The sequence below is a fragment of the Klebsiella sp. OBRC7 genome (assembly GCF_000293135.1).
GTDB classification, from domain to species: Bacteria; Pseudomonadota; Gammaproteobacteria; order Enterobacterales; family Enterobacteriaceae; genus Klebsiella; species Klebsiella michiganensis.
Genome location: NZ_ALNJ01000135.1, coordinates 1 through 57671 on the forward strand (window position 1 = coordinate 1; position 57671 = coordinate 57671).

Genomic DNA, 57671 nt, shown 5'->3' on the forward strand with positions numbered 1-57671 from the left:
GCAATTCCGTTGGGAAACCCAGCTCTTTTGCCTGTAAATAAAATCGCAGCCCCTGCTCGCGGCAATACATGGCGAGACGATTAAGGTAGATACAGCGCGCTCTCTGCTGGCTGGAAACGCTATCGTTATAGTGAAAAGGCGTATATCCCTTCGGGGACACCAGCTTACCAAAGAGATCTGCCTGCCCCACCACGATAGTATTAAAGCCATGCTGAGAGGCATACCTGACCAGATTGCATACCGATGACCAGTTCCATATATCCTGATTATTCAGTTCTAACGCCCGCGTCTCCCACATGGTTTTGCTCCTGGATCTCACCTTGCCTTGAACATAACGTAAGTCGTGAAAATCGTCTGTTTTTCTTCGCTATATACTGAAAGAAAACAGTCATACTTCTTTGACATAATTGGACATTCAGTGGCAAAGCTCGCCATAATGAAAAAGCAACATACATCTACCGGAGTGTGAGCTGTAATGGGCCAGGAAAAGCTATACATCGAAAAAGAACTCAGCTGGTTATCCTTTAACGAGCGCGTACTTCAGGAAGCGGCGGACAAAAGCAACCCGCTGATCGAGCGCATGCGCTTTTTAGGGATTTACTCCAATAACCTCGATGAATTTTATAAAGTGCGCTTTGCCGAGCTGAAGCGTCGCATCATCATCAGCGAAGAACAAGGCAGTACCGCGCACTCTCGCCATCTGCTGGGCAAAATTCAGGCCCGCGTGCTCAAGGCCGATCAGGAGTTTGACGGCTTATACAACGAGCTGCTGCTGGAAATGGCGCGTAACCAGATTTTCCTGATCAACGAACGCCAGCTCTCCGTCAACCAGCAGTCCTGGCTGCGTAACTACTTCAAGCTGTATCTTCGTCAGCACATCACGCCAATCCTGATTAACCGCGAAACGGATCTGGTGCAGTTCCTGAAGGATGATTACACCTACCTGGCCGTCGAGATTATTCGCGGGGATACCATCAATTACGCGCTGCTTGAAATTCCGTCAGACAAGGTGCCGCGTTTTGTGAACCTGCCGCCGGAAGCGCCTCGCCGCCGCAAGCCGATGATTTTGTTAGATAACATCCTGCGCTACTGCCTGGATGATATCTTCAAGGGCTTTTTTGATTACGACGCGCTGAACGCCTACTCGATGAAAATGACCCGCGACGCCGAATACGATCTGGTGCACGAGATGGAATCGAGCCTGATGGAGCTGATGTCCTCCAGCCTGAAACAGCGTCTGACCGCCGAGCCGGTGCGCTTCGTTTATCAGCGAGATATGCCCGACGCGATGGTCGAAATGCTGCGCGATAAGCTCTCCATCTCCAACTACGATTCGATGCTGCCGGGCGGTCGTTACCACAACTTTAAAGACTTTATCGGCTTCCCGAACGTCGGCAAAGCCAATCTGGTCAACAAACCGATGCCGCGTCTGCGTCATCTATGGTTTGATAAATTCCGCAACGGCTTTGACGCAATCCGCGAACGCGACGTGCTGCTTTACTACCCGTACCATACGTTTGAACACGTCCTTGAACTGCTGCGCCAGGCCTCTTTCGACCCAAGCGTGCTGGCTATCAAAATCAACATCTACCGCGTCGCGAAAGATTCACGGATTATCGACTCGATGATTCACGCCGCCCACAACGGTAAGAAAGTGACGGTCGTCGTGGAGCTACAGGCGCGTTTCGATGAAGAAGCCAATATTCATTGGGCTAAACGCCTGACCGAAGCCGGCGTGCACGTTATCTTCTCCGCGCCGGGCCTCAAGATCCACGCCAAGCTGTTCCTGGTTTCGCGCAAAGAGGGCGATGAAGTCGTGCGCTATGCGCATATCGGCACCGGCAATTTCAACGAAAAAACCGCGCGTCTTTACACCGACTACTCGCTGCTGACCGCCGATGCGCGCATCACCAATGAAGTCCGCCGGGTATTTAACTTTATTGAAAACCCCTACCGCCCGGTCAGCTTCGATTATCTGCTGGTGTCGCCGCAAAACTCGCGTCGCCTGCTTTATGAGATGATCGATCGTGAAATCGCCAACGCGCAAAATGGTCAGCCGTCGGGCATCATGCTGAAGCTGAACAACCTGGTCGATAAGGGGCTGGTCGATCGTCTCTACGCCGCTTCCAGCTCCGGCGTGCCGGTTAATTTGCTTATTCGCGGTATGTGCTCGCTAATCCCCGGTCTGGAAGGAATCAGCGAAAATATTCGCGTGACCAGCATTGTTGACCGTTTCCTTGAGCATGACCGCGTTTATTGCTTTGAAAACGGCGGCGATAAGCAGGTTTGGCTATCGTCCGCGGACTGGATGACGCGCAATATTGACTATCGTATCGAAGTGGCCGCGCCGCTGCTGGATCCGCGCCTGAAACAACGGGTGCTGGATATTTTCGATCTCCTCTTCAACGATACGGTGAAAGCACGCTATCTTGATAAAGAACTGAGTAATCGCTACGTGCCGCGCGGCAATCGCCGCAAAGTGCGCGCACAGATGGCGATATACGACTACCTCAAATCACTTGAACAGCCCGACTAACCTATGCCAATAAACGAAAATGCCCCTCGGCCGCAGGAGTTCGCTGCGGTCGACCTCGGTTCGAACAGTTTTCATATGGTGATCGCCCGTGTCGTTGACGGGGCAATGCAGATCATCGGTCGTCTGAAACAGCGCGTACATCTGGCCGACGGTCTGGATGAAAACTCTGTACTGAGCGAAGAGGCTATTGCGCGCGGGCTGAACTGCCTGTCGCTGTTCGCCGAGCGCCTGCAGGGTTTTGACCCATCAAGCGTCTGTATCGTCGGCACGCACACGCTGCGCCAGGCGACAAACGCCGCAGAGTTCCTGAAGCGCGCGGAGCAGGTCATCCCCTACCCGATCGAAATCATTCCCGGCAACGAAGAAGCGCGTCTGATTTTTATGGGCGTGGAGCACACGCAGCCGGAGCGAGGCCGTAAGCTGGTCATTGATATCGGCGGCGGCTCTACCGAGCTGGTTATCGGCGAGGATTTCGAGCCTCGCCTGGTGGAAAGCCGTCGTATGGGCTGCGTGAGCTTCTCTCAGGCCTACTTTGCTGGCGGCGTCATCAACAAAGAGAATTTCCAGCGCGCGCGTCTTTCCGCTGTGCAGAAGCTGGAAACTCTGGCCTGGCAGTTCCGCATCCAGGGGTGGAACGTCGCCCTGGGCGCATCGGGCACCATAAAAGCCGCTCACGAAGTGCTGGTGGCCATGGGCGAGAAAGACGGGTTCATCACTCCCGAGCGCCTCGAGATGCTGGTCGAAGAGCTGCTGAAGTATAAAAACTTCGACTCGCTGAGCCTGCCCGGACTGTCTGAAGATCGGAAAGCCGTTTTTGCGCCCGGTCTTGCTATCCTGTGCGGGGTATTTGACGCGCTGGCGATTAAAGAGCTGCGCTTATCCGACGGCGCGCTGCGCGAAGGCGTACTGTACGAGATGGAAGGACGTTTCCGTCACCAGGATATCCGTAGCCGCACCGCGCAGAGCCTGGCGAACCAGTACAATATCGATCGCGAGCAGGCGCGTCGGGTGCTGGAGACCACCACGCATATTTATGAGCAATGGCAGGAGCAGAACCCCAAGCTCGCGAACCCCCATCTGGCGGCGCTGCTGAAATGGGCAACCATGCTGCATGAAGTCGGCTTAAATATTAACCACAGCGGCATGCACCGTCATTCGGCTTATATCCTGCAAAACAGCGATCTGCCGGGCTTTAATCAGGAACAGCAAATGCTGATGGCCACCTTAGTTCGCTATCACCGTAAAGCGATTAAGCTGGATGATTTACCGCGATTCACACTGTTTAAGAAGAAGCAGTTTCTGCCGTTAATTCAGCTGCTGCGCCTTGGCGTGCTGCTGAATAACCAGCGTCAGGCAACGACAACGCCGCCGAGCCTTACGCTGAAAACCGAGGCAAACCACTGGACGCTGACCTTCCCGCACGACTGGTTTAGCCAGAATGCGCTGGTGCTGCTCGACCTGGAAAAAGAGCAGGAATACTGGGAAGGGGTGCCTGACTGGTGGCTGAAAATCAGCGAGGAAGAGAAGCCTGACGCGGCAAGCTAGTTTCGCGCATATGGGCCGGGCATCCGGCCCATTCGCTTATCAATCCTCAACCAGCGCCTCAAGCGGGGCCGGTTTGCCGATATCATAGCCCTGCATATAATCAATCCCCAGCGAAACCACAGCCTGCCGAATCTCGGGCGTTTCGACATATTCGGCCACCACCTGCATATTTTTCATCCTCGCCAGAAGGCAAATAGAGGCAACGGCCTGATAGTCCAGACTGCTGGTCACCAGATTACGGATAAAACTACCGTCGATTTTCAGCAGATCCGCATTCATCGTTTTCAGCCGCGCGTAGCTGGCATAGCCGGTGCCAAAGTCATCAATCGCTACCCGACAGCCCAGCTCCTGGAGCTGTGCCAGGGTTTTTCGTGCTTGTTCAGGATTAGTCAGTGAATGGTTCTCAGTCAGCTCAAAAATAATCTGCCAGGGTTCGATGTCATAATGCTCAAGCAGCGTTTTTACCTGCTGATGGAAGTGGCTGTTACTCACTGAAAAAGGTGAGATATTTATCGCCAGACGCATTCCAGGAAGATTTTTACGCCGCTTGTCCATAAAGATGAGCGTATGTTCAAGAACCCAGCTATCGATGCGCGCCGACAGCCCAAACTCGTGCGCCACCGGTAAAAAGGTATCCGGCATGATGATTTCATCGTCGTCGTTCAGCATCCTGAGCAGCACTTCATGGTAGCTATCTCCCCGAATGCCGACAATCGGCTGCGCCATCAGTATGAAACGATCCTGCTCCAGCGCCTTCACCAGCTGATTCATTATGGTGACTTTGTCTTTCAGCTCCTGCTGCATATTGATGGCTCCGCGGCGCTGTAAATTTTCTGGACTGCCGGTCGCGAGGGAAAGGTCGGCCGCGCTGCTGAGCTCACCCAGCAGTAAATGCAGATGAATCACCGGGGAGCGCACGTTGCAATAGCTAAATCCCACGGGCGGCTGCAGCGGCATACCGTTCCAGACAAAGCGAAACTTTTTGAACTGTTCAAACAGCAGAGGGACTCGCTGCTGATAGTCTTCACTGTTCAGATGGACCACCAGCTCATGCCCGGCCATCTGATAGATATCCTCCCCGGGCTGCAATAGATCGCCAAGCGACTCGGCCAGCAGTTGCTTGTACTGAATGCGCAACAGAACGCCGTAATGGCGGCCCAATATTTCCAGCTCGGGAATGCGTAAGAAGCACAGCACTGACCAGGAGGATTTATTTAACGCCCGGCTCAGCGCGCGGATATTGGGCAAGCGTACAACCGGATCAATAAAGGCCATCCGCCGCATCCGCGCATAAAAAATTCGCTGCTGCGTCGCCAGCATCGCCATATAGGCGATAATAAATGAAAACACCAGATAGCTGGAAGAGGTAATAGCCAGCTGATTACTGTAAATCGGTGACTGCGGGAGATATTGATAATGAAAGTGGATAATAACAATTAAAACAGGGGACCAGACTAATGAAATGAAGCGATAGCCAAAGCGCATCGCCCCCCACAGCATCACCGGCATAAGCAAGGACAAGGTATAATTTGTACTAAAAATAGTGCTTGTACTACTCAGCGGCATTAATAGCAGTACTAATAAAACTAACAGCACTGCCGCCCATAAAATAAACTCTAAGGGCTTTATTTTCGGGTCAATCTGCAGGCGAACCTGAGAAACAAAACCCCGAATATAGAGCGGGTTGCGGATCATTCGAATAATAAAGTAGCATAGCGGCACGCCGGTAAGGCATCCGGCCATCAGGGCCTGGAAGGTGATAAGCGAACGCAAACTTAAAGGGTTGACCTCAATCAACCCGGTCGCGCGAGGATGAATTCCCAAATATTCAGCGATTTGGGAAAGGATAAGAAAGATCAGCGATGGCAGCAACATTTGCCAGAACAATCGCTGAGGCATCAGTCGCACATTACCATGCGAGATTTGCTGCCTTCGCGGGACAAAAACGCGATACCCACCCCAGCAAAGAACGGTCGGAATAAGAAAATGGAAAATCACGCCGATGGAATCTTCCAGCGTCATGCCGCGCGTGATGGAAAGCAGCAAACCGACAACGATCCCCGGTAAAGCAGCCCAGCCGAAAAACAGCATCAGGCTCAGCACTAACGCCAGAGGTAAATAGTAAAGATAAACTTCATTACCATTCAGTACGGCAACGGTGTTCGCCCATCTTGCCAGGGGGAGTAAAAGGATGGGTAAGATGAGCGGCAGCGACCACCATTTATCCCGATATCGTCTGTAAAGTTTAATAATGTTCATAGATGCTCTACGGATAACCCTAAATCCTGCAGGGTATATTCAGGCAGGCATCCAACCAACCGTCATAATCGCGCAAGGAATAACAACGCGGAACTGGCTGGTGATTTTAGTTGTCGGTGAAAATAGACGATTGATATAAATCAAAAAATCACGTCGCTAATATTAATAATGTCTTTTTTTTAACATCAATTTGCTATAAGCAGAAAGCATGTAAATACGAGGATTATCTTATATAACATATATTAATGTTTTACCCCTGGGATTTTTACATCCTCATCAATTGACCCTTCCGCGTTACTGTGCCTTAATACGCACATCGCCCATCCTTTGGGTATACTTTAAGGAACCTTTTGTGAGTCAGGCACCCAGTATGCGTAAACGACATCGATTTAACCGTCGCATGACCCGTATCGTACTGCTTATCAGCTTTATCTTCTTCTTTGGACGCTTTGTCTACTCATCCATCGGTGCCTGGTACCACCATCAGGACAAAAAGCAATCTCAGCAATCCACTATCACCGTTGAACCTTCAGATCCGCTAAAAACGCCAGTACAAAAATAAGCGCGGTACGTTGTTCAGCAGCCGGCCTGAGAGAGCAAACGCAGCACTTCAGCGATGCCTTTGCTGATGATTTTATCCTGCCGCATGACGATGCCTAACTGCCGATACAGACGCGGAGTCAACGATTGTACGTTCAGGCCGACGCGATCCTGCGGATCCTCTACCGCCATACGCGGCACGATGCTGTATCCCAGTCCCGCGCGCACCATGCGCTTAATCGCCTCAATGCTGCCTAACTGCATGACTGGCACGACCATCATTCCATTATGGCGAAACCAGCCGTCAATCAGCTCCCGGGTTCCGCTACCCGCTTCAAAAGCAATTAGCGGCAATGATTGCAGAACCTCTGGCGTCAGCAGCGAGGGCGGGTCGTCCTGAGCATCGCTAAAAATACCGACAAACTCCTCATCTAAAACCGGCGTCACCGCCAGGCTGCGTCCGTTCGCCGGAAGCGTACAAAGGCCCAGATCAAGCCGGTTCTCCTCGATAGCCCGAACCACTTCCAGGGTATTGCCAACCGTGACCCTCACCGTCAGCAGAGGATGATCCTGATGCAGCGTCTGCAGCAGCGGCGGTAAGAGGTGGATACAGGCGGTCGCCCCGGTACCCAACGTTATCGAGCCGCTGATGTCTCGATTGAATTCGCTAACCGATTGCACTGCCGCGCCCACCGCCAGTTCAATCCGCTCGCTGTGCGCCAGAAGGGCGATACCGGCCGCCGTCGCTTTGATGCCTCGTCCTGTTCGCTCAAGCAGTCTGGTCTGCAGAAATTGTTCCAGCTGACGTACCTGCAGACTTACCGCAGGCTGCGACAGCCCCAGCAGGTCAGCTGCGGCGGAAAAGCTTCCGCGCTGTACCACCAGGCGGAACGTCGCCAGATTTCCCAGATTGAGCGTCATCATCACAAAGTTTCTCTTATAAGGGTCATAAATGGATCGGCCTGCCTCCACAATAGCGTGCAGAGTATGCTGCCGACAACAGCGTAACAAAATGGACGATCATGAAAACATCTGCAAAACCACTCTCCGCGCCGGGCGCTGTCACGCTTGCCGCCGGGTGCAACCAGCTAATTAACTGGGGAATCTCATTTTATATGCCCGGCACTTTCGCCAGAGCTATTGCTCAGGAGACCGGCTGGGCCGCAACGGAAATCTACTTTGGCCTGACTATCGCCATGCTGATGATGGCGATGCTCTCCCCGTTTGTCGCCCGGCTACTGGCCCGCTTTGGGGGCCAACGGGTGGTGGTCACGGGGACTCTGATGATTTCAGCGGGCTGCCTGATAATGGCTTACGTCCAGAGTCTGCCGGGCTGGTTAGCCACCTGGGTCCTGACCGGCGCCGGGATGCGTCTGGCGCTCTACGACGCGCTGTTCGCCGCGCTGGTGAATATCTATGGGCAAAGCGCCAGATTAACTATCTCACGCGTGACGCTGGCCGGCGGCCTGGCTTCGGCTCTGTTCTGGCCGCTCGGCGCCGGGTTGTTGACGCAGATGGACTGGCGGCATGCGCTGCTGATCTATGCCTTGTTTGGCCTGCTCAGCGCGATGCTGCTGTGGAAAATGCCAAATCATCGACTGCCGTCAACGAAACGGATAATGCAACGCCAGCGGCTCACCCACCGCGATAAACGCCCTGCCCTCCTGTACGCGTCGCTGATTGCGCTGGTTACCTTTGTTTCCAACGGTACCTCGACGCATCTCCCCGAGTATATCGCCAGCGTCGGGCTTCCTGTCGCGGTGGGAATGCTGTGGGGGATTGGGCAAACCGGCGCGCGCTTTCTCGAAGTGGCTTCCGGTTCTGTCCTTACGCCGTTGCGGCTAACGATACTGACTACCCTGGTGATGCCGCTCTGCTTTGCGCTCGGCCTGAGCGGGCCATATCTGTCGTGGGCGGCCGGCGGATTTGTGCTGGGTTACGGCGCGATCAACGGCCTGACGACCGTATTTAAAGCCACTCTGCCGCTGCAGCTTTTTGCCGCCGAGGATTATGCACGGCGAACCGGTATTCTGTTGATTCCCGCGCAGCTGCTGGCCGCCGCCTCGCCGTTTGCCTACGCGTGGCTGAATGATCATCTCGGGATAAGGGGCAGTTTAGCGATTTCCGCAGCGCTGGCCCTGGTGGTGGCAGCTCTGGCGATGGCCATTGCATGGTGTCAGCGGGAGAATACGCCAGCGGCGATTGACGAACCGGGCTGACAGCAGATACCCGGTGTATGGGTATTTATTGTCTCAGAGAACGCCGTAATCCGGCGATATTGTTAAGAAAAATGCCATTAATGACGTCAATCATTAATGGCATTATTTTTATTCAATTAACGCAAAGAATAAAGTTTATTCCCACTCAATGGTCGCTGGCGGCTTACCGCTGATGTCGTACACCACTCGGGAAATACCGTTGACTTCATTGATGATGCGGTTGGATACACGGCCGAGGAAATCGTACGGCAGATGCGCCCAGTGAGCGGTCATAAAGTCGATGGTTTCAACCGCACGCAGGGAAACGACCCAGTCGTACTTACGGCCATCGCCCATGACGCCGACGGAACGGACGGGCAGGAATACGGTGAACGCCTGGCTCACTTTGTTGTACAGGTCGGCTTTGTGCAGCTCTTCAATGAAGATTGCATCCGCGCGGCGCAGCAGGTCGCAGTACTCTTTCTTCACTTCACCCAGCACGCGCACGCCCAGACCCGGCCCCGGGAACGGGTGGCGGTACAGCATATCGTACGGCAGACCCAGTTCGAGGCCAATCTTACGCACTTCATCTTTGAACAGCTCGCGCAGCGGTTCAACGAGGCCCATCTTCATCTCTTTCGGCAGGCCGCCCACGTTGTGGTGAGATTTGATGACGTGCGCTTTACCGGTTGCGGAAGCAGCGGACTCGATGACGTCAGGGTAGATGGTCCCTTGCGCCAGCCATTTCACGTCTTCCAGCTTCAGCGCTTCTTCGTCAAACACTTCAACGAACACGCGACCGATGATTTTACGCTTCGCTTCCGGATCGTTTTCGCCCGCCAGCGCAGCCAGGAAACGCGCCTCGCCTTCGACGTGAACGATGTTCAGGCCGAAGCGATCGCCAAACATATCCATAACCTGCTGGGCTTCATTCAGACGCAGCAGACCGTTATCCACAAAGACGCAGGTCAGGTTTTTGCCGATGGCGCGGTGCAGCAGCATGGCGGTGACGGAGGAATCCACGCCGCCGGACAGGCCGAGGATCACTTTATCATCGCCAACCTGCTGACGAATGCGCTCAATAGCATCGTCGATAATTTTGGCCGGGGTCCACAGCGCTTCACACTGGCAGATATCGCGTACGAAACGCTCCAGCATGCGCAGACCCTGACGGGTGTGGGTGACTTCCGGGTGGAACTGTACGCCGTAGAAACGCTTCTCTTCGTTAGCCATAATGGCGAACGGGCAGGTTTCGGTGCTGGCAACGGTGACGAAGTCAGACGGGATGGCGGTGACTTTGTCGCCGTGGCTCATCCAGACGTCCAGCATCGGCTTACCGTCCGCGCTCAGCGCATCTTCGATACCGTGAATCAGGGCGCTATCGGTCTGCACTTCAACCTGCGCATAGCCGAACTCACGTTCATTAGAGGCTTCAACGTGGCCGCCCAGCTGCATCGCCATGGTCTGCATGCCGTAGCATACGCCGAATACCGGCACGCCGGCTTCAAAGACATACTGCGGCGCGCGCGGGCTGTTATCTTCGGTGGTGCTTTCCGGGCCGCCGGAAAGAATAATGCCGTTAGGATTAAACTCACGAATTTGAGCTTCAGTCACGTCCCATGCCCACAGTTCACAGTAGACACCTAATTCACGAACGCGACGCGCAACCAGCTGGGTGTACTGAGAACCGAAGTCCAGGATAAGAATACGATGTTTATGAATGTTATCCGTCATTGACGATAATTCCGAGGCAAGTGATACAGGTTAAATAAATCGCCCGGCGCGTGGCCGGGCGATGAAAATCAGGAGCCCATGCGGTAGTTCGGGGATTCCTTGGTGATAGTCACGTCGTGAACGTGGCTCTCCTGGATACCCGCGCCGCTGATGCGCACGAATTCCGCTTTGGTCCGCAAGGTGTCGATGGTACCACAACCGGTCAAGCCCATACAGGAGCGCAGGCCGCCCATCTGCTGGTGAATGATCTCTTTCAGGCGGCCTTTATAGGCGACGCGGCCTTCGATACCTTCCGGTACCAGTTTGTCGGCGGCGTTATCGGTCTGGAAGTAGCGATCGGAGGAACCTTTAGACATCGCGCCAAGGGAACCCATACCGCGGTAAGATTTGTACGAACGGCCCTGGTAGAGTTCGATTTCACCCGGGGATTCTTCAGTACCGGCCAGCATTGAGCCAACCATGACGGCGGCTGCGCCCGCGGCAATCGCTTTCGCAATATCGCCGGAGAAACGAATACCGCCGTCGGCGATAACCGGGATACCGGTGCCTTCCAGCGCTGCAACCGCGTCAGAAACGGCGGTGATCTGCGGAACGCCCACGCCGGTCACGATACGAGTCGTACAGATGGAGCCAGGGCCGATACCCACTTTCACCGCGCTGCAGCCGGCTTCCGCCAGCGCACGTGCACCCGCGCCGGTCGCCACGTTGCCGCCGATGATTTGCAGGTCAGGATACTTCGCACGGGTATCGCGGATACGCTGCAATACGCCTTCAGAGTGGCCGTGAGAGGAGTCGATCAGCAGAATATCTACGCCCGCGGCAACCAGCGCATCCACGCGCTCTTCGTTACCGGCGCCCGCACCCACCGCCGCACCGACGCGCAGGCGACCCTGCTCATCTTTACAGGCGTTCGGTTTACGCTCCGCTTTCTGGAAATCTTTAACGGTGATCATGCCGAGAAGATGGAAGCTGTCATCCACAACCAGCGCTTTCTCAACGCGTTTTTCATGCATTTTGGCAAAAACCACTTCGCGGCTTTCGCCTTCGCGAACGGTCACCAGACGCTCTTTCGGCGTCATATAAACGCTCACCGGCTGATTCAGGTCGGTGACGAAACGCACGTCGCGACCGGTGATGATGCCGACCAGCTCATTGTCTTCGGTCACCACCGGATAGCCAGCAAAACCGTTGCGTTCAGTCAGCTCTTTCACTTCGCGCAGGGTGGTGGTCGGCAGGACGGTCTGCGGGTCGGTAACCACGCCGGACTCATGCTTCTTCACGCGCTTAACTTCTTCCGCCTGGCGCTCGATGGACATGTTTTTATGAATAAAGCCGATGCCGCCTTCCTGTGCCAGGGCAATTGCCAGACGCGCTTCCGTCACGGTATCCATTGCAGCAGAGAGCATTGGAATATTCAGACGAATGGTTTTCGTCAGCTGAGTGCTGAGATCGGCGGTATTTGGCAGAACGGTTGAATGAGCGGGAACGAGGAGGACGTCGTCAAACGTCAGGGCTTCTTTAGCGATACGTAGCATGGGCAATATCTCGACCAGGGTGGATAAATATTGCCGTGGCATTATACAGAGCGTAACCGATTGCATCTACCCTTTTTTGCAAATAATACTTGCGATCCCCTCCCAGCAGGTTACTATCGACTGAATAACCTGCTGATTTAGAATTTGATCTTGCTCACATGTTGCCATCTCAATCCCCCTCAATTTACACGGTTAGCCGCCTTAATCAGTCGGTTCGACTGCTGCTTGAGCGTGAAATGGGTCAGGTATGGATCAGCGGCGAGATTTCCAATTTCAGCCAGCCCTCTTCCGGCCACTGGTACTTCACCCTAAAAGACGATAACGCCCAGGTGCGCTGCGCGATGTTCCGCAACAGCAACCGCCGCGTGACGTTCCGTCCGCAGCACGGGCAGCAGGTGCTGGTCCGCGCCAATATCACGCTGTACGAGCCGCGCGGCGATTATCAGATCATCGTGGAAAGCATGCAGCCTGCGGGCGAAGGTCTCCTGCAGCAGAAGTATGAACAGCTCAAGACCGCGCTGGCGGCGGAAGGCTTGTTCGATCAGCAGCATAAAAAAACGCTCCCCTCTCCCGCGCACTGCGTCGGCGTCATCACCTCTAAAACCGGCGCTGCGCTGCACGATATTTTACACGTGCTCAAGCGCCGCGATCCTTCCCTGCCGGTGATTATTTACCCGACCGCCGTCCAGGGAGAAGATGCGCCGGGGCAGATCGTTCGCGCGATTGAGCTGGCCAACGCGCGCCAGGAGTGCGACGTGCTGATTGTCGGGCGCGGCGGCGGTTCGCTGGAAGATTTATGGAGCTTTAACGATGAGCGAGTGGCGCGGGCGATTTTTGCCAGCCCTATTGCCATCGTCAGCGCCGTAGGCCATGAGACTGACGTCACTATCGCCGATTTTGTCGCCGACCTGCGCGCCCCGACGCCCTCCGCGGCGGCAGAAATGGTCAGCCGCAACCAGCAGGAGCTGCTGCGCCAGCTCCAGTCCGGGCAGCAGCGCCTTGAAATGGCGATGGACTACTTCCTTGCCAACCGCCATCGTCGCTTTACCCAGGTTTTTCACCGTCTGCAGCAGCAGCATCCTCAGCTGCGGCTGGCCCGTCAGCAAACGGAGCTTGAAAGATTGCGTCAGCGCATGCGTTTCGCTCTTGAGACGCAGATAAAGCGCGCCGACCAGCGCCAGCAGCGCGCCGCGCAGCGCCTGAATCAACAAAATCCGCAGCCGCGCATTCACCGCGTCCAGAGCCGTATTCAACAGCTGGAATACCGGCTGGCGGAAAACATCCGCGCGCGTCTTGGCGAACAACGTGAACGCTTCGGTAATATGGTCACGCATCTGGAAGCCGTCAGCCCGCTGGCGACGCTCGCCCGCGGCTATAGCGTCACTTCCGCCAGCGACGGTAAGGTGCTGAAACAAACGAAACAGGTGCGCGAGGGAGACGTTCTCACTACCCGTCTGAACGATGGCTGGGTAGAGAGCGAAGTGAAGAACATCACGCCGGTGAAGAAAACCCGTTCCCGCAAAAAAGCCGGATAAGCCTGCCATTTCGAGCGAGGATAACTATACTGCTGTCATGCCCTTTTTAAACGGTTCTATCCGGCTAAGGAGCGTGATATGCCAGATGCTTATCCTCGTTATGTGATTCCGCCCTACATTTTACGCCGCATTGTCGATCGTGGTTCCCTTCAGCAGCAGCGCTGCGCGCAGAATACCCTCAGCCACGTTCAGACCCTGATGGCGCACGTTCCGGGGCGCCCTGCCGCGCCCCACGTCACCACGCCGGGCCTGCTTGAACGCGATATTTATGATGCCGGGCAGACCCAGGATCTGCCGGGTACCCAGGTCCGTTTTGAGGGACAGCCCTCCAACGGCGACGTTGCCGTTGATGAAGCCTATGACTATCTCGGCATCACCCATGATTTTTTCTGGAAGAGCTACCAGCGTGATTCGCTGGATAACCGCGGATTAAAGCTCACCGGCAGCGTCCACTATGGTCACGAATATCAAAACGCGTTCTGGAACGGTCAACAAATGGTGTTTGGCGACGGGGATGGCGAGATTTTTAATCGTTTTACTATCGCCATTGACGTGGTGGCGCACGAACTAAGCCACGGCGTGACGGAGAGCGAAGCCGGTCTCATCTATTTCGAACAATCCGGCGCGCTGAACGAATCACTTTCCGATGTTTTCGGTTCGCTGGTCAAACAGTATCAGCGCCAGCAGACGGCAGACAAAGCGGACTGGATCATTGGCGAGGGGCTACTCGCGAAAGGCATCCACGGTAAAGGTCTGCGCTCTATGTCGCAGCCTGGCACCGCTTATGATGACCCTATCCTTGGCAAAGACCCGCAGCCCGCGCATATGAAAGATTTTGTTCATACCCAGCAGGATAACGGCGGCGTGCATATCAATTCCGGCATTCCTAATCACGCCTTTTATCTCGCCGCCAGCGCCCTCGGCGGTTTTGCATGGGAGAAAGCGGGATACGCCTGGTACGACGCGGTGTGCGATCAATCTCTGGCAAAAGACGCCGATTTCTTAGCCTTTGCGAGGCTGACAATTCGCCACGGCGAGAAACGCTCTGGCAAAGAGACCGCAGAGGCGATTACTCAGGCCTGGGAGCGGGTCGGAGTGGTGCTATGAATCTTGCCGATCTTAGCGATGATGCGGTGATTGAGCTGGCGCGCGAGGGTGGCGTTGCCTGGATCCCTGCGCTCAGCGGGATGCGTAAGATCGTCGTGGCGAAGCTCAACGAGCAACAGAAGCAGCGGATCGCGACGATCCTCCAACAGTCGCTCCCACTGGGCAAGCCGCCGGGCCAGCCCGACTCACCTGGCCGGGGCGACCAGCGTTTTTTTCGCATTCAGATCGTCAGCGAACAGCACTACCACAGCCTGATTATTCTCATCCCGGAGGATCGTGCGCCAGATTCACTGGTTGAACTCTGGCGCGACGGTGAAGGCTGCGTCAGCGATAAAGATTAAATCGGCACAAACTCGACGCGTTTCTTCGAAATCAGCCCGTGGCCATTCTGGCAAAAATAATCCACCGCGCCGCAGGCTTTTAACACATCCAGCGGCTTGTGGCAGTCCGGGCAGCGGGCTTCGACAACATACTCTTTCGCACAACGCTCACAGCGGGCGCTATTGCCCTGCACAGCAAGCTGCGCATGGCACACGGGGCAATCAAATTCCATGGTGACTCCTGACGACGGGTTTATCGCTTTATTTTATCACGGTTGCACAATCTGTGGCTGCTGCCACTCATTAGCCTGCGGCAGGTTATTCGCCCCAGGCGGTCCGCCACCTTTGATTTTATTCACCCTGCATACTGAATCGGGACTGAGCAAAAGCATCATAGACCTGCTTATCGGTAAACGGCGGAAAAGTGGCCCGTTTAGCGGCATCAACCAGCGCGGCACAATAGGCTTTATGACCTTCACTCGTTGTCACGCTATTCAGTTTCCCCTCATCGCTAAATCTCAGATGTATTATGCATTTTTTTCCCGTCCAGCCGTAGCGATTGGATAACCGGGAATCAATAGACTCTTTTATCGCTCTCGCCTGTTTGCCATATTTATCGTCATCGCTGAAGCGTCCGGAGCTACAGCTCCCAAGCGCTGATGTTTTATGACAGTCAGAAGGATGAAACGGCGTACAGCTGCTGGCTAAAATAACCAAACCGACCATCACTATTGTTTTTTTCATATCCTGCCCCATCGTTTGACACGATTCTCCCTACGCTCATTTACTGCGTTATACTTTAGCGAAAAGGGACGCCGCTGCTTTGAATACTGCCGGGCTGGTTTGGCGCTGGCACCTCTACACAAGGCGGCCCCGGCATGAAATGAATGGTAATGATGTTATTGCTGGAAGGCTTCCCTTTGACGTATCGCCATTTTTCCATTGCGGCCCTGACTTCATTATCAAACATTCCGGAAGGATCGGAGCTTAATAACCGAACGTGAGTCACCCGCCCATTCTCATCAACGTCAAATTGCGCTTTAACCTGACCCGGTATCCCTTTTTTTTCGGCTTTCGCGGGATAAGCAGGCTTAACGCGTGGTTCAATCGGTTGTGATTCAGCGGCACAGGCTATGGGAATAAGAAACAGCATCAGGAGGGTTAAAAAGCGTTTCATTCAGACCTCATTGTCACAAAAAATATTTATCCTCCCTGGTTTTTCTCACATTTATAACCTGGCCTCAAGCGAGTTTATTATTATGCTCATGTACAATGGCGATAATAAAAAAAGCCCGGCGGATGCGGGCTTTAGGTTTTGATGCTGGCAAATAGCTTATTTGCTTTTCTTGATGTGCTTAATCAAGCGCTTACGCTTACGCATCTGGTTCGGCGTCAGGGTATTGCGTTTGTTGGCAAACGGGTTTTCCCCTTCCTTGAACTGAATACGAATCGGCGTGCCCATCACTTCCAGCGATTTACGGAAGTAGTTCATCAGGTAGCGTTTATAAGAATCCGGCAGATCTTTAACCTGGTTACCGTGAATAACCACGATCGGCGGGTTATAACCACCGGCGTGGGCATATTTCAGCTTCACGCGACGGCCGCGCACCAGCGGCGGCTGATGGTCTTCAGCAGCCATGGTCATGATGCGGGTCAGCATAGCGGTACCCACGCGACGGGTTGCGCTGTCGTACGCCTCACGCACGGATTCAAACAGATTGCCTACGCCGCTGCCGTGCAGCGCGGAGATAAAGTGCACGCGGGCAAAGTCGATAAAGCCCAGACGGAAGTCCAGGGTCTCTTTCACCTGCTCTTTTACTTCCTGGCTCAGGCCGTCCCATTTATTGACGACAATCACCAGCGAACGACCGCTGTTGAGGATAAAGCCCAGCAGGGAGAGATCCTGATCGGAAATCCCTTCACGCGCATCAATCACCAGCAGCACCACGTTGGCGTCTTCAATCGCCTGCAGCGTTTTGATCACCGAGAATTTTTCGACGACATCGGTAATTTTGCCGCGCTTGCGCACGCCTGCGGTATCGATAAGGACGTATTCACGCTCATCGCGCTGCATCGGGATGTAGATGCTGTCACGAGTGGTTCCCGGCATATCGTAAACCACCACACGATCTTCGCCCAGAATACGGTTGGTGAGCGTTGACTTACCCACGTTCGGGCGGCCCACAATCGCCAGCTTAAACGGCAGATCCTGCGGGTTAAAATCATCTTCCGGCTCTTCAACTGCTTCGCCGTTCTGCTCCGCTTCAAACTGCGCCCAGTATGCCGCGTCTTCGTCCACTTCTTCCGGCGGGTTCACCTCGTCAACCCACGGCAGCAGCACGTGCTCAAGCAGGCTGGTAACGCCGCGACCGTGTGAAGCGGCGATAGGATAAATCTCGCCTAACCCCAGCGACCAAAAATCGGCAATCGCCTGATCGGCATCGATACCGTCAGTTTTGTTTGCCACCAGGAAGGTCGGTTTTTCACGAGAGCGCAGATGTTTAGCGATTGCCGAATCCGCCGGCATCAGGCCCGCACGCGCATCGACCATAAACAGCACCACGTCCGCTTCTTCGATTGCCAGCAGCGATTGTTCCGCCATCCGCGTTTCTACGCCATCTTCGGTACCGTCGATCCCGCCGGTATCGATACAGATAAATTCGCGGCCTTCCACTTCAGCACGACCGTACTTACGGTCACGAGTCAGCCCCGGGAAATCCGCGACCAACGCATCGCGAGTGCGCGTTAAGCGGTTAAAAAGCGTGGATTTTCCAACGTTAGGGCGCCCGACAAGCGCGACCACAGGTATCATGTTAAATGCCTCATACTAAAATCGATACAACGCCATTTTCACGGCGTTTTTAAAAAAGCCAAAACGGCCCCTGTCTGCCAGGGGCCGTTTCTCAAAAATAGACTACCGCTGTTGTTAACGCGTAATCGCGTACAGCGTGCCGTCTTTCGCCTGAATCAGCAGTTTGCCGTCAGCAACAACCGGATCGGTCAGGAAGCCTGAGCTGTCCACCTTCTGCTGAGCCACAAAGTGACCATCTTCAGGGTTGACCCAGTGCATATAGCCTTCGCTATCGCCAACAACCAGGTTGCCATTATACAGCACAGGCGCCGTCAACAGGCGGTGCAGCAGATCGCTTTGCGTCCACAGCGTCACGCCGCCGTCGGTGGTGAGCGCCAGCAGACGGTCGTTTTGATCAACCAGGTAAATACGGTTGCCGTCGACGATGAAATCGTTCACTGAACCCAGCTCACGTTTCCACATAATCTGGCCGCTGCGTAGATCCAGCGCCGTCAGGTTGCCGTTGTAGGCCAGCGCATAAATCACCCCGTTCACGATAACCGGCGTCGTATCGACGTCGTTGAGACGGTCGATTTCAGTCGGACCGGTGGCGGTAGAGATACGCTGCTGCCAAATCATCTGGCCCTGCTGCATCAGCACCGCGCTGACGCGACCGTTATCGCCGCCCACAATCGCTGCGCCGTACGCGGTAGCCGGTGCGGATTCGCCGCGCAGAGAGAGCGCTGGCATATCCAGGTTAACGGTCCATTTCACCGCGCCGTCAGCTTCGTTCAGCGCCTGCAGCTGACCGTTAGTAGTATGAATAAGCACCATACCGTCGCTGACGACCGGACGGGAAATCGCTTCACCCGCCACGCTCGCTTCCCATGCGACGGTACCGTCGCTGGTGTTCAGCGCGTAAACTTTCGCTTTTTCGCTACCGATATAAACATGGCCGCCGGAAACGGTCACGCCGCCGGAGAGCAGCGCAGGAGCGCGGGAGAACCAGCCGTCTTTCTCGGCCAGGTTAACCGACCACACCTCTTTGCCGTCGCCTGAATTCAGGGCTTTAACTGTGCCTTTACGATCGGCGGCATACACGACGCCATCAGCAAAAGCCGGGTGCAGGTTAGAGTAGAATTCGCCAATACCGCCGCCAACGGAGGTGCTCCAGGACGTGGACGGCGTAAACTGGTTTTCCACCGTCGGCAGTGGCGACATTTTCACCACATCTTCTTCGCTGTTAAACAGCGAACAACCGCTCAATAAGGTAACGGAAAGCAGCCCTGGCAAAAGTAATTTACGCAATTGCATCGAGTCCCTCTCAGATGGACAAATTATTTATTTTCATACGCATCATTTCGCTGAGCGCCGGTGAAGCATCGCTTTTTGCGCCCGCTTCCCATGCCGCTTTCGCCCCTTGCTTATCGCCTTTGCTCAGCAGGATCTCACCGCGCAGGTCGGCGACAATCGCGGTCCAGCCTTCGCCTTTCACGGCATCCAGGGTTTTCAGCGCGGCATCAGGCTGCTTAAGCTGCAGCTGGACGCGAGCAAGACGCATATTGATAACCGATTTCAGGTTATCATCAGAAGCCGCCGTAAGCCCCTGCTGAAGCTGCTTTTCAGCGTTCTGCAGGTCGTTTTTATCGACAAACTGCTGCGCCAGCTCAAGAGACGCAAACGCACCATAGGTGTTTTTGCTGTCGGCGGCAAATTTCTGCGCAGCGTTCAGCGCTTCTGGTTTATCCGATTTGAGCGCGGAAATCGCATTTTCATAAGCCAGAGACGAGCCTCTGGCGGTGTCCAACTGATGGGAGGTCCAGTAGCGCCAGCCAACCAGCGCGCCAACGCCCAAAATCACCCCGACGGCCAGCGCTTTGCCATTTTCAGCAAAGAAGCGCTTCAGCGCGTCGACCTGATCGTTTTCGTTATTGTAAAGTTCCACGCAGTCCTTCTCCTGACTAATGTTTCCCGGGAAATTAACCCAGAAGTGTGCGCAAATGCGCGGCAACGCTATCCTGCGTTACGGTAGTTTGCTCACCTGAGCGTAAATCTTTCACTACCACGTTTCCGTCAGCGATTTCTGCTTCGCCCAGCACCAGCGCAACACGAGCGCCCCATTTATCAGCGCGAGCAAACTGCTTCTTAAAGTTGCCGCCGCCGTGGTTGGTCATCAGCTTAACGCCGGGTAACGCATCGCGTACCTGTTCAGCCAGACGCATTGCTGCGGACTGGGTGTCAGTTCCGGAGGCTACCAGGTATATATCGACAACAGGATCGGCTTTAAATTCCGGATTCACTGCCTGAACCAGTAAAACAAGACGTTCCAGCCCCATCGCAAAGCCGACGCCAGGCGTTGCGCGACCGCCAAGCTGCTCAACCAGACCGTCATAACGCCCACCGGCACAGACGGTTCCCTGTGAGCCGAGGCTGGTGGTAACCCACTCAAACACGGTGCGGTTGTAATAGTCGAGACCGCGCACCAGACGCTGATTCACGGTATAGCGAATACCGGCATCGTCCAGCAGCGCGCAAAGCCCGGCGAAGTGCGCTTTGGACTCTTCGTCAAGATAATCACCCAGCGTCGGCGCATCGTTCAGCAGCGCCTGAACTTCCGGGTTTTTAGAATCCAGCACGCGCAGCGGGTTAGTGTACATGCGGCGTTTGCAGTCTTCATCGAGCTTATCCTTATACTGCTCAAGATAAGCCACCAGCGCGTCGCGATAGCTGGCGCGAGCTTCCAGCGAACCGATAGAGTTCAGCTCAAGGGCAACGTGGCTGGAGATCCCCAGTTCGCGCCACCAGCGGGCGGTCAGCATGATCAGCTCGGCATCGATATCCGGCCCCTGCAGACCGAACGCTTCGGCGCCAATCTGGTGGAACTGACGATAGCGGCCTTTTTGCGGACGCTCGTGGCGGAACATTGGCCCGATATACCACAGGCGCTGTTCTTGATTGTACAGGAGACCATGTTCGATGCCGGCGCGTACGCAACCCGCCGTACCTTCCGGACGCAGGGTCAGGCTATCGCCGTTACGGTCCTCAAAGGTATACATCTCTTTTTCAACCACGTCGGTCACTTCGCCGATAGCGCGTTTGAATAACGGGGTCTGCTCTACAATCGGCATACGGATTTCGCTGTAACCGTAGCTACCAAGCACCTGCTTCAGTGAGCCTTCAATGCGCTGCCAGAGAGCGGTTTCGCCCGGCAGATAATCGTTCATGCCACGGATGGCTTGAATGTTCTTTGCCACGTTTATTCTCTTTATATATACAAAAATGAACCCCGGCGCCTCGCGCCCGCAGGTTCAATCATACACGGGAAGCGTATCGCTTCCCAACACGTTATTTCGCTTCAACCTGCTGAATATCGATGCGACGCGCCTCATCCAGCATCGATGCTTTAGCGCGAATACGCGCTTCCAGCTGATCGATCATATCGTCGTTATCCAGTCGGTCTTTACGGACGCCGTCTTCGTACAGGCCGCTTTTCTTGTTGCCGCCGGTCACGCCGAGCGTCGACACCAGTGCCTCACCTGGGCCATTCACCACGCAGCCAATGATCGAAATGTCCATCGGCGTAATGATGTCTTCCAGGCGCTGCTCCAGGGCGTTAACGGTACCGATAACGTCAAACTCCTGACGTGAACATGTCGGGCAGGCAATGAAGTTGATCCCGCGAGAGCGAATGCGCAGCGACTTGAGAATATCGAAGCCAACTTTGATCTCTTCAACCGGATCCGCCGCCAGAGAAACGCGCAAGGTATCGCCGATCCCTTCAGACAGCAGCAGTCCGAGGCCGATCGCGGACTTCACCGCGCCGCTGCGCGCGCCGCCCGCTTCGGTAATCCCGAGATGCAGAGGCTGGTCGATCTGTTTCGCCAGCAGACGATAGGACTCGACCGCGAGGAACACATCGGAAGCTTTTACGCTGACTTTAAACTGATCGAAATTGAGACGATCGAGATGATCGACATGGCGCATTGCCGATTCCAGCAGCGCCTGCGGAGTCGGTTCACCGTATTTCTCCTGGAGATCTTTTTCCAGAGAACCGGCGTTTACCCCGATACGGATGGGAATATTTTTATCGCGAGCGCAGTCCACCACCATGCGGATACGCTCTTCGTTACCGATATTGCCCGGGTTAATACGCAGACAATCAACGCCGTATTCCGCGACCTTCAGCGCAATGCGGTAATCGAAGTGGATATCGGCAACCAGCGGTACGCTAACCTGCTGTTTGATAAGCTTGAACGCTTCCGCCGCGTCCATCGTCGGCACCGAAACGCGCACGATATCCGCGCCAACGCGCTCAAGGGCTTTAATTTGATTTACCGTCGCCGCCACATCGGTGGTGCGCGTGTTTGTCATCGACTGTACGGCGATGGGAGCGCCATCGCCAATCGGCACATTCCCAACGTAAATTCGCTTTGATTTTCTACGTTGAATCGGAGCCTGGTTATGCATGAAAAATCTCCCGCGTTACCCGTCTGTTACTGCGCCGGTGATTGTTCGGCATTAAGGGTGAGACGTGCAACCTGGTTAGTTCTGATAAAACGACTCAAATCGACTGGTTTACCCAGATACTGTATCTGTACCGCCGCCGGGGCACCGATTTTCAGCTTATAAGGCGCCTGACCGCTCAGATTGAGGTTACCGCCTTTACGCTGTAAACCGCTGAACAGCTTTTTACCGGTCGCATCGCTTACTTCCAGCCAGCAGTCGGCGGTAAAATTCAGCACCAGATCCTGAGCCGAGGCTGGCGCAGCGGTCACGTTTGCCTGATCGGTCGGTAGCGGCGAAGTTGGGCTGGCGGGCGCTGGGGTAGCCGCCGTATCAACGTTAGCCTGAGAAGGCGCAACAACGGCGTTGTTATCGACCGGGGCCGCAGTCGCAGCCGGAGCCGAGGTTGCTGGCGCAGAAGAGGTCTCTACCGGCGCGCTGTTAGCCGCGGTATCGGCGGAAGAATTCGCCGAACCATTGTCCAGAGGGATGCTTTGGCTGTTGCTATCGCCAGAATTCAGCTCAGCGGAGGATTGATCGGCCATCGTGGAGATCTCGTCCTGCTGCGCTTTGTGGTCCTGCCACCACCAGGCGCCGCTGAGGCCGATCACCACGAACAGCACCAGCCAGGTAAAACTCATTAGCCATCCATCGCGCTTTTTGCGACGTTTACCCAGCGAGAAGGTCTGCATGGGGGCAACTTTCGCCGCCCGGATCGGAGCCTGCTTGGCCATCATCGGCAGCAGCTCTTCTTCCGGAATGTGCACAAGGCGGGCATAAGAGCGGATATAGCCGCGCAGGAAGGTTGAAGCAAGATCGGCGGGTGCCTTATCGTCTTCAATATCACGAACCGTGGAAACCTTCAGGCATAAGCGTTCAGCCACCGCCTGCTGGCTGAGCCCGAGTTGTTCGCGGGCATTACGCAGACGCGCGCCCGTGGTGTTTGCTTCTTGATGGTCTTGAGTGGCTTCAGTATTCATTCGCTACAACTACTGGTACGTGAAATTTAAAATTCAGCGCCGGTTACCCCGCGCCGCGAGACATCTGCTCAACGTCAGACAAACAGTATAAGTCCGTATGACCTGGTATCACAGAGACTTATCAATATTGAATGCTAAGCGGTTGTTGTACCGCTACATACTGCCTCAAAGTCGACAAAAACGCACCGTAATTATTAACCACAACAGCGTATTTCGCCCGGCGATTCCACATAAATATGCAGCGCACCGCCAGGGCTGTGCGCTGCATCATTTATTATCAGACCGCCTTCACGTCGATGGCTTCGCCCTGCATACGTTTACGCAGCGTACGCTTGGTACGGTCGATAACGTCGCCGGCCAGCTGACCGCAGGCGGCATCAATATCGTCGCCGCGGGTTTTACGCACTATCGTGGTGAAACCATACTCCATTAACACCTTGGAGAAACGGTCGATACGGCTGTTGGAGCTACGGCCATACGGCGCGCCCGGGAAGGGGTTCCATGGGATCAGGTTGATCTTGCACGGCGTATCTTTCAGCAGCGCGGCCAGCTCGTGCGCATGCTCGGTGCCGTCGTTGACGTGATCCAGCATGACGTATTCGATAGTGACGCGTCCCTGGTTGGCGTTGGACTTCGAAATATAGCCACGCACCGAGTTCAGGAAGGTCTCAATATTGTATTTCTTGTTGATCGGCACGATTTCATCACGAATGGTATCGTTCGGCGCGTGCAGAGAGATGGCCAGCGCGACGTCAATCATATCACCAAGCTTATCGAGCGCCGGCACCACGCCGGAAGTGGAGAGCGTGACGCGACGTTTAGAAAGACCAAAGCCGAAGTCGTCGAGCATGATCTCCATGGCCGGCACCACGTTAGTCAGGTTCAGCAGCGGCTCGCCCATCCCCATCATCACCACGTTGGTAATCGGACGTACGCCGGTGGTCTTCACCGCGCCGACGATTTTCGCCGCGCGCCAGACTTGGCCGATAATTTCCGAAACCCGCAGGTTGCGGTTAAAGCCCTGCTGGGCCGTAGAGCAGAATTTACACTCCAGCGCGCAGCCCACCTGGGAAGAAACGCACAGGGTGGCGCGATCGTCTTCCGGGATATACACGGTTTCGACGCGCTGATCGCCAACGGCAATCGCCCACTTAATGGTGCCGTCGCTGGAGCGCTGCTCTTCAACAACTTCCGGAGCGCGAATCTCCGCGACTTCCTTTAATTTGCCGCGCAGAACTTTGTTGATATCGGTCATCTCGTCAAAGTTATCGCAGCAGTAGTGATACATCCATTTCATCACCTGATCGGCGCGGAAAGGCTTTTCGCCCATGTTTTTGAAAAACTCGCGCAGCTGCTGACGGTTCAAATCCAGCAGGTTGATTTTGGCATCTTTGTTCGGCACCGTCAGAGCGGCGCTATCAGGCGTGACTATTTGTTCAGACATAATTGATTCCGGCCTCGTTATTACACGTTATGGCCCCTGGAGGGTTGAAAAAAGAAACGCCCCGGGAGCGACTGCTCATCCGGGGCGCTGTATTCTACAAATTCTGGTCCATCAATACCACGTTTGCACGCAGCAATGATGAAAAAATCTGTAACTGCCTGGCAGATCCTCTAAGGATTTTCGATTGTCGCAAGGCGGTAAGCAAGTGAAGCCCCGGGAGCATAGATAAGCGACCGGGGGGAACGCGCGCAGCCAACACCACGATAGTCGAAAAGACGACGAGGATGGGTATCTCCAAAGTATTTTACGTCACGGCGAGGCGGCGAATTCGCAAATCCCGGGAGCATAGATAACTATGTGACCGGGGTGCGCGAATGAAGCCAACAAAGCGGTGGCGTGAAAGACGCGGGAGATTAGCGGGTGCGCGGGCAAACCTCGCCTTCAGCAAAGAAAAACGCGATCTCGCGCGCAGCGGATTCAACGGAATCGGAACCGTGGGTGCCGTTCTCGGTGAAGCTGTCAGCGTAGTCTGCGCGCAGGGTACCCGCCAGCGCGTTCGCCGGGTTGGTTGCGCCCAGCAGGTCGCGATGACGCTGAACCGCATTTTCGCCTTCCAGCACGGAAACCACGATCGGGCCGGAAGTCATGAATTCAACCAGACCGTCAAAGAACGGGCGACCTTCGTGCTCAGCATAGAAGCCGCGAGCCTGCTCAACGGTCAGATGCAGCATTTTGGTGCCAACAATTTTGAACCCTGCAGCTTCAAAGCGAGAAAAGATGCCGCCAATAACGTTTTTTGCCACCGCGTTTGGTTTGATGATGGAAAAAGTACGTTCAATAGCCATGATAACCTCTTTATATATGTTGTTCTGTTTTGCAGATGAGCAGATGAGACCGATAAATACGGCGCGAATTATAATCATCATCTAAGGCTATTGCCTATGTGTTTAGGTAACATTTTTTTAAAAAAAAGCGACCTTAAACAACAAATCCCGCCAATTAAGGCACGTTACGTTTATTGCACGGTGAAGTTCGCGGCAACAATTTGCCCCGCCTCGTCCATAACCACCAGCTGATAACGGTCAGGGCGATCGATGTTAAGGGTCGCGCTGGCGCCTTCTGCGGTCAGCGGTTCGCCGTTCAGAAACCACCAGCGCCGTCCTTCCCCGCCGGTCGTTTGCAACGGCAGCATCACCTTCAGCTCGCCGGGCAGACGTTTAACCACCGCGCCTTCACGGATGCCGGATAGCACCAGCGGGGCGGCATCGGCGGTTTGCACCGGCGGGCAGTCCGCCGAAACCGCCGGCAGCCTGACGCGACGTCGTTCGCCCGCGGGCAGCCAGGGTTCAAGCGGCAGCGGCCAGACGTCGAGGCTTTTCGCCACCGCACCGGGGCAATCTGCCGCCACCCGCTGCCCTTTCTCATTCAGCCATACCGGAAAACGAATCCCGCGAATACCTTCCTGGCCGGGCAGCAGCAGGGTCGGCGGCTGGCTCTCATCGAGCAGCCAGGTGGCCAGCCGTCGGCGGCAGTTCGCGTCGCCCGCGGGTAAATTCTGCCCGCCGGGCCAGCAAACCGTCCCGGCGCTGACCGACGGCGGGCGAGGGTCGGCCGGCAATCCGACGCGGCTCATGACCGGGCGCGCCAGCAGCATATTATTCACCTGGTTCAGCAACGGCACCGCGCTGGCGAAGCCAAATTGCCCGACGACCGGCGTGCCGTCGGGTCGTCCGGTCCAGATACCAATCAGATAGCGGGCGTTCACGCCGATCGCCCAGGCGTCGCGATAGCCGTAGCTGGTGCCGGTTTTCCACGCCAGCGGCACCACCTGCACCAGCGACGCATCGGGCACCGGCTGCGCTTCGCCGGCCAGCATGCGCCGCACGATCCAAGCGGCGCCCGGCGACAGCAGCGGCCTCTCAACCAGCGGTGAGTCCGGCGTGATGCGCAATTGTCCCGCCTTACCATGGCGGGCGAACGCGCTGTACGCCGCCACGATATCCGCCAGACGCGCGCCGCCGCCGCCGAGGATCAGCGACAGATTCGGCTCCGCGCCGGCGGGCAGCATCAGCGGTAATCCGGCATTGCGTAGCCTGGCGGCAAAACGCTTCGGCCCGTAGGCCTCCAGCACCTGCACTGCCGGAAGGTTCAGCGAGCGAACCAGCGCGTCGCTGGCGCTCACCGGCCCGTGAAAACCGCTGTCAAAATTCCCCGGTCGGTAGTCGCTAAACCGTCGCGGCACATCCTGTAACAACGAGGCCGGATGGATCAGCCCCTCATCCAGCGCCATACCATAAACAAACGGCTTCAGAACCGAGCCCGGGGAGCGGATCGCCGAGACCATATCAATATGACCAAAGCGGCTATCATCGTTGATATCCACCGACCCTACCCAACCACGCACCTTCATATTGGTATGGTCGACCACGATCATCGCTAAAGAGCTGCGCGGCGGCAGGCGCGATTTCCAGTTCAGCGCCAGGTCTTCCAGCTGCCGCTGTAGTCCGGCATCCAGCGTCGTTACCACCTTCTCTGCGCGGCTGCTCGCCAGCGCGCGGCGGGCAAAAAGCGGCGCCAGCTGCGGCATCTGCCGCGGAAAGAGCCAGATGGGCTCTTCGATGGCTTCTCGTACCGGCTGCGCCGGCCACACGCCCTGATTTTCCATCCGCAGCAGCACTTTATCGCGCGCCGCCTGCGCTCGCGCCGGCCAGCGATCCGGACGCAGCCTGCTCGGCGCCTGCGGCAGTACCGCCAGCAGCGCCGCTTCGCCATAGCTGAGCTGCGCGGGCGGTTTACCGAGATAGGCCCAGCTGGCCGCGCCGATCCCCTGCAGCGTACCGCCGAACGGCGCCCGGTTGAGGTAGAGCGTGAGGATCTCGCTTTTTGACAGATGCCACTCCAGCTGCAGCGCGCGCCATAGCTGACGCAGCTTGCCGCCGAAGGTCCGGGGATGCGGATCGAGCAGACGCGCCACCTGCATGGTCAGGGTGCTGCCCCCGGAGATCACCCGCCCGGAAGTGAGATCCTGCCAGGCGGCGCGAACGATCGAGAACGGATTAACGCCGGGGTGATCCCAGAACCAGCGATCTTCATACTGGATCAGCGCCTGTAAATAGCGCGGCGAAACGTCTGCCAGGGTCACCGGATAGCGCCAGACGCCCTGCGCGTCGGCGAAACGCCACAGCGGCGTTCCGTCTTCCGCCACCACCACTCTGGCAGGCGTCACCTCGCGCAGCGGCAGCGGCCACAGGCGATCGGCGGCCAGCAGCAGCAGCCACAGCAAAAAAATAAACGCCGCCAGCCAGCGCCAGCAGCGTTTAATGCGCTTCAGTGCCCGCATTTAGGGTGCAACTGTGAGCGGTCCGCTGGCCGCGCCGGTTGCCCGCCACTGCGGCACGTACATTGATTCGACCTGCGGCTGCGGTACCTGATAGGTGCCCGGCGTCACCGCGCGCGCCAGATAAACCAGCGTCACCGGCTGGCCTTCATTGATAGCCACCGCGGCGACGAAGCGATCGTCGCGAAACTCAATGTGCTGAATATCGGCCTGCTGCATCTGGTTAAGCAGATTCTGCACCACCTCGCCGTTCTCCTGCAGGCTGGCGCTGCTGTTGGCCAGATTCTGGTTTTCCAGCTCCAGCCCCGCCGGGAGTAAATCCACCACCAGCGCGTCCGGGACGTTACGCTTTGCCGTCACTTCCAGCTTTACCAGCACCAGTTCGCCGCTGCGCAGCGAAGAGAGCGATTTCTGCTGGCCCTGGGTATCGAAAATTTGCCGTTCAATGCCAAGCACGTTGCCCCCCGGCTGCGGCGCGTTCTGCGGATAGCCGCTGCTGTCGAGACGGAGCCACAGCGGCTGCTGGCCGGTATTGGTCACCTGCAAGGCCGCCAGCTGGTCGCCGGTCAGGTTGCGGGTTTGCGCTTTATCGCCGGAGAGCGGTTCGGCCTGCACGGAGGTTTGCGCCTGCCAGCTGCCGGGGAGATCCTGCAGCGTACGCCCGGCCAGGAACAGGGCGTTACTCTCCTGCGTCGAAAGCCAGCGCTGGCCGTATGCCTCTTCCGCCAGATTGCTGAGTAGCGTATTTTGCGCTTCCGGCAGCAGTTTGTTCTCCTCCAGCAGCGCCAGCTTCAGCGCATCGTCGCGCAGTTCGCTGCCGTAATCGCCGAGCCAGCGGTTCGCATCCTGACGCGGTGTGGCCATCGCCAGCTTCAGGGCCTCGTCGCCGCGCGGCGCATCGCCCATCAATTTCAGGGCCACGCCCAGCTGCAGCAGCGGCAGACCGGAACGCGCCTGGTCGTGACGGCTCCAGATCTCGCGCAGCGCGCCGAGCGGTGCTTTCTGCTGCCGGGCCAGCACCAGCGCGGCGTAGGCCTGAGCGGCAAAGCGGCTGGCCTGGGCATCATCGCTATAGCGGACGGTCATCAGCCCCGGCTCCTGTAAATAACGCAGCAGACGCTGGTTACCGCTGTTGACAGCGTTAGTCGGGACGCTGTAGCCCTGCTCGCCCGCCCGGACGAGGAAGTCCATCGCGTAGGCGCTCAGCCAGTACTCCTCCGGCCCTTGTTTATCCCACAGGGCGAAACCGCCATCATCGCGCTGCATCTGCAGCAGGCGAGAAATGCCGATATCCACCGCCGCGCGTCGTTTTTCATCGCTATCGCCGCTGATGCCCAACGCTTTAAGCTGGACGGCGTTGGTATAGAGCGACGGGAACAGCCCGCTGGTGGTCTGCTCCAGGCAACCATAGGGATAGGCTTTCAGGTCGCGAATATAGCGCGCCAGGTTCAGCGGCGGCTTGCCGCTGAACACCAGTTGCCCCTGCAACGTCGCCGGCGAGAAGCCCTCGCTTTGCGCCGCCGGAGCCTGCCAGCTTTCACCCGGCTGGAGAACGGCGCCGGAATTCACGGTTTGCGCCGGGAAAGCCGGACGCACGCCCAGCTGCCACTGCTTCTGCATCGGCGCGAAGGTTTCACCCGGCAGGTTCAGGCCGCTGATAGTGGCATTCACCTGACCATCGCCGAAACCTTCATGCGCGCGGACGGGTATAAACAGGGTGCTACGCGCGCCGGGCGCCAGCTGCACCGGCGGTATTTCTCCCCCTTCAAGCTGCAGCAGACCGCTGGCGGTCAGCGCAACGTTGAGGGTTTGCGGCTTATCGGTCAGGTTACTGAGATCCAGCGCCAGACGAGTGGTATCTCCGCTGGCGAGGAATCTCGGCATGTTCAGCTCGGCAATGACCGGCGCTGCCACAATCGTTTTCCCTTCGCTGCTGCCAAAATCGTCAGCGGTCCACGCCTGGGCCATCACCCGCAGTTCGCCGTTAAAGTCGCCAATCGGCAGAGTCACCGTTCCTTCGCCTTTCTCATCCAGCATCACCGGCTGCGCCTGCTGGGCGATAATCGTCACGTGATTAACCGGCGGTTTGCCGCCGCGTTTGAGTTCATCACCGTCGCCGCCGAAGCGCAGGCTGGCGAGTCTCCCCTGCCCTTCGATCACCTGACCATAGATATCGTAAATATCAGCGCCGTAGCGTTTCTGTCCAAAGAAAGCGTTCCACGGATCCGGCGTTGCATAGTCGGTGATATTAAGTACCCCGCTATCCACGGCGGAGAACAGTACGTTAACCTGTTTCGGCGTCTCGCCTTCTTTGACGCTGGCCTTAACGTTGACCGTCAGCGGCTGGTTGGGGCGCATTTTTTCCGGCGCTTCGAGCGTCAGATTCAGACGGCGATTTTCATCGCCAAGCGGCAGATGCAGAAGACCCACCGCCCGTTTTGGCGTCGCGGACTGGGATTTATCCCCCGGACGAATCACCAGGGTGCTGAGGTACAGGTCGTGACGATTCCACGCTTTATCCACCGGGATCGATAACTCCATCCCTTCCGCCGGAACGTCAATCTCCTGCCACCACAGCGGCCCTTCGCTTGATTCCACCAGCGCGTAGCCTTTACCGGCTGCCGGAGCGGCGATATGCAGCTTGATCGTATCGCCCGGTTTATAGGCCGGTTTGTCCAGCTTCATGGTGACGCGGTCCGGACGCGCCGCCCCCTGGCCGTCGCTGTTATCCTGCCAGCTGTATCCGGCCCAGAAGCGCACGCTGCTGACCGCATCATCCGGCCCTTTAACTTCCAGGCGATAAGAACCCCACTCGACCGGGAAGCTCACTTTCGCCGTTTGTCCGGCTGAAATATCCAGCGACTCCTCACCTTCCTGAAGATCTTTTTGATCGAACTGCGACTGCCAGCCTTCGCTCTCGGACCAGTTCCAGTAGTAGTCGCGGCGTTCGCGAATCAACCGAACCTGCAGCCCGGAGACCGCTTTCTTCTCACCTTTGGCGTCGGCATACACAATCTCAAACGCGGCGGTGCCGTTTTCATCCACCACCGGCTGCTTGATAGTGCTGTCGGTGCGATAGTCGTAAACCTCTTTCAGGGCAAATTCCGGTCGGATACCCGGCAGCGTTTCGGCCGGCCATATCGGCTGCCTGACGGTGCGCGTGACCGGTCTGCCGCCGGACTCCAGCAGGCTGGCCTGCAGGATCACCTGCAGCGGCGAGCGGCTCTCCTGCCACTGGCTGGCGGCGGTGACTTCCGCACGTCCGCGATCGTCAAGGGTGGTCTGTACTTCATCCAGGCTGCGGGAAAGGTTCTCTTCGGCAATGTCGCCAAACTGGAAGCCCGGCAGCGCAGGCACCGCATCGCGCAGCGGACGCAGGAACAGTTTACCCTGCAGCGGGTTGCCGCTGGCCGGCGCGCCGTACAGATACGCCCCGCTCACGGCAAAGCTGACATCCGCAGCCGGCGAAACCGGGGCATTTTGCGGCGTGAGATTCAGCGCCATGCGCTCAGGCATAAAATCTTCAACGTGAAAATCCCACTCGCGCGGCTGGTTGTCGCCGGTGCTGGCGCGAATGTGCCACATCCCGGTCGCCGCGCCGCTATCAAGGGGATAAGTAAACTGGTACAGGCCGTTAACCGGTTTGCTGACCGTCGAACGAATAACCTGGCCATCCGGCTGAACCACTTCCAGCTTCACCGGCTGCTCGGGGAGCGGTTTACCGTCACTATCGCGCAGTAGCGCGTTGAGAATAACCGTTTCGCCCGGGCGATAGAGATCCCGTGGGCCAAACATAAATAGCTGCTTGCTGAAGCCCGGCGCGCCGGCGATGGAAAATTCAGCCAGGTCCAGCGCCGGGAGTTTGAGATCCAGCAGAGTGGTTTGCCCGTCCTTACGCGCCAGCAGCAGCGCCGCTTCTTTGTCCGTTTGCAGCGTCACGTGCCCCTGAGCGTCGCTCTTCGCCTGCGCCAGGGTTTGCCCTTTGGCGTTCAGCAGCTGCACATCGATACCGGACTGCGCCGCGCCGTTTTCCAGGCTCTGGGTAAAGACATCCAGCCGGTTGTGGTAGCGGTGCGCGGATACGCCGATATCGCTGAGGGTGAACAGCGTCGCGGCGTTGCTATAGCTGTAGCGGCCCGCCTGGTTCATCACCGCGATATAGACGCCCGGCTCCTGCAACGGCTTGATATCCGCCAGCGGCAGCAGCAGTTTTTCGCGCGTATTACGCGCGGGGTTGAGGTCAAAACGGCCGGTATAGACCAGATCGGCCATCTTCAGCAGCTCATCCGACTCCCAGTTACTCAATGAATTACGGTATTCCCATTGGCTGACGAAGGCCGAAAGTGATTCTGGTTTAATACGGAAAAAATTGACGTCGATGTTATCGACATTCAGCGCCATCACCGGCAATCCGGCCACCACTTTCCCCGGCAGCAGCGAACCGCGGCTGGCAAAGCCGATGCTCGGGGCAATATCGCGGGTGGTAATAGTTTTTTCAAAGCTGCTGTCAAAGGTCGCTTTATTCAGCGCCGCCAGGGTTGGATCTATCGATACAATCAGCTCGCGTTTTGGCTCAAGATGGCGAAGCCGCAGCTCTTTCAGGTTAGGCGCCAGCTCCCAGGCCCCATCAACTTTGCCGCTTTTTTTATCGACCAGATGTACGCTACGGGAGAAGTCCTGATCCGGCTGCAGAGGGATTGAGAAGGTCAGCACCAGAGTCGACGCACCGTCGAGCTGTACTTCCGAGGCATCCAGCAGCGTTAGCGCTTTGCCTTTGCTTTTGTCCGCCAGCGCCGCCAGCTGGCTGGCATCAGGCTTCGCGCTAGCTTTATCCGTCGCCGCAGACGCCGCGGGCGCAGCCGCCTGCTGTTTGCCGCTGTCGTCGCAGCCGGTCAACGATAGCGCGGTGAGTAGCGCCAGAGATAGTGCCGCCAAACGAAATGGTTTCATCCTTCTAACCCCTCGGCCCGCAGGCCAGATACATTAAGTGAACACATTATTATGCGTTAACAATATCATTACCAACAGCGACGAGAATAGAATCAAACTCCCGAGAGTCAATCATCCGTGATACGGTCGCCACTCTGGGATCCATAACTTGTCACTCTCCCGGAAAACGTCGACAATTCATTCTTGAACAATAAAAAAGGAGACGCCGATGTCTACCTCGTTTTTTGTCGCTGCCGACTGGCTGGCGGAACATATTGATGACCCGGAAATCCAGATTATTGACGCCCGTATGGCTCCGCCGGGACAGGAACAGCGCGATCTTAACGCTGAGTATCAGGCAGGCCATATTCCCGGCGCCGTTTTTTTCGATATCGAAGCCCTCTCCGACCATACCAGCCCGCTGCCGCATATGATGCCGCGCGCCGAGGCATTTGCCGTCGCCATGCGTGAACTGGGCGTCAGCAGCGATAAGCATCTGGTGGTATACGATGAAGGCAATCTCTTCTCCGCGCCACGTGCCTGGTGGATGCTGCGCACCTTCGGTGTCGAAAGAGTTTCGATTGTCGCCGGTGGACTGGAAGGCTGGCGTCGCGATGAGCTGCCGCTGGAGCAAGGTCTACCGGCGCTGCCGGAAGGCGAGTTTGACGCTAATTTCGATCCCCAAGTGATCAAACGGTTAACCGACGTTCTGCTGGTCAGCCATGAAGGATCGGCGCAGATCGTCGATGCGCGCCCGGCAGGACGCTTTAATGGCCAGGTGGCAGAGCCGCGACCGGGACTGCGCAGCGGGCATATTCCCGGCGCGCTAAACGTACCGTGGACGGAACTGGTGATTAACGGCGAACTCAAAACCACCGATGAACTCAACGAGATCTTCGCGCGTCAGGGCGTCGATTTTGAACGGCCGATTATTGCCAGCTGCGGCTCCGGCGTAACGGCGGCGGTCGTCGTGCTGGCGCTCACCACCCTCGGCGTTAACGGCGTTAGCCTGTACGACGGCTCATGGAGCGAATGGGGCGCGCGGACGGATTTGCCGATTGAACCGGCGCAGTAGGCCGTAAAGAGAACAATGGGGGCCTGAGCCCCCGTTGAGTTAAATAATCCGATTGTGCTTAAAGTCGCGCAGGAAGCTGCCCCAGCGCTTTTCATAGAACGGCGTGATGTGGGCGATCATAAAGTGGCTAATCCCCTTTTCCCCCTCCACCACCTGACAGATATCAATCGGCTCGTCGCCGGGAAGCGTATCGGTCGCCACGCTGCCGGTCGCCTGAATAACCTCCTCAATATCGCCTTCCGCTTCAATGCCAATCAGCAGGTTGGCTGGCGCATCGGCGCTGTCTTTGATAGAGCATAAAAACGCGCGCTTCACCGTTTTCAGGGTCTTAAACAGCGTGGTCAGCGAGTCCACCATCTGCGCGGGCGGCTCGGCAACCTCAGACAGCAACAGCGACTCTCCGCCTTCAATCACGGTCTGGGTGCTGAGCGGGCTGCCCTCTTCCCCCAGCAGATGGCTAATCTCACGCGGCGCAAACTCTTTGCCGGTGGCGAGTTTGGCATTGAGATAGAGCGTTTCGCCGAGGGTCATGGCGAACAGCGTGCGCACCGGCATCACCACAAAAGACTGTTCGTCCTCAACGGCCTGCTGCAGCGCTTCCAGCGAGGTGAAAAAAGGAATGACCGATGTGCCATCATCTTTTTCCCAGTGCTGCAGATCCAGCACGCTGTCTTCAACGACCTGCTCGCCCTGAGCGGCGGCTCCGGGTACCCACACGGTAGCTTCCAGCAGCGTACGGAAAAACGCCGGACGATGGCCTGGCTCGGTAGCCGCCTTCTCCAGCAGGGTTTCTAGCTCATTTTTAGTTTCTGACATAGTAGTTCCACAACGAAAATCCCCTCACCCCGCCTCCCTCCACAGAGGAAGCGGGAGAAAGCCGAACGTGACCTCCCCCTGAAACAGCAGGGGGAGGGTCAGGGGAAAGGGTTATTCCGCGGTCAGCAAATTAGCAATAGTGCGCACGCCGAGGCCGGTCGCGCCCGCCGACCACTGCTCAACCGCAGATTTGCGGTAGGTCGCCGAGCAGTCGATATGCAGCCAGCCTTCATGATAATTCTCCACGAAGTGCGACAGGAAGCCCGCCGCGGTGCTGGCGCCGGCCGGATAGGCTGCGCTGCCGGTATTGTTCAGTTCAGCAAAGTTGGACGGCAGCTGGCCGCGGTGGAACTCAGCCAGCGGCAGGCGCCAGAAAGCTTCGTTTTCAGCCTGCGCGCTCGCCAGCAGGCGATTCGCCAGCGCATCGTCAAAGCTGAACAGCGCGTGATAATCATTGCCCAGCGCGGTTTTCGCCGCGCCGGTCAGCGTGGCGGCATCGATGATCAGCGCCGGCTTTTGCGCCGAAGCATCGATCAGGCCGTCCGCCAGCACCAGGCGACCTTCCGCATCGGTGTTCATGATTTCCACGGTTTTGCCGTTGCGATAGTGGATAATATCGCCCAGTTTGAAGGCGTTACCGCTAATCAGGTTATCGGCGCAGCACAGATACAGCTTCACGCGCTTGTTCAGGCCGCGCGTGATGGCGAACGCCAGCGCGCCGGTTACCGTCGCCGCGCCGCCCATATCGGACTTCATCGAGTCCATAAACGCGCTCTGCTTGATGCTGTATCCGCCGGAGTCAAAGGTGATGCCTTTACCGACCAGGCAGGCGTACACCGGGGCTTCTTTGTTGCCGGTTGGGTTATAGTCCAGCGCCAGCAGGACCGGCGGACGCTCGGAGCCGCGGCCGACGGTGTGGAGGCCCAGGTAGTTCTGCTCGCGCAGATCTTCGCCCTTGGTGATGCGATAAGAGACGTTATCGCAGGCTACGCTGCACAGCAGGTCTACCGCACGCTGCGCCAGCTGTTCCGGCCCCAGCTCTTCCGCCGGGGCGTTGATGGTGTCGCGGACCCAGTCAATAATGGTCAGGCGGTTATCCAGTTCGCTTTTCTGCGCATCGTCGAGGGTCGGCCACTCCACTTTGCGGCTGCCTTTCGGGCCTTTATAGCCGGCCCAGAACGCCCATGCGCGATCGGTATCCCAACCCTCGCCGTCTAGCGCGACATGTTTGATGCCCATGCCGTCAATTTTTCGCGCCGCGCGCTGAATCAAACCGAGGTCGTCTTTGCCGTTCAGATGCAGGGCGATGCCGTCGTTATTAATGCTGTAAGATGCTTTTTCTCCCCAGCGCGCATCGGCTGGCTGAGCGGTAAGCGTAATTTTCATAGCTTCGGTCATTATCATTATCCTTCTTAGCAAACGGGCCGCCGTATGGCAGCCCGTAAAGTTCTTTCGCTCGTTGATTCATCCGGCTTAAACCACCGGATAAATCATGACGCGAAAATTATTCTGCTTCGTCTAACCAGACTAGCAGAATCGCCTCAAGAATTTTTTCATTGGATGCGTTCGGATCGTCATCAAACTCTTCCAGATCGCAAATCCACTGATGCAGATCGGTGAAGCGAACGGTTTTCGGGTCGAGATCCGGGAAAGCGTCGTACAGCGCTTCGCCGATTTCACGACTATCAGTCCATTTCAGTCCCATATTAATGCTCGCGTGCGTGGTTGATGGTGTAACGCGGAATTTCGATGACCAAATCTTCGTCAGTCACCCGCGCCTGGCAGCTCAGACGGCTGTCGGGCTCAAGCCCCCAGGCCTTATCCAGCATGTCGTCTTCATCTTCGGTACTTTCCGCCAGCGAGTCAAAGCCTTCACGCACGATGCAGTGGCAGGTGGTGCAGGCACAGGATTTTTCGCAGGCGTGTTCAATCTCAATACCGCTACGCAGCGCTGCATCAAGAATGGTCTCACCGGTCTCAGCTTCCACAACTACGCCATCCGGACACAGGTCCTGGTGGGGCAGAAAAACAATTTTTGGCATTTTAAACCTCGTCCACGGATTGGCCTTTCAGCGCGATACGGACCGATTGATCCATACGACGTGCGGCAAATTCCTGGGTTTGTGTGTCGATATTTTTAATCGCTTCTTTGATTGCATCGGCATCGTCACCTGCCGCTGCGGCGCGCACTTGCTCCGCGGCGTCATCGATAGCCTGACGCTCTGCGGCGCTTAACAGCGCGGCGTCGGCGGCCAGCGCGCTGACCAGACTTTCCAGTACGCGCGCGGCTTCAACTTTTTGCTCGGCCAGCATACGCGCCTGGACATCCTGTTCGGCGTAGCTCATCGAATCTTTAATCATGCTGGCGATCTCGCCATCGGTCAGACCGTAGGACGGTTTCACCTGGATAGAGGCCTCAACGCCGGTCGATTTCTCCATCGCCGTCACGCTCAGCAGGCCATCGGCATCCACCTGGAAGGTTACGCGAATATGCGCCCCGCCCGCCGGTAATGCCGGAATGCCGCGCAGCGCAAAGCGCGCCAGGGAGCGGCAGTCCTGCACCAGCTCGCGCTCGCCCTGCATAACGTGGATAGACATCGCCGTCTGACCATCTTTGAAGGTAGTGAACTCCTGCGCGCGCGCCACCGGAATGGTGGTGTTGCGCGGGATAACCTTCTCCACCAGGCCACCCATGGTTTCCAGCCCCAGAGAGAGCGGAATGACGTCAAGCAGCAGCAGCTCGCTGTCCGGCTTATTGCCCACCAGGATATCCGCCTGAATCGCCGCGCCGATGGCGACGACTTTATCCGGGTCGATAGAGGTCAGCGGCGTACGGCCAAAGAATTCGCCGACGCGCTCGCGCACCAGCGGCACGCGGGTCGAGCCGCCCACCATCACCACTTCCAGCACCTCTTGCGCCTCAACGCCGGCGTCTTTCAACGCGCGACGGCAGGCCAGCAAGGTGCGTTTGACCAGCGGCGCGATCAGCGCATTAAACTGGCTGCGGGTCACCCCCCCCTGCCAGCCGCCGACGTTCACCCGCGCCGTCTCGGCATCGCTGAGGGCGATTTTCGCCGCGATCGCCGCGTCGAGCAGTTCGCGCTGCAGGCGGTTATCGCTGCGATCGCTCAGGCCAGCCTGCTCGCGCAGATAATCGGCCAGCAGATGATCGAAATCGTCGCCGCCGAGCGCGGAATCGCCGCCGGTGGCCAGGACTTCAAACACGCCGCGGCTCAAGCGCAGCACGGAGATATCAAAAGTACCGCCGCCGAGATCGTAAACCGCGATGACCCCTTCCTGACCGGAGTCCAGGCCGTAGGCTATCGCCGCCGCGGTCGGCTCGTTCAGCAGACGCAGCACGTGCAGGCCCGCCAGACGCGCCGCGTCTTTGGTTCCCTGACGCTGAGCATCATCGAAGTAGGCCGGCACGGTAATCACCACGCCGTCGAGCTCGCCCGCCAGCGCCTCGGTGGCGCGTTCGGCCAGCGCTTTTAGAATATCGGCAGATACGCGGATCGGATTGAGCAAACCCCCCGTAGTCTGAATCATCGGCAGGCCGTTTTCGCTGGCCTGCAGCTGATAAGGCAGATGTGGGTAGCGGGCCTCGATATCGGCCAGAGAGCGGCCCATCATGCGTTTGACGGAGCTGATGGTGTTGACCGGATCCTGAGCGGCGTTTTGCCGCGCGTCATAGCCCACCGTCAAACCCGAAGCCTGATAGTTCACCACCGACGGCAGCAAATAGCGCCCCTGATGGTCGGGCAGAGTTTCGGCCTGGCCGCTACGCACGGTAGCCACCAGTGAATTGGTGGTGCCCAGGTCGATACCCGCCGCCAGACGTCGCTGGTGCGGCGCGGCGCTCAGTCCGGGCTCACTAATTTGTAATAAGGCCATAATTGCTTCCGAAAATTAAAAATCGAGCAGTTTTTCTTCGAGTTGTTCCGCACTGCTTCGCAGTTTATCGAGAAAACGCAGCTTGCGCACGGTATCCGCCGCCGCCTCCCACGTCTCGTTATTCAGTTGTTCAACCATCAGCTGATGCCGGGTATCAAATTGCGCTTTGACCCGCTTGATAAAGCTTTCCAGCCGCGCTTCATCTTTCGCCTTGCCTATCTCATCGAGCTCTTCGCGCAGTTCCAGCTGTTCCATCAGGAACGCGGTATCGCGCACGGTATGCTGCTCGCTGGCGAGATCGAAACCGTGAAGTGAAAGGAGATATTCGGCGCGGGTCAGCGGATGGCGAAGGGTTTGCCACGCCTGATTAATGGTGGCGGACTGCTGCACCGCGGCGAGCTGTTCAGCCGCGCTGCCGCTGGCGAACTTATCGGGATGATACTGGCGCTGTAGCTCCTGGTACCGGGCAGCCAGGGGTTCTAACGAAAGGGTATAGCTGGCCGGTAACCCGAAGAGGGTAAAATAGTCCATAGCAACCTCAGGGTTAACGAGATAAAGCAAACCCCACTTACGGACGTCCGCAGTGGGGTTTAGATTACATTGCAATTACACGTTAAAGCTTTCGCCGCAGCCGCACTCGTCCTTCACGTTCGGGTTGGTGAATTTGAACCCTTCGTTAAGACCTTCTTTGACGAAATCCAGCTGCGTACCGTCGAGGAACTGCAAACTTTTGCCGTCGATCACGACTTTCACGCCTTTGTCTTCAAACACGGTGTCTTCTGCCGCTGGTTCGTCAACAAACTCCAGTACATAAGCCATACCTGAACAGCCGGAAGTTCTGACTCCCAGGCGCAGGCCAAACCCTTTACCGCGGTTGGCCAGAAAGGCGTTGACTCGCGCTGCTGCACTGTCGCTTAAAGTAATCGACATAACAAACCTCAACTCTTAATTATTTTGCTTCACGTTTGCTTTTGTAATCCGCAATCGCGGCTTTAATCGCGTCTTCCGCCAGAATAGAGCAGTGAATTTTCACCGGCGGCAGCTCGAGCTCGTCTGCGATATCGGTGTTTTTAATCGCCTGAGCTTCGTCCAGCGATTTCCCTTTTACCCATTCGGTCACCAGGGAGCTGGAAGCAATAGCGGAACCGCAGCCGTAGGTCTTGAAACGCGCGTCTTCAATGATACCTTCATTGTTGACTTTAATCTGCAACTTCATCACGTCGCCGCACGCCGGCGCGCCAACCATGCCGCTGCCGACGTTTTCGTCGCTATTGTCGAAAGAGCCGACGTTGCGCGGATTCTCGTAATGATCGATAACTTTTTCGCTGTAAGCCATGATGAATTCTCCTTATTGGTGCCGAATTAGTGATGTGACCATTCAATACTGTTCAGATCCACGCCCTGCTTGAACATTTCCCATAGTGGAGAAAGTTCGCGCAGACGACCAATGGAGTTGCGAACCAGATTGATGGTGTAGTCAATCTCTTCTTCGGTAGTAAAACGACCTAAAGAGAAACGAATAGAGCTATGCGCCAGCTCGTCGGTCATCCCCAGCGCGCGCAGCACGTAGGACGGCTCGAGGCTTGCGGAAGTACAGGCGGAGCCGGAAGAGACCGCCAGGTCTTTCAGCGCCATAATCAGCGACTCGCCTTCAACGTAATTAAAGCTGACGTTGAGAATGTTCGGCGCGCCCTGCTCGAGATCGCCGTTCAGGTAGACCTCTTCCATATCTTTTACGCCGTCCCACAGACGGTTACGCAGGCCGCGCAGGCGGGCCATTTCGCTTTCCATCTCTTCTTTCGCGATACGGTAAGCTTCACCCATACCGACGATCTGGTGAACAGGCAGCGTCCCGGAGCGCATGCCGCGCTCGTGACCGCCGCCGTGCATCTGCGCTTCGATACGAATACGCGGTTTACGACGCACGTACAGCGCGCCGATGCCTTTCGGGCCATAGATTTTGTGGCCGGAGAAGGACATCAGATCAACTTTCAGCTGGCTCAGGTCGATAGGCAGTTTGCCCACGCTCTGGGTCGCGTCAACGTGGTAAATGATACCGCGGGCGCGGCACAACTCGCCGATGGTAGCGATATCCTGCACCACGCCGATTTCGTTATTCACGTGCATAATGGAAACAAGGATGGTGTCATCACGCATCGCGGCTTCCAGTTCTTTTAAATCGATAATGCCGTTACGCTGCGGGGCGAGGTAGGTGACTTCAAACCCTTCGCGCTCCAGCTGACGGCAGGTGTCCAGCACGGCTTTATGTTCGGTTTTGCTGGTGATGATGTGCTTGCCTTTTTTCTGATAAAAGTTGGCTGCACCTTTAATCGCCAGGTTATCGGATTCCGTCGCGCCGGAGGTAAAGACGATTTCGCGCGGGTCGGCACCGACCAGCTCGGCAATCTGATTACGGGCGATGTCTACCGCCTCTTCAGCCTGCCAGCCAAAACGGTGTGAACGCGAGGCCGGGTTACCAAAGGTCCCGTCCAGGGTCAGGAACTGCATCATTTTCTCGGCAACACGCGGGTCCACCGGCGTGGTTGCGGAGTAATCGAGATAGATCGGTAATTTCATTGCTCTATAAACTCCGTACATCGCTTCAATGCAAGGAATCAGGCAACCGGCTGGATGTACGACCGAGTACACAGGATGTCGGAACATCCTGGCCTGATTCGAAAATCTTTTTTATCTTTTTTACTCAGCTCGTTTCAGCTTGCAGCCGATAGCTGCAAGATGAAACTGAACGAGAACTACGCGCGCAGTTTGACGTCGATGGCGTCCTGAGCGCGGGTACTACGCTGGGATTCATGGTTGTGCTGACGGCCGGAGACATCAAGGATTTCCTGGTTATTCACCAGTTCGCCAAGCGTGATGTTATTCAGAAAACCGGTCAGTCGCTCGCTCAGATCGCGCCACAGCGCGTGAGTCAGACACTTATCGCCGCCCTGGCAGCCGCCTTTCCCCTGACAACGGGTGGCGTCAACGGATTCGTCCACTGCGCTGATAACTTCGCCAACCGCGATGCTACCCGCTTCTTTACCTAACAAATAACCGCCGCCTGGACCACGTACGCTGGAAACCAGGCCATTTTTGCGCAGGCGAGAGAACAGCTGTTCCAGATAGGAAAGCGAAATTCCCTGACGCTCTGAAATATCAGCCAACGGAACCGGACCCGATTCAGAGTTGAGCGCAACGTCAAGCATCGCGGTCACGGCATAACGCCCTTTAGATGTCAGTCTCATGTCTTACTTAACCTCAAACTCGCCCCTGCCCGGGCTTTTTATTAATATGGGTATTGCATAGCAAGGGCAAGTCTGACATTCCCGAGTAAATTGGTCAACTATTTACTTGACTGTTTTAGTCAGGTATTTGGCTTTCCGTGCCGTTTCACTTCAGCGCGGCCTGGTGCCCTCGCCCCGGCCCTCTCCCACAAGGAGAGAGAGAACCCGCAGTACCGCGCCGCCGGGCAACGGCGTGCACTATGACTCTTTATTTTTCTGCTGCTGCTCAATTGACGCCAGCATGCCGCGCAGGATGTTCAGCTCCTGGCTTTCCGGGCGGGCGCGGGTAAACAAACGGCGCAGCTTGTTCATCACCTGGCCCGGGTGGCTGGCGCGGATAAACCCGGTTGCCAGCAGCGTCTGCTCCAGATGACCGTAGAAACGCTCTAAATCATCCACCAGCGGATACGGGGTTTCTTCATGCTCGACGACAGGTTCATTTTGCTCCTGCGCCGCCAGCCAGGCCATACGCACTTCATAGGCGATTACCTGCACAGCCATCGCCAGGTTCAGTGAGCTGTATTCCGGATTAGCAGCGATTGCCACGTGGTAGTGACACTTCTGCAGCTCTTCGTTAGTCAGGCCGACGCGTTCACGGCCAAATACCAGCGCAACCGGCGCATGCTGCGCTTCGGCGACGCTTTTCAGACCGCATTCGCGCGGATCGAGCATCGGCCACGGCAGCGTGCGGGAGCGCGCGCTGGTCCCCACGACGAGGCTACAGCCCGCCAGCGCTTCATCGAGGGTGTCGACGATGTGGGCATTGCCAATGACGTCGCTGGCCCCGGCCGCCAGAGCGATGGCCTGAGAATCGGGTTTGACCAGAGGATTGACCAGCCACAGGTTGGTTAACCCCATGGTTTTCATTGCGCGGGCGACGGAGCCCATATTGCCGGTGTGTGAGGTTTCTACCAGTACGATTCGAATATTTTGCAGCATTATGGTTCTTCGGCTAAAGATTATTCGTGCATGCTATCATAAAACGAAGACATAAGGAGATTTCACTGTTACTATATGCGCCGTTTTTTCCCGTTCTTTAACATCCAGTGAGAGATACCGATGCATCCGATGCTGAACATCGCCGTGCGCGCAGCGCGCAAGGCGGGTAATTTAATTGCCAAGCACTACGAAACCCCTGACTCCGTAGAAACCAGCCAGAAAGGCAGCAATGATTTTGTGACCAACGTCGATAAAGCCGCCGAGGCGATGATTATCGAAACCATTCGCAAATCTTACCCGCAGCACACCATCATCACCGAAGAAAGCGGTGAGCACGCTGGTGAAGATCAGGATGTTCAATGGGTTATCGATCCACTGGATGGCACCACCAACTTCGTCAAACGTCTGCCGCACTTCTCCGTCTCCATCGCGGTACGCATTAAAGGCCGTACTGAAGTGGCCGTGGTTTACGATCCGATGCGTAACGAACTGTTCACCGCGACCCGCGGTCAGGGCGCGCAGCTGAACGGCTACCGCCTGCGCGGCAGCAGCGCTCGCGATCTGGATGGCACGATCATCGCCACCGGCTTCCCGTTCAAAGCAAAACAGCACGCGACCTCTTACATGAACATCCTCGGCAACATGTTCACCGAATGCGCGGATTTCCGCCGCACCGGTTCCGCTGCCCTGGATCTGGCCTACGTTGCCGCTGGCCGCGTTGACGGCTACTTTGAAATCGCGCTGAAACCGTGGGATTTCGCGGCAGGCGAGCTGATCGCCCGTGAAGCAGGCGCTATCGTCTGCGACTTTACCGGCGGCCATAACTACCTGCTGACCGGCAACATCGTTGCAGGCAACCCGCGCGTTGTAAAAGCCATGCTGGCCAATATGCGCGAGCATCTGAGCGAAGCGCTGAAGCGTTAATATCTCACTGAATGAAAAACAAAAAGGAAGCTGCGGCTTCCTTTTTTTATCCCGTTAAAACGGACGCAGGCCGCCGCCCGGAGGTATCGCACTACTCCACATCACGATAGCCGCCGCCAGCAAAATCACGCCGCCGGACAGCGCCAGCGTCGCCCAGCCTACCTGTTTCCACAGCGCCGGCGCCCGGTTCGCGCTCAGCCTGACCGCCAGCTGGCGGAAACCATGAACCAGCAGCGCCAGCGCGCTAATCGTCAGCGAGGTTCCCGCCGCCATCGCCATCGCGGCCGCCATGCCCCAACCAAATACGCCGATAACCTTACTGAACAGCAGCACCATAATGGCCCCGGAACAGGGCCGCATCCCCATTGACAGCACGATAGCCAGCCGGGCCCGCCAGTCGTCGCCGCTTTGCAGCCGTTCCGGCGCCGGCAGATGCTGGTGCCCGCAGCCGCAGCTGGCGTGATGAACGTGATGCGCGGTGAAGGCAGTGAATTTAGGCCGGCGCAACAGTATGCGCAGCTTTTTTAGCGCCCGCCAGCACAGCAAAAGGCCCAGCGCGCCGACCAGCAGATAGCTTCCCTTTTCCAGCCAGAAGCTGCTCAGATGCAGCTGTCTTGCCGGCAGCTGCAGCAGCGTCAGTACCACTACCACTAAAGCGATGGCCACCAGCCCCTGCAGCAGCGAGGCGGCCAGGGTCAGACCAATGCTGGATTTCAGCTTCGACGGATGGGTTGCCAGCCAGGTGGTTATGACCACCTTGCCGTGCCCCGGCCCCAGCGCATGCAGGACGCCGTAGGCGAAGCTAAACCCCAGCAGCGACAGCCCGGCGGCGGCAGGATTCTCCGCAACCGCCTGCAGAAGCCGACTCAGTTCGACATTCAGCGCACGCTGCCAGACCGCGCTTTGCAGCAGCACCTGCGGCCAGGCCCGCCATAGCCAGAAGCCAGCTCCGGCTGCCAGCAGCAGAAACAGCGCCAGCGGCCACAGCTGACGCCAGCCCGGCGAACGGCCGGTTTGAGCAAAAATCACTGACATTGCAGCGTCACCTTTTGCGCGAAGTAATTCCCCAGTTCCATATCCTCCGGCGGCGCATCCGCTTTATCCAGCGACTGCGCGTAGGACAACATTTTTTCATTCGGTTTCGGCGTCATCACGTTTGCCGTGCAGCTCGTTTTCATCGCCGCCGGCAGAGCAAAATCAGCGTCTTTGTCATAATACATATCAACGTAATAGGTCGGGTCGTAGGTTGAAAAGGTGAAGGTTTGCCCGGCCAGAGGCTGCGGCTTCGCCAGCGGCAGAGTAAAGGTGAGCACCGCCTGGTGACCGCTGCGTTCAAGGCCATAACCAGCGGGCCGATTATCAAACTTCACCCGCTGGCCCTTGTGCCATAGCTCGCTGAAATAGTGCTGGCCCAGCACGTTCGCCATCACTTCCGCCGCCAGCTTTTTCCAGATTTCGCTACCGGGTTTAGCGTTGCCCGCATCATAGAGCAGATCGGCGGAGGTGATTTCATCCATCGTCCAGCGCATTTTAAAGCCGGTGAGCAGGCCATTTTCCGCCACGGCCTCCGTTTGCAAACTGATGAAACTGTGCGGATGCGCCGCCGCAGATAGCGATAAAAACATGAAAAACGCTACGCTGACGCATTGTTTCACTCTCTTCATCTGTTCCTCGCGTGAAAAATTCTGTGAACCCCGCCAGCAATCCTGATGTAAAGACCCGGAAATGCCCTGTTCACCCTCAATACATTAACTACTCTTAACGAAAACCCTAACTGGAACTAACCGGATGATGACAGTGATTGAACCACCATCTGTGCTTTCCAGTCCACAGCGCCGTAGCCAGGTGCTCCTGATGTTTTATCTGCCCGGGCAGTCCGTGACGCCCGAATGGCTGGGTAACCTCACCCAGGTTGATGAGGATACCGCCCGGCAGGACATTGCGGAGACGGGACGCGAGATTCAGCGTTATCACCGCTTGACCCTTGCTTCACAAGCGGACGGCAGCTATCGGATGGAAGGCGCCGCGCTCGATCAACGCTTATGCCTGCTGCACGGCCTGCGCCGCGGGCTGCGCCTGTGCCCGCATTTTGTCAGCCACCATTTTACCCCGGCATTGAAAACGCAGCTTAAACAGCAGGGTATCGCACGCACGCTGTATGACGACACCAATCTTCAGGCATTGGTCAACCGCTGCTCGCGCGCCCTTAACCGGCAATTTGACTGCCGCGACGTGCATTTTCTGCGTCTTTATTTACAGTATTGTTTGCTGCAGCACCACCTTGGACAGAGCCCCACTTTCACCCACGAGCAGCAGCGCTGGGCGCAAGCCGCCGCCGAGTTCTCCCTCGCTGAGGAGATTGTCCGCCACTGGCAGCGGCGGGTTGCGGCAACGCCCCATGCCGGAGAACAGCTGTTTCTGGCCCTGCTGTTTATGCTGTTGAAAACCCCCGATCCTATCCGCGATGGTCATCAGCACGATCGCCGTCTGCATCTGGCCATTTCCGGGCTGATTCACCGCTTTCAGAACCTGGCGGGCCGTCCGTTTAGCGATGAACAGGGGCTGAGCGATCAGCTCTATATTCACCTTTCGCAGGCGCTACACCGCAGCGTTTTCGCTATCGGTATCGATAACGCGCTGCCGGAGGAGATTGGCCGTCTTTATCCCCGCTTGATGCGCACCACGCAGGCTGCGCTGGCGGAGTTCGAAGCCAGCTGGCAGGTACGCTTTAGCCAGGAGGAAGTCAGTTTAATCGCGGTGATCTTCGGCGCCTGGCTGATGCAAAAAAGCGATCTGCAGGAGAAACAGGTGGTTCTGCTGACCGATGATAACCCGGACCTTGAGCAGTCGCTGGAGCAGCAGCTGCGCGAGTTAACTCTGCTGCCGCTCAATATTAAGTATTTGAGCGTGAGCGCCTTTCAGAAAGAGGGCGCGCCGAAGGAAGTGACGCTGATCGTCACTCCCTATACCACGGCGCTGCCGCTGTTTTCGCCGCCGCTGTTTCACGCCGAAGAGACGTTCAGCGATCATCAGCAGCAGCAGATTTGCAAAATGCTGGAGGCCTAAGCCACCGCTTTTGGCCGCACCACCAGCGCCGGTAAGGCCACCAGCGCCATCACCCAGAAAACGCCCTGGTGCAGATGCTGGTAGAGGAAACCGGCAAAGACCGTCATCACCGCAATGCTGCCGCCCATCGCGACGGCGGAGTAGACCGCCTGCAGGCGGATCACTTCGCTGCCCTGACGCGCCGCAATGTAGCGCATCGCCGCCAGATGGCACACCGTAAAGGTGCCGCAGTGGAGGATCTGCGCGACAATAAGCCAGGGTAGCGCCGTCGTCCAGCCCATCAACGTCCAGCGAATTAGCCCGCACACCGCGGACAGCAGCAGCAGATCGCGGGCGCTAAAGCGGCGGAAGACTTTTTTGCTCAGCGCGAAAATCACCACTTCCGCCACGACGCCAAGCGACCACAGGTAGCCCACGGCGGAGGCGGAATACCCCGCTTCCTGCCAGTAGATAGCGCTAAATCCGTAGTAGGCGGCGTGCGCGCCCTGCAGCAAACAGACGCAGGCGAGGAAGCGCCAGCTTTGCCGCACCAGCGTAAGCCAGGCCGCCAGGCCGGCCGCTTCCTGCTGGCGGGATTCGCCCTGCGGCTGCACCGACGGCTTCAGCAGCATGCCGAGCAGCATGGAGGCAATACCGACGCTGAGCATCACCAGTATCATCCGGTAGTCATACAGGCTGACCAGCTTCCCGGTCAGCGCCGAGCCAATGACGAAAGCTATCGACCCCCACAGGCGCACACGCCCGTAGTCCATGGTGATCTGCTTTTGCCAGGTATTCGCCAGCGCGTCGGTCAGCGGCACCAGCGGCGAGAAAAAGAGGTTAAAGCCGACGATAATCACCATCAGCCAGGCAACCTGGTGGCCGATCCAAAATGCGAGCGCAAAGAGCAGCGTCAGCAGCGCCAGAATGCGCAGAGAAGAGATAAGACGGGACGGGTCGCTGACCCGCGGTGCAATCAGCAGGCTGCCAAGAAAGCGCGACACAAGCCCGGCGCCGAGTAGCATGCCGATGGTTTCCGGCGTCAGGCCAAGTCCGGAAAGCCAGACGCTCCAGAAAGGCAGGAAGATGCCGTAGCTAAAAAAATAGGTGAAATAACTAAGCGCCAGCCAGCGCGTGGAGTGTAAGACCATGATTCCCTCCCGAATGGAGGCGACAGTCTGGCGATAAAGCGGGGCGGGTGCAAGGATACCCTCGCCCCGAATATGGCGCTATTCGCGACCCTGTACGTCTATTTTCAGCGAAAAACTCAGCGTATCTCCGGCGCCTAAAACCCGCAGCCCCGGCTGTCCGTCCATGTTATGGGCGTTTACCGGATGACTTTGCGGCTCGAGGCAAAGGAACGGCTCGCCCTGCATTCTGAAAAGCATCAACCACGGAGTTTGCGAAAGAATTGTGATATCCATCACATCACTACTCACCCTCGCCCGCCCGCTCCAGCCGGAATAGCCCACGTTCAGCCAGCGATCCTCACCGTACTGCGCGTGGCTGAAATCGGCGTAGCCGGGCAACTGGCCTTGCCAGCCGAGAGGAAGATGCTGCTCCCCTTCCGGCCAGTAGCCGGCGGCTGCAAACTGCACCGTACCGCGCTTATCAAAAGGAAAAAACGGATGAAAACCGCAGCCATAGGGGATGGGCGTGCTACCGCAGTGGGTAAGCGTCAGCGCAGCCACCAGCTGGTTACGCAGCAGCTGGTAGCGGATCTGCGCCAGGTAATCGAAACCGCAGGCATGCTGCCGACGCAGCTGTAACACGCAATAGTCGCCGTCGCGCGCAATCATATCCCAGCGCTGCAGCCAACCGTCGCCGTGGAGAAAAAAATGCGGGTCGGCGTGGTGGCGAGGCAGAACTATCTCACGTCCCTGAAAAATAAAGCGGTTCCCGGCGACGCGATTGGCCAGCGGCAGCATCGGAAACATGCCGCCGGCGGGGTTTTCATACAGCACCGGCGCCTGATGGTGCCGCGAGTATAAACTTTGCACTTTGCCGCCCAGAGAAGCGACGCGCATCCGCAGATGCGCGTTTTCCAGAATCCACTCTTCCGCCATTAGCGCGTCTGCTCCTGCTTCATCGCCTGAGCGCCCGCATGACGTTGCGCCAGCTGCTCTTCCAGAGCTTCGAGAGTAACCCCCTTCGTTTCCGGCACATTGCGCAGAATATAGAGGTAGCCGGCAGCGCAAATGACGCCATACAGCAGGAAACTGCCCGCCGCACCCAGTCCGGCATTAAGCAGCGGGAAAGTGTAGGTTAACAAGAAACAGGCAATCCACAGCGCCAGGGTGCCTAAGGACATCGCAAGTCCGCGAACGCGGTTGGGGACGATTTCCGCCAGCAGCACCCAGGTAACCGGCGCCAGGGTCAAGGCGTAAATAGCAATCGCCGCCAGCACCAGCAACAGTACCGGCCAGCCCATAATTCCCATGGCGTAAGCGCCGGCAATCAGCACATAGATCAGCGTCAATCCCGAAGCGCCGAGCAACATCAGTTTACGGCGGCCGATCTTATCCACCAGCGGCAGCGCGGCGAGGGTAAACACCAGGTTGACGATCCCCGTTGCGACGATCGATTTCAGCGTGCTGTTAATATCGAATCCCGCTGAGGCAAAAATCTCCTGCGCGTAGTTAAAGATGACGTTAATTCCGCACCACTGCTGGAAGACGGCGAGGACTATTCCGATGATAACGATCGGTTTAACCTGCGGAGCCAGCAGCGCGCCGTAGGAGATTTTATGGTTATCTTTTTCCAGCGTGTGCGCAATGTCGCGTAATATCCTGTCGGCATAGTCGGCGGAGCCAATGCGTTCCAGCGCGGCGCGGGCGCGATCCGGCTTACCGGCCTTCATGAGCCAGCGCGGCGACTCAGGAACAAAAAACATCAGCACCAGAAACGCCAGCGCCGGCACCAGTTCCGCGCCGAACATCCAGCGCCAGCCCATCTGCCCGTTCCAGGTTTCGACAATCATCTGCTGCGTCGCCCCCGTCGCCACGGGTTCCGCAATCATCAGGTTGATAAGCTGAGCGGCCAGCACGCCAATCACGATAGTGAGCTGGTTTATCGCAACAAAGCGCCCTCTTTTTTCTGCCGGGCTGACTTCCGCGATGTAAAGCGGGCTGAGCGCGGATGCCAGACCAATCCCCACGCCGCCTACAATGCGGTAAACCACAAACATGTCGAAACTGCTGGCAACCGCCGTCCCCCACGCCGAGGCGCTGAACAGCACGGCGGACAGTATTAAGGGCAGCTTGCGCCCCAGTTTATCGGCGCACCAACCTGAGATTAATGCGCCGAAAACGCAGCCCACCAGCGCCGAGCTCATTGCCCAGCCGGACTGCGCCGGGTCGGTAATGGAAAACCAGGCTTCATAAAACGGCTTTGCGCCGCCAATCACCACCCAGTCATAGCCAAAGAGTAAACCACCGCAGGCGGCGACCAGACAGATAGTCCAGACGTAGCCCATTTTCAGATGTGTCTGCGCGTTATTCATAATGATTCCTCTATAAGGGAAACGCAGGGAACAGTAGGGTTCAGGCGGGCCAGGCCCGCCCATTGAGGTTCAGGAAAAAATGCCGCTTTGCAGGGCATGACGAATCAGATGCGCCTTATCATGAGCCGGGTTCAGCTGCAGCAGCCGCTGCATCGCCTGCTGGCTGGCGGATACGTTGCCCAGCCCCAGATGGCCCAGCGCTTCAATAAACAAACAGTGCTGCTGATGCTGCTGCTGCGCTGAAACATCGAGCACCACCAGATCCGGGAGAGAGACGGCAAAAAAGTCGGCTTGCGGAACGTCATCCCGATGCTGCCTGGCCCAGGCGATAAAATTCTGGAAGTGCTGCTCGGCCTGCGCCGGATTACCGCTCTTACGCAGCGCGATGCCCTGCCAGAAAAGGTAATCGGCGGGCTGATCGTTGTAGTAACGCCCGGCGTCCAGCGTTGAGCCCCCTTGCAGGGCAAGCTGGTAATATTCCGCTGCCCGGTGCGCATCCCCAACCTGTTCCGCGCAATAGCCCAGCAAATACCAGATATCGTTGTCCGTCTGCCCGGGCAGCCGCCCCTCTCCCAGGTTATCGGGATAGCGTAAGGCTTCATTCAGGCAGCGAGCGGCCTGCGTGAACGCCTTACGTTCGATCAACTGTAAAGCGCGATGGAGCTGATTGAGCAAATACTGGCCGGTAACTTTCCCCTCCCCGCCTTCCCAGGGATGAAATACGCGCGTACCGAGAATAGCGGCGGCATCGGCGTAATGGCCGGCCGCGTTCAACAGGCTTAACAGCTCAGCGGTCAGGTCATCCCGTTTCAGCACCACCGCTTTGCGCGCCGCCAGCGTTTCCAGTCGTTCGTTTACCGGCGTACCCAGTGATTTTTTCAGGAAATCAAGCTCAAAGAGGAAGCGCGCGTTTTCGGGCTCAAGCTCTACGGCCCGCTGCAGATAAGCCAGCGCCTGCGCGGCATCCTGTTGTTTGTTCCAGGCGTAGACCCCCAGCAGACGATGAGCAGGCGCATAGTCGGGAGATTTTTCCAGCGTCTCGCGCCAGCAGCTTACTGCGTCTTCATAGCGACGTTTGCTGTACCAGAAGCAACCGAGCAGATAGCGGGCAAAAGCGCTATCGCTCAGGGTTTGCAGCATCTGGACTTCATCGAGCGTATTGGGGAAACGCACTTTTCGCACATGGCAGCGCTCGGCTTCGGCAATTAACCGTTGCCGTTTATTCGCATCATCGCTTAACGAGGCGCGCCACAGCATCGGCAGCGCCTCCTGGCAATCCAGAACCTCAAGCACCTCCTTCGCCGCCTGCTTCTGACCGATGGAGAGCAGCCAGCCCGCCAGCAGGCTGCCGTTAATCCCTCTGCGCCCCGTTACGCGCAGCAGGCTCGCGCGCGCTTCATCGCCCGGCGCAATCATCCAGCGCGCACAGTGCAGCGGATAGCTCAACGGGTATTGTTCGAGGCAGACGACAATATACGCCTGCGCTTCCTTCGCCCGCCCGCAGTCCGCTAACGCCAGCGCTTTCAGCCCCATAGCCAGATGGTTGCTGGCGTTAAACTGCAGGCTGGTGTTGACCTTTTCCAGCGCGTCGGCGGTATCGCCACGCTTCATCGCCAGCCTTGACAGCGCCCACCAGGCGGCATCGCGGCAGTTACCGCTCCAGGACGCTTTGTAATAGCAATCCCATGCTCCAGCTTCATCGCCCTGCCTTTCCAGCGCGCTGCCAAGCAGCATGCTGGCTTCGCCATCGCGCGGATTTTTATTCAGACGATGGGCGCGAAGTAGCGCGGCCCGGGCACATTGCTCCGCCAGCCCCCAGTCGGCGCAATTAAACGCCAGCGTCCCGAGGGCAACATTATTGCGGTAATCCTGCGGATCGATGGCTATCGCCCGGCGATAGTAATCCGCGGCATAGCGGCTTGCATGATTGTATTGTTCAAGATGCTGGCCGATAAAATAGAGCTCATCGCCGTTGTGAATCTCTTCCGGCATCGCCGGCGCGCAGGCAGGTTCGGGCAGGGGCGTCTGCTGAGTAATATGTTCCGAATAATCCAGCAGCGGCTGGTTGTCTGCGGTTTTCACCTTAATGGTTAAGCGCCGGGCGTCATTTTCCGGCAGCGTATGCTGCCAGCTCTCGCCGGGCTTCAGCGTAAGCTGAGTTTCATACAGCGGCTGCTTTTCCGCGCTGAGTTCAACAACAATATTTTCCAGCGGCGCAATGGCGTAAACGCCGAGCTGCAGCTGCTCCGACTCACGAACCAGCTTCAGCGCCAGCTGCGTATTGGCATTTTGCACCATCCCCAGCTCGCTATAGGGAAGGAAATTTTGCACAAACACCTTCTCTTCATAAGGCGCAAGCCAGGTAAAGTCAGGCTGGTTATCGGTGTAGACGCCGGTCATCAGCTCGATATAGGGGCCATTTTCGTCGGTCAGATTGCGGTCCCACGCCTGGCCAAAGTCGCCATAGCCCCAGCTCCACTGTTTTTTGCCCGGCGAGACGTGATGGTCGGCAACATGCAGCAGCCCACCGCGCTCGTCGTGGTGATAAGCGCCGACAAAGTCGTAGTCCGATTTCTCCGCCATATACGAGGTGGGTACCGGAACGTTTTTATAACGGGAGATATCGACGCCCGCAGAATAGTCCACTTTGTAGTAGGTGCCGGTGGCGATGGGAAAAGCGGAAACATCGCGCTTGCCGTGATCGAATACGGCGGTGACGTCGGGTGGAAACACGCTCTGGTGAGCATCGCCGCCTTTGACCGCCGGATTGGCCCACCACAGGAAATGACGCGGCGTTGCGTTACCATTAAAAACCTTACCGGTAATTTCAATCAGCGCGCGGTCAGGATAGAGAGTAAACCCGGTCATGACCTGTAAACCGCGCATGGGCTCCGCTTCCCCCATCCATACGGTCTGCACGCCGTTTTCCCCACGCTGGATCGAAAAATCGACCGGCATAAAGGTCGTCGGGCGGTGATGCTGCGGCCAGTTGAACTCGATACCGCCGGAGATCCAGGGTCCCAGTAGCCCTACCAGGGCGGGCTTAACGACTTCATTGTAATAGACGAAATCGCGCTGTTTGACTTTGTCATACGCCCGGTGAATACGTCCGCCAAGCTCCGGCAGCAGCATGATACGAATGAAATCATTCTCCATCCATACTGCCTGATAATCGCGCATTTCACGCTCGCCGGTCAGGGTATCTATCACGCCGTAGGGATAGACGTTGCCGGAGGAACCCTGATAAACGCGCTTTTCCAGAAACATGGGGTTCGGATCCTCCGCCCCCGTCGTCCACGTAGGTAATGTAATTGTTTCCTGCCAGACCTTAACTGAACCGTACATGACGCCTCCACTAAACAAAATAAAGTAAAACTTGCTATGAGAGGAGTTTATATCGCCATTTAGCTGCTAAAATGCGCAACGCTCACGCAATATAGTTAAGGGAGTTAAGTGTATGCAGCGCACCGGTTTGAATAACGCCCGGGTCAGGCAGGCCAACAAATCTATTTTTCTCTCCCACCTCTGGCGGGAGAAACAGCTCAGTAAATCCCAGCTTTCCCAGCTCACCGGGCTCTCTATTCCGGCTGTGAGCAACATTCTTGCCGAACTGCTTAGCGAGGGATTGATCGGCCATTCCACGGAAAAAATGAGCAAGCGCGGCGTGAACAGCGGAAGCTACCAGATCCCCGAACACGGTGCCTGGACGCTATGCATGAATATCACGCCGACCAGCATTGAGTATCAGCTTGCCGATGCCCGACTGCTGGCGGTTGACGGCCACCAGCATTTGCCCATCGATGCCCCCACGCCGCAGGCCCTTCTTGAGGCCATCGTGGAATGCTGGCGACGTATACACCGCCGCTACCCGCAGCACAGCATCAATCTCGCACTTGGCGTTCATGGGCAGGTTGATCCGGTAACCGGAGTGTCACAAACCATGCCCCAGGCGCGCTGGAAAACGCCGATTGAAATAAAGTATCTGCTGGAGGAACAGCTCGGCGTGCAGGTGCGGGTGGATAATGACTGCGTGATGCTGGCGCTGGCGGAGAAGTGGCAGCATCAGGGTATACAACCGGATTTTTGCGTGATTAACGTCGATTACGGTATCGGCTCGTCATTTGTGATTAACGATCAGATTTATCGAGGAAGCCTCTATGGCAGCGGGCAGATAGGACACACGATTGTGAATCCTGACGGCAAGGCCTGCGACTGCGGGAGATACGGTTGCCTCGAAACCGTAGCGTCCCTCAGCGCGTTGAAAAAGCAGGCGCGGATGTGGCTTAAAACGCAGCCGGAAGCGCAGCGCTCTCCCGAGCAATTAACCACGGCATCGCTCATTGAAGCCTGGGAACAGGGAGACGTGCATATTCGCGCATGGGTTGATAGCGCGGCCAACGCCATTGGCTTAAGCCTTTATAATTTCTTAAATATTTTGAATATTAATCAGATCTGGCTATACGGACGCAGCTGCGCCTTTGGCGAACAATGGCTGGAAAGTATCGTTAAACAAACCGGCTTTAATCCCTTTGACCACGGCGATACGCCGCGAGCGCACGCTACTCAAATCGGCTTTGGCAAACTGACCCGCGCCCAGCAGCTGATGGGGATCGGTTATCTGTACGTGGAGGAACAGCTGCAAACGCTGCGTTAATCGTCAGCGGACGTGGCGGAGCGCAAATTTGTGTATTACGTTTAAATCACACGTCTCTCATAACGAGCTGATTATGAACACTCTACGCTACTTTGACTTTGGATCCTCCCGCTCTCTGCTGCTGCTGATTGCGCGTATCGCGGTGGTGGTGCTGTTTATTCTTTTCGGCTATCCCAAGCTGCTCGGCTTTAGCGGCACGGTGCAGTACATGGCCTCCTCCGGCGCGCCGATGCCAACGCTTGCGGCCATCATTGCCATTATTATGGAAGTGCCGGCGGCCATTTTAATTGTGCTGGGCTTTTTCACCCGCCCGCTGGCGGTGATCTTTATTTTTTATACCCTCGGTACCGCGGTGATTGGCCATCACTACTGGGATATGACCGGCGATGCGGTTCTGCCGAACATGATTAACTTCTGGAAAAACATCAGTATTGCCGGCGCCTTCCTGCTGCTGGCGATAACCGGTCCCGGGGCGATTTCGCTCGACCGCCGCTAATCAACAGACGCAAAAAAGGCCGCTGATGCGGCCTTTTTGATGTCAACGCTAACGCTTACGCATAAACCGGGAAGCGTGCGCAGATATCCAGCACTTTGCCCTTCACGCGCTCAATGACCGCTTCGTCATTGATGTTGTCCAGCACGTCGCACATCCAGCCGGCCAGCTCTTTCACTTCCGCTTCTTTAAAGCCGCGACGGGTGACCGCCGGAGAACCGATACGGATGCCGGAGGTCACAAACGGGCTCTTCGGATCGTTCGGCACGCTGTTTTTGTTGACGGTGATGTTAGCGCGGCCCAGCGCAGCGTCCGCTTCTTTACCGGTCAGGTTTTTATCGACCAGATCCAGCAGGAACAGGTGGTTTTCAGTGCCGCCGGAAACCACTTTGTAGCCGCGGTTCAGGAACACTTCTACCATTGCCTTCGCGTTTTTCGCTACCTGCTGCTGGTAAACTTTGAACTCCGGCTCCATCGCTTCTTTCAGCGCGACGGCTTTCGCCGCGATAACGTGCATCAGCGGGCCGCCCTGAGCGCTCGGGAATACCGCAGAGTTCAGTTTCTTGTACAGCTCTTCGCTACCGCCTTTCGCCAGGATCAGGCCGCCGCGCGGACCCGCCAGGGTTTTGTGGGTGGTGGTGGTCACAACGTGAGCGTGCGGAACCGGGTTCGGGTACACGCCAGCGGCGATCAGGCCGGCCACGTGCGCCATATCGACGAACAGGTATGCGCCGATGCTGTCAGCGATTTCGCGCATTTTTGCCCAGTCAACCACGCCGGAATAAGCAGAGAAACCACCGATAATCATCTTCGGTTTATGTTCCTGAGCCTGCTTAGCCATGTCTTCATAGTCAATTTTACCGGACTCATCGATGCCGTAAGGAATGATGTTGTACAGTTTGCCGGAGAAGTTGACCGGAGAGCCGTGAGTCAGGTGACCACCCTGCGCCAGGTTCATACCCAGAACGGTATCGCCCGGCTGCAGCAGAGCGGTATAGACCGCGAAGTTAGCCTGGGAGCCGGAGTGCGGCTGCACGTTAGCGTAGTCAGCGCCGAACAGCTCTTTGGCGCGATCGATAGCCAACTGCTCTACGATATCGACGTATTCACAGCCGCCGTAGTAGCGCTTGCCCGGATATCCTTCAGCGTATTTGTTGGTCAGCTGAGAGCCCTGCGCCTGCATAACGCGTGGGCTGGTGTAGTTTTCGGAGGCGATCAGTTCGATGTGCTCTTCCTGACGTACTTTTTCTTGCTCCATAGCCTGCCACAGTTCGGCATCATAATCGGCAATGTTCATTTCACGCTTTAACATCCGCATCTCCTGACTCAGCTAACAATAGAATTTCGGCCTTAAAAGGCGGTCCACCTGGACAACGGCCCACAGTATAACTGAATCATTCTGTGATAACAGGTCTTGACAAAGGATTTTACGCAAACGATTGGCTCCGCGTTACACAAGGCTTTGAGCAATAAAGCTCCTGCAATTATCAACGGATTTGTTTTCAGGTTTGTGATGCAAATAATTCATGTTGTCACTGCCGTCGGGCAAAGCGTTAAAGAACCATTTACAAAGCAGGGGTATTTTTATAAGATGCATTTAAAATACATCATTAAGATAACATACAAGGAAGCTGCTATGCTCGACGCGCAAACCATCGCTACGGTGAAAGCCACCATCCCCCTGCTGGTTGAAACCGGTCCGAAACTGACCGCCCATTTTTACGACCGGATGTTTGCTCATAATCCCGAACT

General features: G+C 56.9%; 47 protein-coding genes and 2 pseudogenes (1 of these 49 running past the window's edge). 13 read left to right on the forward strand and 36 right to left on the reverse strand.

Going from position 1 to position 57671, the window contains the following annotated elements:
- A pseudogene (locus HMPREF1144_RS24730) lies at nt 1–298 on the reverse strand (hypothetical protein); the annotation flags it as partial.
- Nucleotides 299–475: 177 nt separating this feature from the next.
- Here HMPREF1144_RS24730 and ppk1 point away from each other — a divergent pair.
- Together ppk1 and ppx are read left to right on the forward strand one after the other, a co-directional pair.
- Nucleotides 476–2536, forward strand: a complete 2061-nt coding sequence (gene ppk1 / locus HMPREF1144_RS24735; RefSeq protein ID WP_004123499.1) for a polyphosphate kinase 1 — start codon at nt 476–478, stop codon at nt 2534–2536.
- Nucleotides 2537–2539: 3 nt separating this feature from the next.
- Complete coding sequence (gene ppx, locus HMPREF1144_RS24740) at nt 2540–4081, forward strand: exopolyphosphatase (RefSeq protein WP_004853121.1); 1542 nt, start codon at nt 2540–2542, stop codon at nt 4079–4081.
- A gap of 39 nt (nt 4082–4120) precedes the next feature.
- Here the strand turns inward: ppx and HMPREF1144_RS24745 are convergent, their stop codons facing one another.
- Nucleotides 4121–6340, reverse strand: a complete 2220-nt coding sequence (locus tag HMPREF1144_RS24745) for an EAL domain-containing protein (protein WP_004853124.1) — start codon at nt 6338–6340, stop codon at nt 4121–4123.
- A 370-nt stretch (nt 6341–6710) separates the two neighbouring features.
- Between HMPREF1144_RS24745 and HMPREF1144_RS24750 the strand changes: the two genes are divergently transcribed.
- Nucleotides 6711–6902: a YfgG family protein gene (locus HMPREF1144_RS24750; protein ID WP_009654356.1), complete on the forward strand. Its 192-nt coding sequence runs from the start codon at nt 6711–6713 to the stop codon at nt 6900–6902.
- 14 nt (nt 6903–6916) lie between these two features.
- Here the strand turns inward: HMPREF1144_RS24750 and HMPREF1144_RS24755 are convergent, their stop codons facing one another.
- On the reverse strand, nt 6917–7804 hold the full coding sequence (locus HMPREF1144_RS24755; RefSeq protein ID WP_009654346.1) for a LysR family transcriptional regulator: 888 nt from the start codon (nt 7802–7804) through the stop codon (nt 6917–6919).
- Between the two features lie 98 nt (nt 7805–7902).
- Between HMPREF1144_RS24755 and HMPREF1144_RS24760 the strand changes: the two genes are divergently transcribed.
- Nucleotides 7903–9099 (forward strand): MFS transporter, encoded by a 1197-nt coding sequence (locus HMPREF1144_RS24760; RefSeq protein WP_009654370.1) that lies wholly within the window; start codon nt 7903–7905, stop codon nt 9097–9099.
- Nucleotides 9100–9234: 135 nt separating this feature from the next.
- On the opposite strand, the gene guaA is transcribed toward HMPREF1144_RS24760, so the two are convergent.
- Nucleotides 9235–10812, reverse strand: a complete 1578-nt coding sequence (gene guaA / locus HMPREF1144_RS24765) for a glutamine-hydrolyzing GMP synthase (protein WP_004853173.1) — start codon at nt 10810–10812, stop codon at nt 9235–9237.
- A gap of 68 nt (nt 10813–10880) precedes the next feature.
- Nucleotides 10881–12347, reverse strand: coding sequence for an IMP dehydrogenase (gene guaB, locus HMPREF1144_RS24770; protein WP_009654351.1), 1467 nt, complete (start codon nt 12345–12347; stop codon nt 10881–10883).
- Between the two features lie 158 nt (nt 12348–12505).
- On the opposite strand from guaB, the pseudogene xseA reads away from it, so the two are divergent.
- The 3 genes and pseudogenes from xseA to HMPREF1144_RS24785 all read left to right on the forward strand — a co-directional run.
- A pseudogene (gene xseA, locus HMPREF1144_RS24775) lies at nt 12506–13892 on the forward strand (exodeoxyribonuclease VII large subunit); the annotation flags it as partial.
- 68 nt (nt 13893–13960) lie between these two features.
- On the forward strand, nt 13961–14989 hold the full coding sequence (locus HMPREF1144_RS24780; protein WP_004853180.1) for a M4 family metallopeptidase: 1029 nt from the start codon (nt 13961–13963) through the stop codon (nt 14987–14989).
- Nucleotides 14986–15330 carry a protealysin inhibitor emfourin gene (locus HMPREF1144_RS24785; protein ID WP_009654386.1) on the forward strand — a complete coding sequence of 115 codons (345 nt, stop codon included), beginning with the start codon at nt 14986–14988 and terminating at the stop codon, nt 15328–15330. Before HMPREF1144_RS24780 ends, HMPREF1144_RS24785 begins: the two co-directional genes overlap by 4 nt.
- On the opposite strand, the gene HMPREF1144_RS24790 is transcribed toward HMPREF1144_RS24785, so the two are convergent.
- From HMPREF1144_RS24790 to HMPREF1144_RS24850, 13 genes are all read right to left on the reverse strand, one after another.
- Nucleotides 15327–15542, reverse strand: a complete 216-nt coding sequence (locus tag HMPREF1144_RS24790; protein ID WP_009654352.1) for a zinc ribbon domain-containing protein — start codon at nt 15540–15542, stop codon at nt 15327–15329. The genes HMPREF1144_RS24785 and HMPREF1144_RS24790 overlap by 4 nt on opposite strands.
- Nucleotides 15543–15660: 118 nt before the next feature.
- Complete coding sequence (locus HMPREF1144_RS24795) at nt 15661–16053, reverse strand: cell envelope integrity TolA C-terminal domain-containing protein (protein WP_042928461.1); 393 nt, start codon at nt 16051–16053, stop codon at nt 15661–15663.
- Between the two features lie 55 nt (nt 16054–16108).
- Nucleotides 16109–16486 (reverse strand): TonB family protein, encoded by a 378-nt coding sequence (locus HMPREF1144_RS24800; RefSeq protein WP_009654393.1) that lies wholly within the window; start codon nt 16484–16486, stop codon nt 16109–16111.
- Between the two features lie 156 nt (nt 16487–16642).
- Complete coding sequence (gene der / locus HMPREF1144_RS24805) at nt 16643–18121, reverse strand: ribosome biogenesis GTPase Der (RefSeq protein WP_009654381.1); 1479 nt, start codon at nt 18119–18121, stop codon at nt 16643–16645.
- A gap of 114 nt (nt 18122–18235) precedes the next feature.
- Nucleotides 18236–19414 carry an outer membrane protein assembly factor BamB gene (gene bamB / locus HMPREF1144_RS24810; protein WP_004104478.1) on the reverse strand — a complete coding sequence of 393 codons (1179 nt, stop codon included), beginning with the start codon at nt 19412–19414 and terminating at the stop codon, nt 18236–18238.
- Nucleotides 19415–19424: 10 nt separating this feature from the next.
- Entirely contained in the window at nt 19425–20045 is a 621-nt protein-coding gene (locus tag HMPREF1144_RS24815; protein WP_004853194.1) for a YfgM family protein, read from the reverse strand.
- Between the two features lie 34 nt (nt 20046–20079).
- Nucleotides 20080–21354, reverse strand: a complete 1275-nt coding sequence (gene hisS, locus HMPREF1144_RS24820; RefSeq protein WP_004104483.1) for a histidine--tRNA ligase — start codon at nt 21352–21354, stop codon at nt 20080–20082.
- A gap of 91 nt (nt 21355–21445) precedes the next feature.
- Nucleotides 21446–22567 (reverse strand): flavodoxin-dependent (E)-4-hydroxy-3-methylbut-2-enyl-diphosphate synthase, encoded by a 1122-nt coding sequence (gene ispG / locus HMPREF1144_RS24825; RefSeq protein ID WP_004104485.1) that lies wholly within the window; start codon nt 22565–22567, stop codon nt 21446–21448.
- A gap of 26 nt (nt 22568–22593) precedes the next feature.
- Nucleotides 22594–23583 (reverse strand): cytoskeleton protein RodZ, encoded by a 990-nt coding sequence (gene rodZ, locus HMPREF1144_RS24830; RefSeq protein ID WP_004853199.1) that lies wholly within the window; start codon nt 23581–23583, stop codon nt 22594–22596.
- Between the two features lie 277 nt (nt 23584–23860).
- Entirely contained in the window at nt 23861–25027 is a 1167-nt protein-coding gene (locus tag HMPREF1144_RS24835) for a bifunctional tRNA (adenosine(37)-C2)-methyltransferase TrmG/ribosomal RNA large subunit methyltransferase RlmN (RefSeq protein ID WP_004123586.1), read from the reverse strand.
- Nucleotides 25028–25440: 413 nt separating this feature from the next.
- Entirely contained in the window at nt 25441–25872 is a 432-nt protein-coding gene (gene ndk / locus HMPREF1144_RS24840; protein ID WP_004114414.1) for a nucleoside-diphosphate kinase, read from the reverse strand.
- Between the two features lie 170 nt (nt 25873–26042).
- A complete protein-coding gene (gene pbpC / locus HMPREF1144_RS24845; RefSeq protein WP_009654391.1) occupies nt 26043–28367 on the reverse strand; it encodes a peptidoglycan glycosyltransferase PbpC in 2325 nt (774 codons plus the stop codon).
- Nucleotides 28368–33314, reverse strand: a complete 4947-nt coding sequence (locus HMPREF1144_RS24850) for an alpha-2-macroglobulin family protein (RefSeq protein ID WP_009654375.1) — start codon at nt 33312–33314, stop codon at nt 28368–28370.
- A 208-nt stretch (nt 33315–33522) separates the two neighbouring features.
- On the opposite strand from HMPREF1144_RS24850, the gene sseA reads away from it, so the two are divergent.
- Nucleotides 33523–34368, forward strand: coding sequence for a 3-mercaptopyruvate sulfurtransferase (gene sseA / locus HMPREF1144_RS24855; RefSeq protein WP_004853206.1), 846 nt, complete (start codon nt 33523–33525; stop codon nt 34366–34368).
- Between the two features lie 39 nt (nt 34369–34407).
- Here sseA and sseB read toward each other — a convergent pair whose 3' ends face one another.
- From sseB to trmJ, 11 genes are all read right to left on the reverse strand, one after another.
- Nucleotides 34408–35184, reverse strand: a complete 777-nt coding sequence (gene sseB, locus HMPREF1144_RS24860; RefSeq protein ID WP_009654374.1) for an enhanced serine sensitivity protein SseB — start codon at nt 35182–35184, stop codon at nt 34408–34410.
- A 111-nt stretch (nt 35185–35295) separates the two neighbouring features.
- A complete protein-coding gene (pepB, locus tag HMPREF1144_RS24865) occupies nt 35296–36582 on the reverse strand; it encodes an aminopeptidase PepB (protein ID WP_009654373.1) in 1287 nt (428 codons plus the stop codon).
- Nucleotides 36583–36688: 106 nt separating this feature from the next.
- Nucleotides 36689–36889 (reverse strand): Fe-S cluster assembly protein IscX, encoded by a 201-nt coding sequence (gene iscX / locus HMPREF1144_RS24870; RefSeq protein ID WP_004104502.1) that lies wholly within the window; start codon nt 36887–36889, stop codon nt 36689–36691.
- Nucleotide 36890: 1 nt separating this feature from the next.
- The gene (gene fdx, locus HMPREF1144_RS24875) at nt 36891–37226 is read right to left on the reverse strand and encodes an ISC system 2Fe-2S type ferredoxin (RefSeq protein WP_004104503.1); all 336 of its coding nucleotides are present in this window, start codon (nt 37224–37226) and stop codon (nt 36891–36893) included.
- Between the two features lies 1 nt (nt 37227).
- Complete coding sequence (gene hscA / locus HMPREF1144_RS24880; protein ID WP_009654378.1) at nt 37228–39078, reverse strand: Fe-S protein assembly chaperone HscA; 1851 nt, start codon at nt 39076–39078, stop codon at nt 37228–37230.
- A 15-nt stretch (nt 39079–39093) separates the two neighbouring features.
- Nucleotides 39094–39609, reverse strand: a complete 516-nt coding sequence (gene hscB, locus HMPREF1144_RS24885) for a co-chaperone HscB (protein ID WP_004104505.1) — start codon at nt 39607–39609, stop codon at nt 39094–39096.
- A gap of 75 nt (nt 39610–39684) precedes the next feature.
- Nucleotides 39685–40008: an iron-sulfur cluster assembly protein IscA gene (iscA, locus tag HMPREF1144_RS24890; RefSeq protein WP_002913979.1), complete on the reverse strand. Its 324-nt coding sequence runs from the start codon at nt 40006–40008 to the stop codon at nt 39685–39687.
- A gap of 19 nt (nt 40009–40027) precedes the next feature.
- Nucleotides 40028–40414 carry a Fe-S cluster assembly scaffold IscU gene (gene iscU / locus HMPREF1144_RS24895; RefSeq protein ID WP_002913991.1) on the reverse strand — a complete coding sequence of 129 codons (387 nt, stop codon included), beginning with the start codon at nt 40412–40414 and terminating at the stop codon, nt 40028–40030.
- Nucleotides 40415–40440: 26 nt separating this feature from the next.
- Entirely contained in the window at nt 40441–41655 is a 1215-nt protein-coding gene (gene iscS / locus HMPREF1144_RS24900) for a cysteine desulfurase (protein ID WP_009654372.1), read from the reverse strand.
- A 176-nt stretch (nt 41656–41831) separates the two neighbouring features.
- Nucleotides 41832–42323, reverse strand: a complete 492-nt coding sequence (gene iscR, locus HMPREF1144_RS24905; protein ID WP_004853217.1) for a Fe-S cluster assembly transcriptional regulator IscR — start codon at nt 42321–42323, stop codon at nt 41832–41834.
- Nucleotides 42324–42560: 237 nt separating this feature from the next.
- A complete protein-coding gene (trmJ, locus tag HMPREF1144_RS24910; protein WP_004853219.1) occupies nt 42561–43301 on the reverse strand; it encodes a tRNA (cytosine(32)/uridine(32)-2'-O)-methyltransferase TrmJ in 741 nt (246 codons plus the stop codon).
- 120 nt (nt 43302–43421) lie between these two features.
- Here trmJ and suhB point away from each other — a divergent pair, with 120 nt between their 5' ends.
- The gene (gene suhB / locus HMPREF1144_RS24915) at nt 43422–44225 is read left to right on the forward strand and encodes an inositol-1-monophosphatase (protein ID WP_004853221.1); all 804 of its coding nucleotides are present in this window, start codon (nt 43422–43424) and stop codon (nt 44223–44225) included.
- Nucleotides 44226–44279: 54 nt separating this feature from the next.
- Here the strand turns inward: suhB and HMPREF1144_RS24920 are convergent, their stop codons facing one another.
- Both HMPREF1144_RS24920 and HMPREF1144_RS24925 read right to left on the reverse strand, forming a co-directional pair.
- On the reverse strand, nt 44280–45260 hold the full coding sequence (locus tag HMPREF1144_RS24920; RefSeq protein WP_004853222.1) for a nickel/cobalt transporter: 981 nt from the start codon (nt 45258–45260) through the stop codon (nt 44280–44282).
- Entirely contained in the window at nt 45251–45889 is a 639-nt protein-coding gene (locus HMPREF1144_RS24925) for a DUF1007 family protein (protein ID WP_004853225.1), read from the reverse strand. The genes HMPREF1144_RS24920 and HMPREF1144_RS24925 overlap by 10 nt, the downstream gene beginning before the upstream one ends.
- A gap of 124 nt (nt 45890–46013) precedes the next feature.
- Here HMPREF1144_RS24925 and csiE point away from each other — a divergent pair, with 124 nt between their 5' ends.
- Complete coding sequence (gene csiE / locus HMPREF1144_RS24930) at nt 46014–47291, forward strand: stationary phase inducible protein CsiE (protein ID WP_004853226.1); 1278 nt, start codon at nt 46014–46016, stop codon at nt 47289–47291.
- On the opposite strand, the gene HMPREF1144_RS24935 is transcribed toward csiE, so the two are convergent.
- The 4 genes from HMPREF1144_RS24935 to HMPREF1144_RS24950 all read right to left on the reverse strand — a co-directional run bounded on the left by HMPREF1144_RS24935 (nt 47288) and on the right by HMPREF1144_RS24950 (nt 54117).
- The gene (locus HMPREF1144_RS24935) at nt 47288–48421 is read right to left on the reverse strand and encodes a 3-phenylpropionate MFS transporter (protein WP_004853228.1); all 1134 of its coding nucleotides are present in this window, start codon (nt 48419–48421) and stop codon (nt 47288–47290) included. The two genes, csiE and HMPREF1144_RS24935, sit on opposite strands and share 4 nt — an antisense overlap.
- Before the next feature lie 78 nt (nt 48422–48499).
- Nucleotides 48500–49336 carry an aldose 1-epimerase gene (locus tag HMPREF1144_RS24940; protein WP_009654382.1) on the reverse strand — a complete coding sequence of 279 codons (837 nt, stop codon included), beginning with the start codon at nt 49334–49336 and terminating at the stop codon, nt 48500–48502.
- Nucleotides 49336–50772 carry a sugar porter family MFS transporter gene (locus HMPREF1144_RS24945; protein WP_009654368.1) on the reverse strand — a complete coding sequence of 479 codons (1437 nt, stop codon included), beginning with the start codon at nt 50770–50772 and terminating at the stop codon, nt 49336–49338. The genes HMPREF1144_RS24940 and HMPREF1144_RS24945 overlap by 1 nt, the downstream gene beginning before the upstream one ends.
- A 69-nt stretch (nt 50773–50841) precedes the next feature.
- Nucleotides 50842–54117: a DUF5107 domain-containing protein gene (locus HMPREF1144_RS24950; RefSeq protein ID WP_042928467.1), complete on the reverse strand. Its 3276-nt coding sequence runs from the start codon at nt 54115–54117 to the stop codon at nt 50842–50844.
- A 112-nt stretch (nt 54118–54229) separates the two neighbouring features.
- Between HMPREF1144_RS24950 and HMPREF1144_RS24955 the strand changes: the two genes are divergently transcribed.
- Both HMPREF1144_RS24955 and HMPREF1144_RS24960 read left to right on the forward strand, forming a co-directional pair.
- The gene (locus tag HMPREF1144_RS24955) at nt 54230–55426 is read left to right on the forward strand and encodes an ROK family transcriptional regulator (protein WP_009654343.1); all 1197 of its coding nucleotides are present in this window, start codon (nt 54230–54232) and stop codon (nt 55424–55426) included.
- 73 nt (nt 55427–55499) lie between these two features.
- Nucleotides 55500–55922: a DoxX family protein gene (locus HMPREF1144_RS24960; protein WP_025106587.1), complete on the forward strand. Its 423-nt coding sequence runs from the start codon at nt 55500–55502 to the stop codon at nt 55920–55922.
- A 55-nt stretch (nt 55923–55977) separates the two neighbouring features.
- Here the strand turns inward: HMPREF1144_RS24960 and glyA are convergent, their stop codons facing one another.
- Entirely contained in the window at nt 55978–57231 is a 1254-nt protein-coding gene (gene glyA / locus HMPREF1144_RS24965) for a serine hydroxymethyltransferase (protein WP_009654385.1), read from the reverse strand.
- 324 nt (nt 57232–57555) lie between these two features.
- Here glyA and hmpA point away from each other — a divergent pair, with 324 nt between their 5' ends.
- Nucleotides 57556–57671, forward strand: the start of a protein-coding gene (gene hmpA / locus HMPREF1144_RS24970) for an NO-inducible flavohemoprotein (protein WP_042928468.1). The gene runs 1075 nt beyond the window's last position; the window shows 116 of its 1191 coding nt (coding positions 1–116); its start codon is at nt 57556–57558; the stop codon falls past the right edge of the window.

Excerpts from the sequence above, each read along its gene's own strand:
- ppk1 (WP_004123499.1), top strand. The coding sequence starts at position 476 with ATGGGCCAGGAAAAGCTATACATCGAAAAAGAACTCAGCTGGTTATCC.
- ppx (WP_004853121.1), top strand. The coding sequence starts at position 2,540 with ATGCCAATAAACGAAAATGCCCCTCGGCCGCAGGAGTTCGCTGCGGTC.
- HMPREF1144_RS24745 (WP_004853124.1), bottom strand. The coding sequence starts at position 6,340 with ATGAACATTATTAAACTTTACAGACGATATCGGGATAAATGGTGGTCG.
- HMPREF1144_RS24750 (WP_009654356.1), top strand. The coding sequence starts at position 6,711 with ATGCGTAAACGACATCGATTTAACCGTCGCATGACCCGTATCGTACTG.
- HMPREF1144_RS24755 (WP_009654346.1), bottom strand. The coding sequence starts at position 7,804 with ATGATGACGCTCAATCTGGGAAATCTGGCGACGTTCCGCCTGGTGGTA.
- HMPREF1144_RS24760 (WP_009654370.1), top strand. The coding sequence starts at position 7,903 with ATGAAAACATCTGCAAAACCACTCTCCGCGCCGGGCGCTGTCACGCTT.
- guaA (WP_004853173.1), bottom strand. The coding sequence starts at position 10,812 with ATGACGGATAACATTCATAAACATCGTATTCTTATCCTGGACTTCGGT.
- guaB (WP_009654351.1), bottom strand. The coding sequence starts at position 12,347 with ATGCTACGTATCGCTAAAGAAGCCCTGACGTTTGACGACGTCCTCCTC.
- HMPREF1144_RS24780 (WP_004853180.1), top strand. The coding sequence starts at position 13,961 with ATGCCAGATGCTTATCCTCGTTATGTGATTCCGCCCTACATTTTACGC.
- HMPREF1144_RS24785 (WP_009654386.1), top strand. The coding sequence starts at position 14,986 with ATGAATCTTGCCGATCTTAGCGATGATGCGGTGATTGAGCTGGCGCGC.
- HMPREF1144_RS24790 (WP_009654352.1), bottom strand. The coding sequence starts at position 15,542 with ATGGAATTTGATTGCCCCGTGTGCCATGCGCAGCTTGCTGTGCAGGGC.
- HMPREF1144_RS24795 (WP_042928461.1), bottom strand. The coding sequence starts at position 16,053 with ATGAAAAAAACAATAGTGATGGTCGGTTTGGTTATTTTAGCCAGCAGC.
- HMPREF1144_RS24800 (WP_009654393.1), bottom strand. The coding sequence starts at position 16,486 with ATGAAACGCTTTTTAACCCTCCTGATGCTGTTTCTTATTCCCATAGCC.
- der (WP_009654381.1), bottom strand. The coding sequence starts at position 18,121 with ATGATACCTGTGGTCGCGCTTGTCGGGCGCCCTAACGTTGGAAAATCC.
- bamB (WP_004104478.1), bottom strand. The coding sequence starts at position 19,414 with ATGCAATTGCGTAAATTACTTTTGCCAGGGCTGCTTTCCGTTACCTTA.
- ispG (WP_004104485.1), bottom strand. The coding sequence starts at position 22,567 with ATGCATAACCAGGCTCCGATTCAACGTAGAAAATCAAAGCGAATTTAC.
- rodZ (WP_004853199.1), bottom strand. The coding sequence starts at position 23,583 with ATGAATACTGAAGCCACTCAAGACCATCAAGAAGCAAACACCACGGGC.
- HMPREF1144_RS24835 (WP_004123586.1), bottom strand. The coding sequence starts at position 25,027 with ATGTCTGAACAAATAGTCACGCCTGATAGCGCCGCTCTGACGGTGCCG.
- ndk (WP_004114414.1), bottom strand. The coding sequence starts at position 25,872 with ATGGCTATTGAACGTACTTTTTCCATCATCAAACCAAACGCGGTGGCA.
- pbpC (WP_009654391.1), bottom strand. The coding sequence starts at position 28,367 with ATGCGGGCACTGAAGCGCATTAAACGCTGCTGGCGCTGGCTGGCGGCG.
- HMPREF1144_RS24850 (WP_009654375.1), bottom strand. The coding sequence starts at position 33,314 with ATGAAACCATTTCGTTTGGCGGCACTATCTCTGGCGCTACTCACCGCG.
- sseA (WP_004853206.1), top strand. The coding sequence starts at position 33,523 with ATGTCTACCTCGTTTTTTGTCGCTGCCGACTGGCTGGCGGAACATATT.
- sseB (WP_009654374.1), bottom strand. The coding sequence starts at position 35,184 with ATGTCAGAAACTAAAAATGAGCTAGAAACCCTGCTGGAGAAGGCGGCT.
- pepB (WP_009654373.1), bottom strand. The coding sequence starts at position 36,582 with ATGACCGAAGCTATGAAAATTACGCTTACCGCTCAGCCAGCCGATGCG.
- iscX (WP_004104502.1), bottom strand. The coding sequence starts at position 36,889 with ATGGGACTGAAATGGACTGATAGTCGTGAAATCGGCGAAGCGCTGTAC.
- fdx (WP_004104503.1), bottom strand. The coding sequence starts at position 37,226 with ATGCCAAAAATTGTTTTTCTGCCCCACCAGGACCTGTGTCCGGATGGC.
- hscA (WP_009654378.1), bottom strand. The coding sequence starts at position 39,078 with ATGGCCTTATTACAAATTAGTGAGCCCGGACTGAGCGCCGCGCCGCAC.
- hscB (WP_004104505.1), bottom strand. The coding sequence starts at position 39,609 with ATGGACTATTTTACCCTCTTCGGGTTACCGGCCAGCTATACCCTTTCG.
- iscA (WP_002913979.1), bottom strand. The coding sequence starts at position 40,008 with ATGTCGATTACTTTAAGCGACAGTGCAGCAGCGCGAGTCAACGCCTTT.
- iscU (WP_002913991.1), bottom strand. The coding sequence starts at position 40,414 with ATGGCTTACAGCGAAAAAGTTATCGATCATTACGAGAATCCGCGCAAC.
- iscS (WP_009654372.1), bottom strand. The coding sequence starts at position 41,655 with ATGAAATTACCGATCTATCTCGATTACTCCGCAACCACGCCGGTGGAC.
- iscR (WP_004853217.1), bottom strand. The coding sequence starts at position 42,323 with ATGAGACTGACATCTAAAGGGCGTTATGCCGTGACCGCGATGCTTGAC.
- trmJ (WP_004853219.1), bottom strand. The coding sequence starts at position 43,301 with ATGCTGCAAAATATTCGAATCGTACTGGTAGAAACCTCACACACCGGC.
- suhB (WP_004853221.1), top strand. The coding sequence starts at position 43,422 with ATGCATCCGATGCTGAACATCGCCGTGCGCGCAGCGCGCAAGGCGGGT.
- HMPREF1144_RS24920 (WP_004853222.1), bottom strand. The coding sequence starts at position 45,260 with ATGTCAGTGATTTTTGCTCAAACCGGCCGTTCGCCGGGCTGGCGTCAG.
- HMPREF1144_RS24925 (WP_004853225.1), bottom strand. The coding sequence starts at position 45,889 with ATGAAGAGAGTGAAACAATGCGTCAGCGTAGCGTTTTTCATGTTTTTA.
- csiE (WP_004853226.1), top strand. The coding sequence starts at position 46,014 with ATGATGACAGTGATTGAACCACCATCTGTGCTTTCCAGTCCACAGCGC.
- HMPREF1144_RS24935 (WP_004853228.1), bottom strand. The coding sequence starts at position 48,421 with ATGGTCTTACACTCCACGCGCTGGCTGGCGCTTAGTTATTTCACCTAT.
- HMPREF1144_RS24940 (WP_009654382.1), bottom strand. The coding sequence starts at position 49,336 with ATGGCGGAAGAGTGGATTCTGGAAAACGCGCATCTGCGGATGCGCGTC.
- HMPREF1144_RS24945 (WP_009654368.1), bottom strand. The coding sequence starts at position 50,772 with ATGAATAACGCGCAGACACATCTGAAAATGGGCTACGTCTGGACTATC.
- HMPREF1144_RS24950 (WP_042928467.1), bottom strand. The coding sequence starts at position 54,117 with ATGTACGGTTCAGTTAAGGTCTGGCAGGAAACAATTACATTACCTACG.
- HMPREF1144_RS24955 (WP_009654343.1), top strand. The coding sequence starts at position 54,230 with ATGCAGCGCACCGGTTTGAATAACGCCCGGGTCAGGCAGGCCAACAAA.
- HMPREF1144_RS24960 (WP_025106587.1), top strand. The coding sequence starts at position 55,500 with ATGAACACTCTACGCTACTTTGACTTTGGATCCTCCCGCTCTCTGCTG.
- glyA (WP_009654385.1), bottom strand. The coding sequence starts at position 57,231 with ATGTTAAAGCGTGAAATGAACATTGCCGATTATGATGCCGAACTGTGG.